At 62.6% G+C, this 50,612-nt stretch carries 37 protein-coding genes and 6 pseudogenes; 15 read left to right on the top strand and 28 right to left on the bottom strand.

The window, feature by feature from the left end; translation table 11 throughout:
- Positions 1-245: 245 nt before the first annotated feature.
- From GCT13_RS36080 to GCT13_RS48690, 3 genes are all read right to left on the bottom strand, one after another.
- Positions 246-431: a hypothetical protein gene (locus tag GCT13_RS36080; RefSeq protein WP_152766544.1), complete on the bottom strand. Its 186-nt coding sequence runs from the start codon at positions 429-431 to the stop codon at positions 246-248.
- Between the two features lie 17 nt (positions 432-448).
- Positions 449-628 carry a hypothetical protein gene (locus tag GCT13_RS36075; protein ID WP_152766542.1) on the bottom strand — a complete coding sequence of 60 codons (180 nt, stop codon included), beginning with the start codon at positions 626-628 and terminating at the stop codon, positions 449-451.
- An 88-nt stretch (positions 629-716) separates the two neighbouring features.
- The gene (locus GCT13_RS48690; protein WP_193727843.1) at positions 717-893 is read right to left on the bottom strand and encodes a hypothetical protein; all 177 of its coding nucleotides are present in this window, start codon (positions 891-893) and stop codon (positions 717-719) included.
- A 205-nt stretch (positions 894-1,098) separates the two neighbouring features.
- Here GCT13_RS48690 and GCT13_RS36070 point away from each other — a divergent pair.
- A pseudogene (locus GCT13_RS36070) lies at positions 1,099-1,371 on the top strand (transposase); the annotation flags it as partial.
- A gap of 268 nt (positions 1,372-1,639) precedes the next feature.
- Positions 1,640-2,098, top strand: a complete 459-nt coding sequence (locus GCT13_RS36065; protein WP_152766540.1) for a YaiI/YqxD family protein — start codon at positions 1,640-1,642, stop codon at positions 2,096-2,098.
- Between the two features lie 910 nt (positions 2,099-3,008).
- On the opposite strand, the gene GCT13_RS36055 is transcribed toward GCT13_RS36065, so the two are convergent.
- Both GCT13_RS36055 and GCT13_RS36050 read right to left on the bottom strand, forming a co-directional pair.
- The gene (locus GCT13_RS36055; protein WP_152766538.1) at positions 3,009-3,785 is read right to left on the bottom strand and encodes an alpha/beta hydrolase family protein; all 777 of its coding nucleotides are present in this window, start codon (positions 3,783-3,785) and stop codon (positions 3,009-3,011) included.
- Positions 3,782-4,930: a DUF3182 family protein gene (locus tag GCT13_RS36050; RefSeq protein ID WP_152766536.1), complete on the bottom strand. Its 1,149-nt coding sequence runs from the start codon at positions 4,928-4,930 to the stop codon at positions 3,782-3,784. The genes GCT13_RS36055 and GCT13_RS36050 overlap by 4 nt, the downstream gene beginning before the upstream one ends.
- Before the next feature lie 155 nt (positions 4,931-5,085).
- Here GCT13_RS36050 and GCT13_RS36045 point away from each other — a divergent pair, with 155 nt between their 5' ends.
- Positions 5,086-6,060, top strand: a complete 975-nt coding sequence (locus GCT13_RS36045) for an IS5 family transposase (protein WP_152766534.1) — start codon at positions 5,086-5,088, stop codon at positions 6,058-6,060.
- 71 nt (positions 6,061-6,131) lie between these two features.
- On the opposite strand, the gene GCT13_RS49840 is transcribed toward GCT13_RS36045, so the two are convergent.
- The 14 genes from GCT13_RS49840 to GCT13_RS49835 form a co-directional block, all read right to left on the bottom strand.
- Positions 6,132-6,389, bottom strand: a complete 258-nt coding sequence (locus GCT13_RS49840) for a COG4315 family predicted lipoprotein (protein ID WP_227747193.1) — start codon at positions 6,387-6,389, stop codon at positions 6,132-6,134.
- 200 nt (positions 6,390-6,589) lie between these two features.
- The gene (locus GCT13_RS36035; protein ID WP_152766532.1) at positions 6,590-7,636 is read right to left on the bottom strand and encodes a YncE family protein; all 1,047 of its coding nucleotides are present in this window, start codon (positions 7,634-7,636) and stop codon (positions 6,590-6,592) included.
- Positions 7,637-7,714: 78 nt separating this feature from the next.
- Positions 7,715-8,638 carry a DUF1259 domain-containing protein gene (locus GCT13_RS36030; RefSeq protein ID WP_152766530.1) on the bottom strand — a complete coding sequence of 308 codons (924 nt, stop codon included), beginning with the start codon at positions 8,636-8,638 and terminating at the stop codon, positions 7,715-7,717.
- A gap of 117 nt (positions 8,639-8,755) precedes the next feature.
- Complete coding sequence (locus GCT13_RS36025) at positions 8,756-10,012, bottom strand: MFS transporter (protein WP_407670912.1); 1,257 nt, start codon at positions 10,010-10,012, stop codon at positions 8,756-8,758.
- Positions 9,999-10,430 (bottom strand): chromate resistance protein ChrB domain-containing protein, encoded by a 432-nt coding sequence (locus GCT13_RS36020; RefSeq protein ID WP_152766527.1) that lies wholly within the window; start codon positions 10,428-10,430, stop codon positions 9,999-10,001. The genes GCT13_RS36025 and GCT13_RS36020 overlap by 14 nt, the downstream gene beginning before the upstream one ends.
- Positions 10,431-10,471: 41 nt before the next feature.
- Positions 10,472-10,792, bottom strand: coding sequence for a hypothetical protein (locus tag GCT13_RS36015; protein WP_152766525.1), 321 nt, complete (start codon positions 10,790-10,792; stop codon positions 10,472-10,474).
- 39 nt (positions 10,793-10,831) lie between these two features.
- On the bottom strand, positions 10,832-11,422 hold the full coding sequence (locus GCT13_RS36010) for a superoxide dismutase (RefSeq protein WP_152766523.1): 591 nt from the start codon (positions 11,420-11,422) through the stop codon (positions 10,832-10,834).
- Between the two features lie 44 nt (positions 11,423-11,466).
- On the bottom strand, positions 11,467-11,877 hold the full coding sequence (locus GCT13_RS36005; protein ID WP_227747192.1) for a hypothetical protein: 411 nt from the start codon (positions 11,875-11,877) through the stop codon (positions 11,467-11,469).
- Positions 11,878-12,049: 172 nt separating this feature from the next.
- Positions 12,050-13,234 carry a chromate transporter gene (locus GCT13_RS36000; protein WP_321574852.1) on the bottom strand — a complete coding sequence of 395 codons (1,185 nt, stop codon included), beginning with the start codon at positions 13,232-13,234 and terminating at the stop codon, positions 12,050-12,052.
- Entirely contained in the window at positions 13,231-14,211 is a 981-nt protein-coding gene (locus GCT13_RS35995) for a chromate resistance protein ChrB domain-containing protein (protein ID WP_152766519.1), read from the bottom strand. The genes GCT13_RS36000 and GCT13_RS35995 overlap by 4 nt, the downstream gene beginning before the upstream one ends.
- Positions 14,212-15,132: 921 nt before the next feature.
- Positions 15,133-16,911, bottom strand: a complete 1,779-nt coding sequence (locus tag GCT13_RS35990; protein WP_152766517.1) for an IlvD/Edd family dehydratase — start codon at positions 16,909-16,911, stop codon at positions 15,133-15,135.
- A gap of 39 nt (positions 16,912-16,950) precedes the next feature.
- A complete protein-coding gene (locus GCT13_RS35985; protein WP_152766515.1) occupies positions 16,951-17,847 on the bottom strand; it encodes an amidohydrolase family protein in 897 nt (298 codons plus the stop codon).
- Positions 17,848-17,871: 24 nt separating this feature from the next.
- A complete protein-coding gene (locus GCT13_RS35980; protein ID WP_152766513.1) occupies positions 17,872-18,861 on the bottom strand; it encodes an ABC transporter permease in 990 nt (329 codons plus the stop codon).
- Between the two features lie 18 nt (positions 18,862-18,879).
- Positions 18,880-19,560 (bottom strand): ATP-binding cassette domain-containing protein, encoded by a 681-nt coding sequence (locus tag GCT13_RS49835; RefSeq protein ID WP_321574851.1) that lies wholly within the window; start codon positions 19,558-19,560, stop codon positions 18,880-18,882.
- A gap of 22 nt (positions 19,561-19,582) precedes the next feature.
- On the opposite strand from GCT13_RS49835, the gene GCT13_RS49830 reads away from it, so the two are divergent.
- Positions 19,583-19,888, top strand: a complete 306-nt coding sequence (locus GCT13_RS49830; RefSeq protein WP_227747191.1) for a hypothetical protein — start codon at positions 19,583-19,585, stop codon at positions 19,886-19,888.
- Between the two features lie 33 nt (positions 19,889-19,921).
- On the opposite strand, the pseudogene GCT13_RS51400 reads toward GCT13_RS49830, so the two are convergent.
- The 3 genes and pseudogenes from GCT13_RS51400 to GCT13_RS35965 all read right to left on the bottom strand — a co-directional run.
- Positions 19,922-20,380, bottom strand: a pseudogene (locus GCT13_RS51400) (ATP-binding cassette domain-containing protein); the annotation flags it as partial.
- Positions 20,381-20,411: 31 nt separating this feature from the next.
- Positions 20,412-21,368 (bottom strand): sugar-binding protein, encoded by a 957-nt coding sequence (locus GCT13_RS35970; protein ID WP_152766511.1) that lies wholly within the window; start codon positions 21,366-21,368, stop codon positions 20,412-20,414.
- Between the two features lie 92 nt (positions 21,369-21,460).
- Positions 21,461-22,219 carry an SDR family NAD(P)-dependent oxidoreductase gene (locus GCT13_RS35965; RefSeq protein ID WP_321574849.1) on the bottom strand — a complete coding sequence of 253 codons (759 nt, stop codon included), beginning with the start codon at positions 22,217-22,219 and terminating at the stop codon, positions 21,461-21,463.
- 175 nt (positions 22,220-22,394) lie between these two features.
- On the opposite strand from GCT13_RS35965, the gene GCT13_RS35960 reads away from it, so the two are divergent.
- The 3 genes from GCT13_RS35960 to GCT13_RS35950 all read left to right on the top strand — a co-directional run bounded on the left by GCT13_RS35960 (position 22,395) and on the right by GCT13_RS35950 (position 25,090).
- Positions 22,395-23,102 carry a GntR family transcriptional regulator gene (locus GCT13_RS35960; protein ID WP_152766509.1) on the top strand — a complete coding sequence of 236 codons (708 nt, stop codon included), beginning with the start codon at positions 22,395-22,397 and terminating at the stop codon, positions 23,100-23,102.
- 506 nt (positions 23,103-23,608) lie between these two features.
- Positions 23,609-24,829 (top strand): RtcB family protein, encoded by a 1,221-nt coding sequence (locus GCT13_RS35955; RefSeq protein WP_152766507.1) that lies wholly within the window; start codon positions 23,609-23,611, stop codon positions 24,827-24,829.
- Between the two features lie 45 nt (positions 24,830-24,874).
- On the top strand, positions 24,875-25,090 hold the full coding sequence (locus GCT13_RS35950) for a CDGSH iron-sulfur domain-containing protein (protein ID WP_152766505.1): 216 nt from the start codon (positions 24,875-24,877) through the stop codon (positions 25,088-25,090).
- 256 nt (positions 25,091-25,346) lie between these two features.
- Here GCT13_RS35950 and GCT13_RS35945 read toward each other — a convergent pair whose 3' ends face one another.
- From GCT13_RS35945 to GCT13_RS35930, 4 genes and pseudogenes are all read right to left on the bottom strand, one after another.
- Entirely contained in the window at positions 25,347-26,999 is a 1,653-nt protein-coding gene (locus tag GCT13_RS35945) for an acyl-CoA synthetase (protein ID WP_152766503.1), read from the bottom strand.
- Between the two features lie 14 nt (positions 27,000-27,013).
- Positions 27,014-27,778 (bottom strand): nitroreductase, encoded by a 765-nt coding sequence (locus GCT13_RS35940; protein ID WP_152766548.1) that lies wholly within the window; start codon positions 27,776-27,778, stop codon positions 27,014-27,016.
- A gap of 81 nt (positions 27,779-27,859) precedes the next feature.
- Positions 27,860-28,658, bottom strand: a pseudogene (locus tag GCT13_RS35935) (MFS transporter).
- Between the two features lie 981 nt (positions 28,659-29,639).
- Positions 29,640-30,656, bottom strand: coding sequence for an AraC family transcriptional regulator (locus GCT13_RS35930; protein WP_152766501.1), 1,017 nt, complete (start codon positions 30,654-30,656; stop codon positions 29,640-29,642).
- 367 nt (positions 30,657-31,023) lie between these two features.
- Here GCT13_RS35930 and GCT13_RS35925 point away from each other — a divergent pair, with 367 nt between their 5' ends.
- The 3 genes and pseudogenes from GCT13_RS35925 to GCT13_RS35915 all read left to right on the top strand — a co-directional run.
- Positions 31,024-31,791, top strand: coding sequence for a 3-hydroxyacyl-CoA dehydrogenase (locus GCT13_RS35925; protein WP_321574848.1), 768 nt, complete (start codon positions 31,024-31,026; stop codon positions 31,789-31,791).
- A 153-nt stretch (positions 31,792-31,944) separates the two neighbouring features.
- The gene (locus GCT13_RS35920) at positions 31,945-33,153 is read left to right on the top strand and encodes an acetyl-CoA C-acyltransferase (protein ID WP_152766499.1); all 1,209 of its coding nucleotides are present in this window, start codon (positions 31,945-31,947) and stop codon (positions 33,151-33,153) included.
- 75 nt (positions 33,154-33,228) lie between these two features.
- Positions 33,229-33,520: pseudogene (locus GCT13_RS35915) on the top strand (FAD-binding protein); the annotation flags it as partial.
- Positions 33,521-34,168: 648 nt separating this feature from the next.
- On the opposite strand, the pseudogene GCT13_RS35900 reads toward GCT13_RS35915, so the two are convergent.
- Positions 34,169-34,393: pseudogene (locus GCT13_RS35900) on the bottom strand (integrase core domain-containing protein); the annotation flags it as partial.
- Between the two features lie 634 nt (positions 34,394-35,027).
- Here GCT13_RS35900 and GCT13_RS35895 point away from each other — a divergent pair.
- The 5 genes and pseudogenes from GCT13_RS35895 to GCT13_RS35875 form a co-directional block, all read left to right on the top strand.
- On the top strand, positions 35,028-37,229 hold the full coding sequence (locus GCT13_RS35895) for a type I secretion system permease/ATPase (protein ID WP_152766493.1): 2,202 nt from the start codon (positions 35,028-35,030) through the stop codon (positions 37,227-37,229).
- Entirely contained in the window at positions 37,213-38,634 is a 1,422-nt protein-coding gene (locus tag GCT13_RS35890; RefSeq protein WP_152766491.1) for an HlyD family type I secretion periplasmic adaptor subunit, read from the top strand. Before GCT13_RS35895 ends, GCT13_RS35890 begins: the two co-directional genes overlap by 17 nt.
- Positions 38,635-38,881: 247 nt before the next feature.
- Complete coding sequence (locus GCT13_RS35885) at positions 38,882-47,806, top strand: beta strand repeat-containing protein (RefSeq protein ID WP_152766489.1); 8,925 nt, start codon at positions 38,882-38,884, stop codon at positions 47,804-47,806.
- A gap of 271 nt (positions 47,807-48,077) precedes the next feature.
- Complete coding sequence (locus GCT13_RS35880) at positions 48,078-49,415, top strand: TolC family outer membrane protein (protein WP_152766487.1); 1,338 nt, start codon at positions 48,078-48,080, stop codon at positions 49,413-49,415.
- A 106-nt stretch (positions 49,416-49,521) separates the two neighbouring features.
- A pseudogene (locus GCT13_RS35875) lies at positions 49,522-50,010 on the top strand (LysR substrate-binding domain-containing protein); the annotation flags it as partial.
- A gap of 464 nt (positions 50,011-50,474) precedes the next feature.
- Here the strand turns inward: GCT13_RS35875 and GCT13_RS35870 are convergent.
- The coding region (locus GCT13_RS35870; protein ID WP_152766483.1) for a BON domain-containing protein at positions 50,475-50,612 on the bottom strand (138 nt) is incomplete at its 5' end.

The raw sequence follows: 50,612 nt of genomic DNA, 5'->3' as shown, positions 1-50,612 counted from the left end.
GGCCCATCGCGTCCGACGATTTGCTACAACTTTGGCGCGAGCGTAGGCGGGTCGCACGAACTCTGTCGCACCCGCCCTGGCACATGTGGCGCAGCTACGCCGAAACCCTCGATTTTCAATGTGCGCCGTCGCAATAATCGTGGCGCCCTACGCCACACACGTAGGGTGCCAGAGTAAGTGCGACTGGCGCCACAGTTGTGCGACCACGCGACAAAGTTAGTGCGACTGGCCTACAGCGCGGGTAGCTACCGTGTTACACAGTGGCAGTCGTCAACCGATTCGACGCCGCGTGGGTCATCACTGCGACGGAACCGGCCAATAGTTGCAGTTCTCGAGACCTTGGTTGCGAGATTCTTGCCTTTTTCGCGCAGATAGGTGCTGAGATATGCGCCTACACCCGCCGCAATGACCGTCATCAGAAAGGTCACCATCGCCGATCTCCTGTTGGCTACTCGCCTTCGGGGGCAAGGGCGAAATACCCGCCATGGTCGTCCAGGAAGATGATCTCCTGGGCGCTTTCAAGCAGGTCGAGTTCGGCATCAGTCACGTTGACCTCCCGCGGCCCGCCTAGCTCCACGAAAAGTTCGCCATTGTCCTGATAGAACTGCTGGACTAGCACTTTCGGCATGGTGGCTTCCCGGATGAATGGCGCGTTTTACGCGGGGCGTCGGCCTGTCTACGGTGCGGGGCGCGCCAGCGCCCCAAGTGTCGCCGGGTTACTCTTCCCCGGCGGCACGCGCGAAATAGCCGTCGAGGCTTCCCAGATACACGACCTCCGCTGCGCGCTCGAGCTGATCCCGCTCGTCGTCGGTCACATCGAGCTCGTTCGGCTCCCCCACTTTCTGGAATTTGTCATCGACCTTATGAAACTGCTGGACTAGCACTATTGGCATGATGATCTCCCCATGTGGACATCCTATTTTATCCACCAAGCGTCCTCAGATCGAGGCAACTCGCACGATGCTGTAGGCCGTCGCGGTCGTCACCAGTCGCACGCGCGTTCGCCGAAGGCGCGTGCCCCCGATGCATTCCACAATGTAGCAACCGAGGGGCGACGATGTCGTCGACTGAACACCCACAGGAAATGGCGACGTCGCGCGCACCCGACGGTGGGAGCACGAAGGCGTACTGGAGGCCATGCGGCGCCGCCTCGAACGGAAGCCTGATGCAATGACCATCCGTCGAAGTACTGTCGAGCATGTCTTCGGTACGCTCAAACACTGGATGGGACCCGCACACTTCCTGACCAGGACACTCCGGCGAGTGAGCACAGAGATGAGCCTTCAGGTACTGGCGTACAACTTCAAACGAGTCGTGAGCATACCTGGCGTTGCAAAAGCGACGCGAGCTATGAAGATGGCTGCAAGCTGAGGCCGGAAGGGCCTTGTCGCGCCCTGCGCCGTTCGATTGGTGCAAGCTCGATCCGTTGAGCTCGATCGACGTGACCGCCGATCTCGCGCTTAGTCGGGAAAATCTCGTTTCCACACGACCTCGGTCGGCTCCTGCCGAACGACTGCGGCTCAACAGCAGCGAGCCGCGGGCGCTGACGACCCGACAACCATGCGCAGGGCGAAGTTAGAGTTCTCCTCAAACGCATGCAAGCAGTAATATGATTGCTCCCTCTATCGGAAACACCTCGATGCAACTGCTGGTTGACGCAGACGCCTGCCCAGTTGTCGTCAAAGAGATATTGTTTCGGGCAGCGCGGCGTGTCGAAGTGTACGTCACGCTGGTCGCGAATCAGTATTTGCGAACGCCACCTTCCCGATTTATCAAGGCACTACAAGTGCCGGTGGGCTTTGATGCTGCCGATAACCGTATCGTTGACCCGGTCCGGGGCGGCGACCTTGTGATTACGGCGGACATACCTCTTGCCGCCGCTGCCCTCGACAAGGGCGCTCACGTGCTCGATCCGCGCGGAACCTGGTTTAGCCGTGAGAATATCCAGGAGCGTCTTACGATGCGCGAGGTAATGGATCAGTTGCGCAGCTCAGGCGTCGAGACGGGCGGCCCAACACCTTACGCCGCAAACGACAGCAAAGCGTTTGCGGGACAATTGGACCGCTTCCTCGCACGTCATCGTGCCACGCCACGTTGAGTCGCTTGACGAGCGTGAGCCGGAGCAAGAAATGCTGCGCCGGGTCTGTTAGCTATGCTGCGGCCGTTCGCTTGCGCGCCATCTACGGTCGCTGGCGGCTTCCTAACAAAGCCGTTCAAACGTTCAAACGTCGCTTCCGCCTTGGCAACCCGGACATTCGAGCGCTAGTCGTGGTCGCCGCGTTGCGGGCGTCTCACGAAAGCGCCTCGTCTTGGGTAAGTACTATTCATCGACTTGCGTCTCCACCAATGTCCCGATCAGGCGCAGAAGTTCGGTATGCTCCGGCCCTTTGCCACCCTTTGCCATCTCGAACAAGGAAGTCACCAATTGAGATGTCGGATGGCCGGCCACCTGACGAGAGGTTGGGCTCATGTCGGACGAAAACCCGACCGGAGTCGTATTCGCGGACGAGCGACCAACAGTCTCCGTTCGCGCTCCTGTAAAGCACTCGCGCCCTTCGAGTCATGATCCTCTCCTATTCGCGGCTAAGCATATACAACAGCTGGGTGGACGTCGATGACAGGGTGGCAACGTGGTCTCAAGGCTTGCCTTCCGAACTCCACATTGATTGCAACGCAAACAACTGCGCCACACACGGTCATCCGACAGTCAAGGCGTGGCTGGCCGCCTCGCGGACACATGGATTTCCTGCAGCCGGACCCTAGATGGCGCACACCATGCACAATCCACGGCTCGCAGTTCGCGATGCCCGTCAGGCGCCCGGATCGCTGTGCAGTCTATCGTTCGTTTCCACCGCAGATGTACCTGACGCAGGTCGCGCATCGCTTCTGGCAGACGTGGAACGTATTAAATCTATGGTCCCTCCCACTATCAACCGCCGGCCAGCCTTGAAAAGTTCTACGTCTGAACTGGCGTTCGAACCTCCGCTCTCCCGGGCGCTCGAGGGCTTCTACGTCCTTGTCTGATCCGGCGCGGCTCCCCGGACCCCTGCGCGCCGGCCCGCGACCATCTCCACCAGCCAGTTCACGACAAGCGCGGTATACGCTCGCTGGCTGGGATCGTCTGATAGCCCGTGATCGGCGCCTTCGATGATCCGGTACGTGAGCGAATGCGCCTGCAAAAAGGCCTGCAGATAGCTGGCGATCACGGTGTGCGGCACGATCTCGTCATGCTCCGATTCGACCAGCAGCACATCGCCGCCAAAACGGGCTGCCGCGCGCAGCGCGCGATTGTCCGACGATGGCACGATGCGTTTGCGATATGTGACGAGATCATGTTCGACGTGCAGGGCGCGCTTCGGCATGTTCCATCCTTCGTCGAGGTAGAGCGCCGGTACGCGCAGACCCAGCCAGCGCACGGGGCGCAGTTCCGTCAGGATCGCAGCGAGATAGCCGCCATAGCTGCTGCCGATCACGGCAACCGCATCGCGGTCGATCAACGGATGTTCAACGAGCACATCGTAGGCGGCAAGCAGGTCCTGCAGATTGGTTTCCCGCGTGACGTTTTGCTGTTCGTCCAGCGTGCGCCCGTGTCCCGTCAGATCGAAGGTCAGGCAGACGCAGCCGAATGCCGCCGTCTGCCGGGCGCGCTCGAGATACTGCCCCTGATTGCCGCCCCAGCCGTGCACGAACAGAACACCCGGCACCGTTGTCTTCGGTGCGAGCAGGGTCCCGTCGAGGTAGCCGTTCTCGACCTTGATCTGCACTCCATAACGCTCAGCTGTCATATGCCGCTGCTCCGTTGCAAGGTATGGCGATCCACCGTGTAGTACTTCGTGATGGCGCCCGCCTGCGCATCGACGCCCCGATAGATGACGCAGGCACCGTCGGGCACCTGCACGTCATCTCCGTAAAGCTCACGTGTCGAGGCGCGCACGGCATATACCTGAGGGTCCGCCCTGAACATGCGTAACGCGCCAAGCTCGGCGCCCGTTGCGCCGCCGACCCGCCACGACTGCTCGAGCACGCCGCAATGGCGCACGCCCTGCGCATCGATGCCCCAGGCGACGTCATAGTTGCGTCTCGATGCGAAAAAGCCGGCGTAGTCGTTTTGCACGGCGGCATCGAATGCACGCGCCTTGGTGATCGCCTCACGGATATCGCTCGTGACGTCGAGCTGCGCAAGCATATCGAAGCCACCATGCACGACAACCAGGTCCGTGCCGCCATATACGTGATGGCCATGATTGTTGACGGTCAGATGCTGCACACCATAGTAACTCGCTACCAGATCGTCGAGCGTCACCTGGCCGACGCTCAGGGTTTCAATGCTGTCCAGATGCCGTTCCACGACGATGCCTTCCGCTGCCAGCGCGTCGTCGCCGAGCGCGTCGAGTTCCGCTTCCAGTTCATCCATATCGGCGACCAGTGCCTGTCCCGCTCCGCCGATCCCATAAGGGCGCTTGATCCGCACACGGCCCTGCGTCCAGAGCCTGTGCGCCGCGTTGCAGGCATCTTCGCGCGAAAACGCGGAATAGCCCGGCAACACCAGCGAAGCGGTGTGCTCGCCGAAGACGCGCGACCAGCCAGGCGCCGAAGCCCGCGCGTCGTCGGGCAGCGCGTGTGCGATCACCTTCGTCGCGACGAACGGAAACGGCACGACGCCGCCGAACAGATCGCGCACGGATCGTACCCCGAGCTTGCGCGCTTGCGTCAGCGTCAGCGTGTCGTCGGGGACAAGGTAGCGATGCGCGGGATATGCATCGCTCTCATTGAACTCGCCCGCAAGCGTCGTGCCCTTAAGTTCGGCGATCTGCCTCGCGAGCGCCCGGAGCGTATCGACCTCGTGGCCGGTCTGATGAGTCTTGCGTTGCCCACGATAGACGAGGACAACGGGCAGCGCTGGCTTCGCCGGCGATAAACGCACCTTCATGTTGTCCTCCCCGCGCCGTGGCGTAATAGTCTCATCCAGGGCGTTATCGCACCGGCACGCTGTGCCAGACTTCGTTAAGGCTACGCTGATTAAGTCCACCATTCGCGTGCTTCAAGCGTTATAGAGCGCACGTGCAACGGGAAAAGCAAGAAACGATGAAGCAGCAAACGCTCGCGATGGCAGCAGATCAGGGTGCGGGATTTGAGACGCGACGCAAACGTACGCGGCGCGACGAGTTTCTCGACACGATGAACGCGATTGTGCCGTGGGTCGAATTGTGCGCGGTGGTCGAGCCGTGTTATCCGAAACGCGGCAATGGGCGTCCGCCGATTGGCCTGGAGCGCATGTTGCGGATTCATTTCATCCAGCACTGGTTCAACCTTGCGGACTTTGCCTGCGAAGAAGCGTTGTATGACAGTACGAGCCTGCGTCGCTTTGTGGGCATTGATCTGGGTTGCGAAGCCGTGCCCGACGCGACGACCCTGCTCAAATTCCGACGCCTGCTCGAGGAGAACAAACTGGGCGAAAAGCTGTTCGCGGAAGTTGGCCGGGTACTGCAGGCCAGCGGGATGAAGCTCAACAGCGGCACCATCGTGGACGCAACGTTGATCTCGGCGCCAAGCTCGACGAAGAATGAGCAGAAGGCTCGGGACCCTGAAATGCACCAGACACGTAAGGGCAAACAGTGGCATTTCGGCATGAAGTTGCACGTCGGAGTTGATAGTCAGAGCGGCCTGGTCCACAGTGCGGTGGTTACGGCGGCGAACGTGCACGACAAGCATCCGCTGCCGCAGTTGCTGCATGGTCAGGAGCAACGCGTCTATGGCGATAGCGCCTATGCCAGCCAGAAGGCATTGATTCACAGCAAGGCGCCCAGGGCACGAGATTTCACCAACCAGCGAACCCGCCGTGCGGGCCACGTCGATGAGGTGGCGCGTGGCAAAAATCGCAACAAGTCGAAGATCCGGGCTCGGGTCGAGCACATGTTTGCCGTCGTGAAGCGGTTGTGGGGCTATACAAAGGTGCGCTATCGCGGACTCGCGAAGAACGCCAACCGGGCTTTCGTAGCGCTGGCGCTGGCCAACGTTTACCTGGCGCGCAGGCGCTTGATGGCACAGTTGCGCCTGTAATGGGCGAAACGCGGGTAAATAGCCCGCATGTAGAGCCTGCAAGGGCTCAAAGTACAGAACGAAATTCGCTTTCACGGCGAAATAACCATTGAAGTACTGGTCAAACTGGAATTGAGTGACTTGATCAGCGTAGCCTTAAGACCATCGCCCCTACGATCACCGGGCTTTTTGTCCATCAGGCCACGATATAACCGCTTGCCCTGGAAGGCCCACTGCGATCCACCATTGGCCGCCGGCACCAAGGTCAGGGTACCAGAGTGGCCTGTCGCCAGGGCCCGCCAGCGCAGGTGGAAAGTTTCTCTCGCAGTCGCCTTCACACGATTTCGCATCGGGCATTCCCTTTCCGTCGAATACGTACAAGGTCATACCATGTTCGTCGAAATGCCGTCATTTGCGTGGGGGGCAGCGGCCAGGGCTGGGGTGGCCGCGAGGAGTTCCGCGAGCATCAAGAGGAGTGTGAGCGCTTTCATATCCAACCTCATGAACTGACACAGAGTCAGACTGTATTTCGCAGCTATGAAAAAAGACATCAGCCGGGCGCCATGACGCGCAGCACCGGACGTCCGTCAACGTTCTTCAGCGGGAAATAGGAGCGGTGTGTCGCGGGGTCGACAGCGACCACATGCGCGTTTGGCCCGAGCCGGCCCTCGCCGATTTTGTTTACGTTCGAGCCTTTGACACTGAAGACCGAAACAACGCCCGCTTCCCCGGCCACATAGAGCCTGCCCGGTGCCGGATCAAACGCGAGCACGTCCGGGTCCTTGCCGATGTCGAACGACCGGACGACGCGCCGTGCTGCCATATCGAACACGAGCAGCTTGTCGTTGCCCTGACAGGCGACAAACGCAAGCCTGTCCGGCGAATCAATCAACAGTCCATGGTTGTGATCGCCCCCTGGGAGGGCAAAGCGGGCAACGATCCTGTCGACCGTCGGGTCGATTTCAACGAGTTCGTTGCGCGTCTGGACATTGACGAAAATGTGATGCGATTGCGGATCGTATTGCGTGTTGCCAACCTCGCCACCAAGCGGAATGGTCGCGACGCGCTGGTTGGTCCGGACGTCAATGACCGTCTCGGTGCTACCGGTCTCGTCTGATGCATAGAGCTTGTGCACCTCGGGCGCGTAAGCCATGCCGTCCGGGTAGTGTCCGCCAGGCATGCGGGCGACGATCCTGAGTGTTGCTTCATCGATGGCCACGATCTCGTCCGTTCCCGTCGCCGACGCATAGACGCGTGACATCCCGGGAATGGCGAGCACGCCATGCACCGATGAGACATCAGGAATGCGTGCGACTACGCGCGAAGCATCCACATCAACGACAATCACCTCCCCGTCGCCGAGGTGGGCGATAAAAAGCAGACGGCGATCGGGATCGTAGCTTTCGTAGTCAAGCCGGGTGGCGCGACCCGGCAGCGGAATATCAGCGACGTGCGTCAGTGGGAGATTGTTGACCCGCTCCTGCCCGGCAGCGGGTGGAACCATATGCACCAGAACGCCTACGGCTGTACACAGACCGAGGAGGACGAGGTACAGCAGGACCGCCCGGCGCAAACGCCAGTGTTGCAAGGTTTTCATGAAACCTCCTGCGGCACGACTGCCACCGCTACACACATGGCGGCTGCGGCGGCGTCGCGCATAAAAAGCCGCGCAGCATTACCGCGTGATCGCGGCCTGCGCGTTCAGGGCCGCCTTGACACCCCTGGCCAGGTCAACAGCCTTACCCTTGCCCCAGTAGTGCAGGAACAGGATGCGGGGCGACTCACCCGTCATATGTTGATGGATGGCCACGATATTGATCCCCGATGCGCGCATGCTTTTGAGTACTGCCTGTAGCTCGCCTTCACGCATCGCGAAATCGCCATCGACGACCGCTTCATCGTCAGTGCCGGCGAATGCGGCCCACGTGTTCACGCCCATCTCGTTGCCGACGGTGACGCCGTGCATGCTGGCGGTCCTCCCGACGACCACCTTGAACATGCCGTTGTTCGTCTGACCCTTCGAGCCGAACACCGCTTCCAGTGGCGCGGGGCTGATGTTGCTCGAATCCCCAATGTGGCCGGGGAAGGCATTTTCAGGATCGGCGTGGGCCGCCCGGACTTCAGCGATCCTGTCGTAAACCTTCTTGACGCCCTCCGCGAGCGTTGCGGCATCGCCGGTCCCGCCGATATGCATGAAATACACCTTGGGCTGATCGAAGAAGAAATGGTTGTGGAGCGCGGTCACTTCCAGTCCGGCGTCAAGCGCTGCACTCATGGCCGGATTGACCTCATCTTCAAACACCACGGTGTCGCCCATCATCATGACCTGCGATCCGTGGGCAGGCTGGAATGCTGCATAGGACGTGAGACCCATGAACGGTGGCATGGTCGAGCCGTCTACCTGCACCTTCACGTCGTTGCGCGGTTTCGAGACCTTGAACACGCCCTCCTGTTTGGAAAAAGTGCCTTTCAGGCCGGTGATCTGTTCAATGCGAGCCGTATCCATTGACGCAGGCTGCTGCGCATTGGCTGGGCTGGCGAACGCACAAACACTGGCGGCAATGATCAATGCGTGCGAGAGGCGACTTAACGATGACATCACAAATTCCTCCTTGGACAGGGTGCATGAAGTACGCAGCAATTTTTGTGATCTTCGAAAAACTGCGCTCTGGCTGGTCTCCTCACGCCTGCGTGGGTTTGATTCCGGTAATCGCGCTCAGCGATCCGGCTTGACGTGACGGAAGAGGAAAAGCAGCGACAGGTCATAGGCGATCTTGAGGGCGCCGCAGGCGACAAGCGGTGCGCCGAGCCACCCGATGCCGATCAGGCCGCCTGCCAGAGATGGTGCGAGTGAGGCAGCGAGGCTTCGCGGCACCGAAGTGAAGCTCGCAGCGGCGGGCCGCTCAGCCGGCGTGACGACGGCCATCACGTAGGCGGTGCGCGTAGGAACGTCCATCTGGGACAATGCGCTGCGCGCGAGCAGCAGCGCCAGCGTCACCGGCAACGAAGCGGCAAAGGCAGCGGCGATCAGGCACAGGCTTGCGGGGATATGCGTGAACACCATTGTGTTCAGCAACCCGATCTTGCCGGCCAGGGGCGGTGCCGCGAGTTGGGAGAGTGCGGTAAGCAGCCCCGCCCAGAAAAAGAACTGGCCCGTCGCACCGACTGACAGGCCGAAGCGTTGCATGAGCCAGAGCGACATCAAGGCATTGAGGACCAGGCCGCCGGCAAACGCATCGATGCTGAACAGCAACGCGAGACGCGTCACGATGCGTCGTGACTCACCGAGCGGTGCGCTCGGGCCGGAAGTCTGTGCGCCAGAAGGCGGCAGGCGACGATAGAGCAACCAGATCGCACCGCCCGTCGCCGCATACGCGATGAACATCGCGCGCATGGCCGTAAGTTCCGCCATGTGTGCATGTGCCACCAGCCATGCGGGCACGCCCGCTGCGAGCGAACCGAGCGCTGCCGAAACGGCACCGATCAGGCTGTAGCGGGCAAATAGCGCCGTCCGTGCGTCGCCCGTCGCCATTCCGGCAAGCCGCGATTGTTCGAGGGGAAGAAAAAGACTGACGTCGCCTGAACTCGGGTTGAGCGTGCCGACAAAGGCGACAATGAGCAGGGGCAGTAGGGACGATAGGCCCGCAAAGCCCAGGCCCGTCGCGGCCATCAATACAGCGGCAAACATAAACATCCGGCGTGCCGCAAAGCGATTGGCAAGCACACCGACCGCGATCGTGGACACGGCGGAGCCGGCCAGTGTCGCGGTGCTGATCAGGCCGACGTCGACCTTGGCGAACCCGAGCGCAAGCAGATAGGCGGGTAACAGTACCGCGATGAACCCGTCACAGAAGCCTCGCAGTCCACGGCTTGCGAGCAGCAGCCGCGCTGCACGGTCGGCTCCCGCTGGCAACACCAGCCTTGACATTCGGGCTGCCAGCGAAACGGTGCGACCTTCCTCACGTGTGTTCATTGCTGCTCTTGCACCAGGCATACAGCGCGTCGTAGACGATCATGCCCTGTCGCAACTGCTCATGGTCGTCGGTGAAGTTGCGTGACAGGCCAACCGAAACTGCATAGAGCCCGGCCGCCTCAGGGACCAGATCGAGCCGGCTGGTGTCGGCACCTCGCACGATGCGGGCAAGCCTGACCAGCGCGGGCTCGTCCAGTTGATATTTCTGCAGGAAGGCATCGAAGCTGCAGCGTTCGCCGTGGTGACCGAGTTCAACGTCCGGCACATCGAAGGGAATGGCTCCTGTTTCCTTCGCGACACGCATGACCTCGTCGCGAGGCACGTACAGGAACTCGGGCGCCTTGTCGATGAAACGGGCAATCAGCCACGGGCAGGCGATACGGTCGACCTTGGGACGTTCGCGCGTAATCCATTTCATGACGCTGCTCCTTCTTGAATACAGCTTTACAAAACGCCTGATCAGTCGTCGTCTTCCTCGTCGCCACCCGTCCCGACGACCTTCCCGGTTTCGTCGAGAATCAGTTCCTGCTTCTGGTCGCCGGAGCCCAGGGTGACGTTATATTGGGTCGTGCCCCGGGCCGTGTGCTTTTCGATTTCACTTACCGGGCGACCCTGTGCCTGCTGTTCAATGGTGGCTTTGACAGGGGCCGGCACCTGTGAGAGCTCAATGGTCTGGCCGCCCGCTTTTTCGGTAGGCCGCTGCTTGCAGCCGGTTGTCGCAAGCACGCACGTGAGAATCAGACTGGCGATCGCATATCGCCCGTTGGGAATCAACATCATGTCCTCCCTCTTCGTGTCGGGAAATCGCCATCCGGACGCTCAGATGATCAGCGACTCGAATCGCGTCTTGACCTTCTGCCAGTTCACGTTCTGCATGAACGCGTCAACATAGGCGCCAGCCTTTGCGCCGAAGTCGATGTGATACGAATGCTCGTACATGTCGAGCGTCAGAATGGGCAGGCCGTCGGCGAGCGTATGCGCGTGATCAGACGCCCACTGGTTGAGCAGCTTGCCGAGTCGGGGCGACCAGCTCAGCAGCACCCATCCCGAGCCGCCACCAAGCGCCTTGCCCATGGCGGAGAATTCAGCATGCCAGCGCTCAACGCTGCCAAAATCCCGCACGAGCGCCGTTTCAAGCGCTCCGCTCACAGCTTCGCTCGCGCCCAGTGACTCGAAGTAGATCTCATGCAGGATCATCGAATTGGCCGCGACCAGTTCCTCGCGCTTGAGTCCGTTGAGCACGAAAACGGGTGCGGTGCTCACGTCGATTTCCGCAAGCTGCACGGTAATGGCGTTCAGGCGCTTGACGGCGCCCGCGTAGTTGTTCTCGTAGTGACTGGTGATCAGTTTTTCCGACAGACCGGCAAGCCGCGAAGGGTCACAGGCAAGGGGTTTGATCTCGAAGTTCATGGATGACTCCTGTTGCTGCGGACAACGAACGATGTATCGTTGCCTCAACGTCCGGGAACCCGATCCGTCACCGGCCTGAGCTTTTCGCAGAGCCAGTAATCGATCGACCATCTGCCACTACCCGTCATCAGGAGATCACCGAGTAGCAGCGCGGCGCCAAGATACAGGGCGCCGTACCCCCAATCACCGTGGGGGACGATCACTGCGTGGACTGTGTCTCCCAACCAGGCGAAGGAACCTGCGAGATTGGCGAGCGTCCGCACAACGAAGATTGCCGCTGCCGGGCAGATCGTGAGCCGGATGCCTGCGCCCGCGACGAAGCTCACCCCTGCCAGAACCTCTACCGCACGAAGGGCGAGTCCAGCGGTAACCGGACTGTCCGGCACTACGGGTGACCCGGGATGCGAGAACCACAACAGATCCGGAAACGCGCCATCGACCGGGGCGAGCAGCATGGCGCCGATCGCCAGACGAGTCGGTACAATCCATTGAGGCCCGCCTGTCCTGACCGTGGCAAGCACGCTCGATCTGCTCAGTAGCCGCATGGTTGCGTACCTCCTTGACGTGGTCAGTGTCCCGGCACCCCGGCGGCGACTGGTGACCGACCGGATTCTTCCGCACTGCCTTTCATCCACCATGTGCGTGGATGAGCGGATAAACAGCGAGCCCGATAAGCGCCGCGGCGACCACAATGACGGGCTCCTGGAGCTTCCTGAAGCGCCACAGCAGCAAGATCGTCGCAAGCGCCAGGAGAACGGTGGGCCAGTCAACAATCGAACGGCGCGCGATCACGATCACGGAGCCCGTGATAGCACCGACGGCGGCCGCGGTGATCCCGTCGACAAAGGCCTTGACGGCGGGCAGCTTGCCGTACTTCCTGAAGTACGGCGCCGGCAGCACCGTGAACAGATAGCAGGGCAGGAAGGTGCCGAGTGCGGCCACACACGCGCCGGCGAACCCCGCAACCAGGTATCCGATGAAACCAACGGTGATCACGACCGGCCCCGGCGTAATCATCGCGACGGCCACAGCATCGACGAACTGTTTGTCATTGAGCCAGTGTTGCTCGGTGACCACCCCACCGTAAAGGAATGGCACGATTGCGAGTCCCGAGCCGAATACGAAAGCGCCGGCCTTCGTAAAGAACAAGCCGATCTGGCCGAGCAGCGGCCAGTCAAGGCCACTGAGCACGCCGCTCGCGGCCGGCAGCTGCGCGGCTGCTGCCGCATTCAGTCCGCCCTTGCTCAACCATTTCGGCGGCGCCACAACGAACCAGTTGATGAGGCCGCCCGCGATGAACAGCCACGCGATCTCCGACTCGGTGATGACCGTCACCGCCGCGAGTGTCAGGTAAATCGCCCACAGGAGCCTGTTCTTGCCGATCGTCTTCGTCGTGAGCTTGTACGCGCTCATCGCGATGATCCCGACGACTGCGGCACCCACCCCATAGAAGGCTGCCTGCATCCACGACAGGCCGCCAAAATGCGCGTACGCCCAGCCCAGGCCTACCACCATCAGGAATGACGGCAGCACGAAGGCAATACCGGCGAGCGTTGCGCCGACGATGTGGTAGTGCACGTGACCCAGATAGATGCCAAGCTGTGCGGCCAGCGGCCCCGGCATCATCTGCGCGAGCGCGAGGCCTTCGCGGTAGTCCGACTCGCTGATCCATTTGCGCTGCTCGACGAGATCGCGATGCATGTAGCCCACAAGCGCCACAGGCCCGCCAAATCCGAACGTGCCGAGCCGAAGCATGTAAAGGATCATCTGGCCAAGCGTGTAGCCCGGCGCCGTTGCTGTCGTCGTATTCACGAACGCTTCCTCTCGTCCTTGCTTTTTGTCGTAGAAACGAAATGCGTGTAGAGGGAATCGAGCACCCCGCTCATTTCGTCGAGCAACTGGTCGTCGTCTGCCGCGCGCTCCCTTGCCCCGGCCATCACGGCTTCGAAGCCGATGGCCTCGGGAACGGGTGCGCCGCCAACGTCGAGCGCATGGACCATCTCGCCGAGCCGAAGCAGCGCGGGGTCTTTCTCGAGACCGAAGCTGACGACCAGTACCTCGAACGTCACGCGTTCGCCGACATGGGTGAACGCCGCGCCGTCGAAGTCGAAGCCGAGCGCGTTGGCCGGGCAGGCGCCGGGCGATGTGAGCCAGATGAACTGCGCATCGCGATCGATGAAGCGCCGGATCAGCCAGGCGCTCGCAACGCGGTCGACCCACATGTGTTGCCGCGTGGCCCAGGTGCGCCCCTGATAGTCGCTGACCGACAGGCGCCGGATCGGTCGCTCGGCGGAATGGGGTTCACCCGGCGACAGCACGGTGTCAACCAGACCGATGAAGTCCTGCCATGCAGCTTCGGCGCGTGTCGCGGCGTCACCCGGAAAATAATCAATCGCGACGATGGCTTCGTAGTCCTTGCGCAGACGCCGGAGCAGCTTGGTCAGCTCCGTCGCCGACTGGCCCGACACCGTCTTGCGTGCGTCCTTCAGCGCGCGCATGAACTCCGCATGGTAGTCACTGCGGTCGAACAGCGCCCGGAATTCCGCTTCCTGCGCGGCGTCAAGGCTCGGCGCACGCAGCAGATGCGCCGTGCCGCCACTTTCGGCGATCGCGCCCGCCAGTTCGCGCAGCATCTGCTCGCGCTCTTCTGTGTGGGGCAGCAGATAGATACCGTCGCGCAGCACCGCGCACCCCTTCGCTTTCAGCGCGCGCCAGAAACGCATGCGGGCGGTGGCGTTTTCCGTCGGCAGCGTAAGGACAAGCAATGACCAGGTTGTGAGCGATTCCATGTAGATAAAGATACACAACAGTAACAATATCTACAAGCATGCTTTCCTGGCTGCTTCCGGCTATGCCGGTCGAGCGCATGTGGACCCGACGATCGGACACGCAGCGGCGCGATCAACCGGACGCTGCGAGCCGTCCATGTGGATTGGGGGCGATGTCTGCGGGAAAGCGAGTTTGAGATGTCGAGTTGCCGGGTGTCGGCCGCCGGCCGCGACAGAAGATGGGCTCGCAAACCGGCGAGCCCTATGGGATGGTGGTCCCGGTGACACGCCGCACGACGCGCAAATCGGCGCGCAGCGTCAGTCAGCGTTGATCCAGGCGACGTAGTGCAGCGCCAGAAGACATCCGACGGCCATAATCGTGATCGCAACAAGCGCCCCCGTCACGCCTCTTCGGTATCGCATATCGTGGCACTCCCGCGTGAACAGCTATGGCAGACCGGTCAGCATTGCAGGGAAACGGAACTCGTGAGACTGGAGCCGAGTTCGTGAGACTGGAAAGACCGAATTGATGAGACTGCCGGGATTGCCGTCCCGGCAAATCCGCAGCAGGCCGCTAGTGCGCGGTGAGGTGTTCGCCGACCGTCTCAGATGCCGGACCGACTCAAACCGTTGCCGTCATTCGGAACGACGCGCCGGCAACGACCGTTCCCTGGAGTAAACCGGCCATTGGGATGACGGCTTCCTGTGTTGCGCGAACGGCAACAAATGGCCGAACGAGGCTCAGCAGGCAGTCGAACAACAGAGACGGATTTACACCGAACTGGCCGCAGTCAGTTCGTGCACGCGTCATTTCCTGGCGTCCAATCAGAGCGAAGCGGGCGACAATGCGCCGAGGGTGGCCGACCTCGGTAAACCTGGCCACCTGAACTCGTCAAGGCCGGGGTTATCGACGATCCGAGATCTGCCCACGGGCGACCGCTATCAGGACGATCGCGGCACTTTCGCCGTCACCTCTTCTGCACGAAGGAAATCGAAGTCCACGCCCTGATCCGCCTGCGTGACCGTTTCGAGGAACAGCTTGCGATAACCGCGTCCGGCGGTGGGTGCCGTGACCGGCTGCGCGCGGGCGCGTTCGGCGAGCTCCGCCTCGGACACCAGCCATTCGAGCTTGCGTTCCGCGACGCTCAGCCGGATGCGATCACCTGTTTTCACATACGCCAGCGGTCCGCCCACCGCCGCTTCAGGCGTCACGTGCAGAACGATGGTGCCGAACGCCGTGCCACTCATGCGGCCATCCGAAATGCGCACGATGTCTTTCGCACCCGCTCGCGCCAGCTTGCGCGGAATCGGAATGTAGCCGGCCTCAGGCATACCCGGTGCGCCTTTCGGCCCGATATTTTTCAGCACGAGGATGTCGTCGGCGGTGACATCGAGATCGTCACGGTCGATGCGATTGGCCATGTCCTCTGCATTTTCGAAGACGACAGCGCGTCCGGTGTGCTCCATCAACGTCGGATCGGCCGCAGATTGCTTGATGATCGCCCCACCGGGCGCCAGATTGCCTTCGAGTACGGCAATGCCGCCCTGCGGAAAAATCGGTTGATCGAACGGCTTGACGACGTCCTGCGCAAAGCCCCCGCCCGCGCGCTCGATTTCTTCCCCGAGCGTGCGCCCTGTCGCGGTGAGTGCATCGAGATTGAGCAACGGTTTCAGTTCGCGAAGCAAGGTCGCCATACCGCCTGCGTGATGGAAATCTTCCATATAGTGCTGGCCAGAAGGTTTCAGATCGACGAGCACAGGCGTTTCGCGGCCCATTCTGTCGAGGGCCTTCATGTCGATCTCGAGTCCGCAGCGTCCCGCGATGGCTGCGAGATGGATGATCCCGTTGGTCGAGCCGCCGATCGCGAGCAGCACGCGCATCGCGTTCTCGAACGCCTCGGGCGTCAGGATTTTGTCGATGGTCAGACGCGCGCGCGCGATATGCACCGCCTGTTCGCCTGTGCGCTCCGCAATCCGCATGCGGTCCGCGGTCACGGCGGGCGGCGATGCTCCACCCGGCACCGTCATGCCGAGTGCTTCGGCAATGCATGCCATCGTACTTGCGGTACCCATCACCGAGCACGTGCCCACGCTCGCCACGAGCTGATTGTTCACGTCATCGATTTCGGTGGCATCGATCTCCTCGGCACGAAAGCGTCCCCAATAGCGCCGGCAATCGGTGCAAGCGCCCACCCGTTCACTCCGATGCGAGCCCGTCAGCATCGAACCCGTGATCAGCTGGATCGCCGGCAGCCCAGCCGATGCGGCACCCATCAACTGCGCGGGGACCGTCTTGTCGCAGCCACCGATCAGCACGACCGCGTCCATCGGTTGCGCGCGGAGCATCTCCTCGGTGTCCATCGACATGAGGTTGCGCAGGTACATGCTCGTCGGCGCAGAGAAACTCTCGTGGATCGAGATGGTAGGAAAGTCCATCGGCAGGCCGCCCGCCAGCATCACGCCGCGCTTGACGGCCTCGATCAGTTGCGGCGCGTTGCCGTGGCATGGATTGAAGGCACTGCCCGTATTGACGATACCGACGACCGGACGATCCAGCGCGCGGTCGGTAAAGCCCGCGCCCTTGATGAAGGCCTTGCGCAGGAAAAGGGAAAAACCGTTATCGCCGTAGTTCGTCAGTCCCCGGCGCAAGCCAGTCTTGTCATTCGACGTCGCATTGGCGGCAGCGTCGGCTTGGCGATCCTGCTTCTTGGTGTCAGCCATGAGTATGAGGGTTCAGTGAAGTTCAAATGATTGGGCCGCTCAGTCGTGCGGCGTAAAGCGATAGAGCGTGTGCGCGTTGGTCGTGAGAATTGCGTCGCGGGTCGGGGCGTCGGGCACCCAGAGCGCGAGCGTATCGAGCAACTGCGCGACCGTCGGCATCGTTCGCCAATGCGCGACGTGTGGCCAGTCCGAGCCCCACACGCAGCGCTCGCGCGCGGCGTCGACGAGCCGTTGAGCGAAGGCAGTCGTATCGCGATATGGCGGTTCCGCTTCGCTCATGCGATAGGCGCCCGAGAGCTTGACCCACGCACCATCGCGCACCATGTCGACGAGCGTGGTGAAGCCCGGTGTCTCCACGCCACTCGCCGCGGGGACATGTCCCATATGATCGATCACGAGCGTCGAGCGAAGTCTCGACAGCCGTGGCGCGAGTTCGACCAACTGACGCGCGTCGACCAGCATTTGCAGATGCCAGCCCCAGTCGCACGCTAGCGCGTCGTATTCGTCGAGCTGATCGAACGAAATGCCGCCGCCTGCATGCATCGCATTGATGCGCATGCCGACCGCGCCCGCGTCGTTCATGGCCTGATAGTCGGCATCGGCAAGTGACAGCGACGGCACGACGACACCGCGAAGCCGGTCGCCGTGCGCGCGCATCGTGTCGAGCATCAGCGTGTTGTCCTGGCCGTGTACGCTGACCTGAACCAGCACGCCAAACGCGCAGCCGACCTCGTCGAGCATGCGAAGGTACGCTTGCGCGGTCGCTTCGTACGGCGTGTAAGCGCGGTCTGGCATCCAGGGATGGCGCGGCGGCACGCCAATCAGATGGGCGTGCGCATCGACCGCATGTGCGGGCATTGCAAATGTGCCGGGGCGCGTTTGCGTCGACGGAGGCCGTGCGCAGAAGGGCGCGTCGTGGCTGACCTGGTTTGGCATGAATGCTTTCTCGACGATGAGCCGCTATTCCGTTGCGACCACGCGCCGTGCGTGAGCGACACTCGCGGCGCGACGTTTGCGCAGCGCCTGCAACTGTCCGTCGAATAGCACGCCGATGACGATCACAGTGCCCATCACCGCGAAATTGAGCGACGACGGAATTCCGAGCAGATTGACGAGGTTTTGCAGCACTTGCAGCAGCACGGCGCCCAACGCAATGCCGAGCACCGATCCTTCGCCGCCGCGCAGCGAGCACCCGCCGAGCACTGCGGCCGCGATGCCGTACAACTCATAAAACGTACCGTGCGAAGCGGGCGCGACCGAGCGCGTGTACATCGCGAAGTACACCGACGAGATTGCCGCGAGCACCGAGCAGATCACGTAAGCAGACATGATCACGAAACGTGTATTGATGCCGGAATAGCGCGCCGCTTCCTCATTCTTGCCGACCGCGAAAAGGTGCCGTCCGAACACCGACTTGTGCAGCACGACCCCCATGACGATCGCGACGCTCACGAACGCGATGAAGCTGTTCGGCACGCCCGCGACGTGGCCGGTGGTCAGCCATTCGAGCGTCGGGAAAGTCTGCCCGAAATCGAATCCCGCATTGCCATCGTCGGTGTAGTACCGTGCGACGCCGCGATAGATCAGCAGCCCGCACAAGGTGACGACGAACGGCTGCATTCTGAGGCGTGTCACGAGCAAGCCATGCACCAGTCCCATCACGACGCCCGCCGCCACCATGAGTCCGGTCGCGGCGAGCCAGTTCATGCCGTCCGATGAAAGCAGCATGATGTAGATCACCCCGAGTAACGCGAAAACCGCGCCGATCGACAGGTCGATGCCGCCGGTGATGATGACAAAACCCTCGCCGATCGAGAACAGACCGAAAAGCCCGATCAGATTCGCAGTGTTCGACAGGTTCGCGGGTGAAATGAAACGCGGGTTGATCGCGGCGACCACCGCACCCACTATCAGAATCACCACGAGCAGGCCCAGATCTTTTTTCAGCATAACGGTGCGCCTTTCGCTTCAATGTAGAACCTTGCTAATCGCGAGATGCATGATGTTCGCCTCGCTCAAGCGGTCGCGATCAAGAATGCCCCTGATCGCGCCTTCGTGCATCACCGCGACCCGGTCGCTGACGCCGATGACTTCTTCCATGTCGCTCGAAATCATCAGGATCGCCACGCCGCGGTCGGCGAGTTCGCGCATCAGCGCGTAGATCTCGCTCTTTGCGCCCGCGTCGACGCCGCGCGTCGGTTCGTCGAAGATCACGACACGCGGGCTCATGCACAGCCACTTCCCGAGCACCACTTTCTGCTGATTGCCGCCCGACAGCGATGCGGCCGGCGTGTCGACATCGGGCGTCTTGATGCGCAGTGCGCGGCGTTGCTCCTCGGCGATGCGACGCTCGGCCTGCACGTCGATCAATCCGCCTCGCGAAAGCGCCTTGAGGCTCGCCAGCGACACGTTCTGCGTGATCGAATCGTCGAGCACCAGGCCCGATCGCTTGCGGTCTTCCGGTATCAGAAAAATGCCGCGCGCGATGGCGTCGCGCGGAGCACCGATGGCGAGTGGCTCGCCGTCCAGTCGCATCGTTCCGCGCTCCGGCATGTCGATTCCGAAGATTGCGCGCGCGAGCTCCGTGCGTCCTGCGCCAATCAGGCCGGCCATGCCGAGAATCTCGCCACCGCGCAGTCCGAGCGTCACCTCGCTCGCTCGCCACGTGCGCGTGACAAACGAGTTCCAGCACGGCTGCACCCGGATCCGCGGCCGGCGGCTGATAGAGCGTCTTCAGGCTGCGACCGATCATCAGCCTGATCATCGCGTCACGGCCGATTTCCTCGCGCGCGAGCGTGCCGACCATCGAGCCGTCGCGCAAACCGATTACGCGGTCCGCGCACCGCTCGATCTCGCTCAGCCGATGTGTGATGAAAATAATCGCCACGCCACTCTTCTTCAGCCCGTCGACGACGCTCAGCAGACGGTTCGTCTCGGCGGTCGTCAGGCTCGACGTGGGCTCGTCCATGATGATTAGCTTCGCGTCGAGCGACAGTGCCTTCACGATTTCGAGCATCTGGCATTGTGCAATCGACAGTTCCGCAACTGGCGTGTCCGCGTGAAAATCGCAGCCGAGACGCTGCAGCAGCGGCTTCACGCGTGCGTGCAACGCCCGGTTGTCGACCAGCTTCAACAGCCCGCCTCGACGCGGCTCGCGGCCGATGAATACGTTCGCGGCGACATCGAGGTTCTCGAACAGGTTCAGTTCCTGATGCACAAATGCAATGCCGGCGCCGAGCGACTGCTGAACGGTGAGTGCATCGTGCTCGCGTCCCTCGATCATGATCGAACCCGAGGTCGGCTCGATCACGCCGCCAAGCACTTTCATGAGCGTCGATTTGCCCGCACCGTTCTCGCCGATCAGCCCGACCACCTCGCCTGCGTCGATGGAAAACGACACGTTTTTCAACGCGCGCACCGCGCCATAGTCCTTTGTGATGCTCGACAGCGAAAGCAGGGGGGCATTCATAGGCGGCTCCGGGAATCAGCGGCGCACCGTGTCACTTCTTGCCGAGCCAGGTCTTCACCTGCGCCATGAATCCATCGACGTTCGACTTGTCGATGATCTGCGTCGGTACGATGATCTCGTGATTCGCGGGGATGAAAGACTTGTCGCCCTGCAGGTACCGGGCCATGTACTTCATGCCGAGATAGCCCCACTGGAACGGCTGCTGCACCACGGTGCCCGCGACTGCGCCCGCCTTGATCCCGACGAGCGTGCCCTGATCGTTGTCGAAGCCGACCACGGTCACCTTGCCGACCTTGCCGGCTTGCTGGAGCGCGAGATAGATCTGCGGCGTGTTGTACGCGAACACGCCGATCATGCAATTCACGTCGCTGCGCGCCGCGAGAATGTCGGCGACGTTGCGTTGCGCGCGCGCCTGGTCCATCTCGTCCGAGCGAATGCTATCGATCTTGATGTTCGTGCCTTGCAGGCCTTCGCGCATGCCCTTGAGACGTTGCACTGCGTTGTCCGATCCGGGCGTTGCGGCAAACGCGACGCAGACGCCGCCGTTGGGCATCGCCTTCTTCAGAATGTCGGCGGCCTGATGGCCCGCCTGCAGGTTGCTCGAACCGAGGTAAAACGCGCGCTTGCTGTCGGGTGCGTCGCTGTCGGTGGTGACGAGCAGGCTTTGGCCCGCGACCTTGTCCAGTTCGGTCGTCTGGGTCTTCTGGTCGACTGCGCTCAGGATGATGCCCGATGCACCGTTCGCAACCAGATCGTCGAGCAGCCGGCTCTGCACTGCTGCCGACGCCTGTTCGGGATACTTCATTTCCATCGTATAGCCGGGCAGTTCGGCTTGCGCCTTCTTCATGCCGGCCTCGGCAAGCTTCCAGAAATCGACTGCGCCGTTCGCGACAAAGTAGAGCTGCTTTTTTTCGGCGGCCGATACATGCGTGACCGACGCCGCACACAGCACTGCTGACAGCGCGACGAGCGACAGATTGCGAACCATGAATGTCTCCTGATTCCTCTTGAGAGGATGTGGTTGAGGTGCTTGTTGGAGTGAGCGCGGCGGCAGCCGCTTTCGTGGGCGAGCAAGCCGGTTCAGGCGTTGAAGGTGCCGCCGTCGACAAGCAGCGCCTGAGCGTTGACGTACGACGACTCATCCGACGCGAGAAACACGAAAAGCGGTGCGACCTCCGACGACATTCCCTGACGGCCAAGCGGAACCGCGGCGGCGACCTTTTCGTCCTGCACGCCGCGGCCGCCCATGTAGCCGACAATCGGATCGTTGAACGTCGTATCGATCCAGCCCGGGCAGATCGTATTCACGCGGATGCGGTCTTTCGCGAGTTCGAGCGCGAGCGTCGTGCCGAACGCAATGACTGCGCCCTTCGATGCCGAATAGACCGTCAGCCCCGGCTGGCCGCGCTTGCCGGCGAGCGAAGCGGTGTTGATGATCGAGCCGCCGCCCGCGCGCCGCAGATGCGGCACGGCGTACTTGGCGCCCAGGAAAAGGCCGCGCACGTTGACGGCGAAGAGTTTGTCGAAGGTTGACGGATCGAGTTCGGTGATGGCGCCTGAGGTCATCGCGCCGGCGTTCTGCGCGAGCACGTCCAGCCCGCCAAGCCAATCTGCCCCGTCATCGATCAGTCGTCTGACGCTCGCGTCGTCGGTGACATCGACCCGGATGAATCTGACGTTCGGGCCGAATTCCGCTGCGACCTTTTCACCGCGCGCGCCGTCAATATCGCCGATCACGACTTTCGCGCCTTCCTCGACGAACGCAGCAACCGCCGCCTTGCCGATATTGTCGACCGCGCCGGTGATGACGATCCGCTTGCCTTGAAGCCTCTTCTTCACGCTGTCCTCCTCCAGATCCGCTGCTCGTAATTTTCTTGATATGTCTGATGGGTACGCACTGTGACTATCATCAAAACAATTGTCAATGATTTTTTTGACGATATGATTGGGGGGGTGGCAGTGCAACAGAGGGCCGACTAAAATCGGCGCATTTCATCCCTTTCACAAGGCATTCATGACGGACACAGGCACGCGCAAACACTCGACACATCAGGTTCGGCAGATCGTCGAGGCACTCGAGGAGCAGATCGTCCTCGGGTGGTTATTGCCGCGCGAACGGATCGTCGAGGACAAGCTGGCGGCGGAATTCGACTGCAAGAAGCACGTCGTGCGCGAGGCGATTTTCGAACTCGAGCGAATGGGATTGGTCGAGCACGTGCCGAACAAGGGCGCGTCGGTACGCATGCTGAGTCCGACCGAGGTGCAGCAGATTTACTCGGTTCGCGAGGTGCTCGAGGTACTGGCAGCCGAGCAGATTCCGCTGCCAGGCGCGACAGTGTTCGTCGAGGAACTGGAGAAGATCCAGCAGGCGCACGCTCGCGCCGTCGACGCGAAAGACTATCGTGGCGCGTTCCACACAAACATGGAGTTCCACAACCATCTGTTTTCGGCCTGCGGGAATCCTTATCTCGCTGAGATGATCCGCAATTCGGCGCAGAAGGTGCACGGCGCGCGTTTTTATACTTCAGCTAGCGATACGCACCTGTCGCTCGCGCGTGACGAACACGCGGCGATGGTCGTCGCCATCAGAAACGGCAAGCGCGACGATCTCGTCGAGCTATGTCGGAAGCATCTGGGGCCTTCGCTCGACACCTATCTTGCTGCGGTGCGCGGTTTTTTCCGCACGGAACACGGAGCCGAATCAAAGCGAACGCCGCGCTAGTGCGAGGACGCCGCGATCACCACACGTCAGTTTTCCGCGACCGACATATACCTTCATCGCTGACAGCCGCGATATTGAAGCCGTCAGGCACGATACATCTCTTAATAGCCGATGACTGCTCTACGCCTTAGTACGGCCTCCATTAACTGGCTGACGAGTGTCTCTTGATGGCCGTCCCCTGTCCGTGGACGAGCTAGCGCGGCCATCTTCGCTCGCACGATCGGCATCGGGCAGCGGTCGACCCACTGCCGTCGTTCGAAGCTTCGTCGCCGCAACGGCAGCTTACTCGGGAACAGCGGTCGTCCGACATCCCGCGCTGAGCGACATGAACTGGCCTTTTCGGCGGGCCAATTATTCATCTCCAGCGACCTGTGCCATCGGATCCGAACTGATAAAGACGATCGTGATGGGCCGGTTGTCGAAACGGAAAAACCGGCTCACGCTAAGGTCATACGCCGCGCACTGACACCCGTGCCGATGAGCGAAGCTGACGAAGGGACAGAGACATGAGCCTGGTCGATTATCAACTGATGGAAGTGGCAAGCGGCAAGGCCGTGAAGATGTGGACGCAGGGCGTCGCGATTGAGGAGGCGGCTCGCCAGCAACTGAGAAACACGGCCCGCATGCCGTTCGTGTTCAGGCACCTTGCCGTAATGCCGGACGTGCACGTAGGCAAGGGGTCGACGATCGGCAGCGTGATTCCTACACAAGGCGCGATCATCCCGTCGGCGGTGGGTGTGGATATCGGCTGCGGAATGATGGCGGTTCGCACGACGCTGACGGCCGCCGACCTGCCCGATTCGCTTTCCGGCGTGCGGGGCGCGATCGAGCGTGCCGTGCCGCACGGCGGTGCGCCGGGGCGACGCGACCCAGGCGCATGGTCGCGTCCGCCGCCCGCCGTCGACGAGGCCTGGAAACTGCTGGCGCCCGGTTTTCAGCGCATCGTCGACAAGTACCCTTCCCTCGCGCGCACCAACAACCATGTGCACGTGGGCACGCTCGGCACCGGCAATCACTTCATCGAGGTATGCCTCGACGAAGATGACGGCGTCTGGTTCATGCTGCACAGCGGATCGCGCGGCGTGGGCAACGCGATCGGGAGCCTCTTCATCGAGCTGGCTCAGGCCGACATGCGTCAACACCTTGCGAATCTTCCGGACAAAGACCTCGCGTACTTCAAGGAAGGCAGCCGGCACTTCGACGACTATGTGGAGGCGCTCGGCTGGGCGCAGGAGTACGCGCTCCGCAACCGTGAGGTCATGATGAATGCCGTGATCGGCGCGGTGCGCACGGCTATCGGCAAACCCTTCACCATCGACGGGCACGCGGTGAACTGCCACCACAATTACGTGCAGAAGGAGCGGCACTTCGGTGCCGACGTGTTCGTGACGCGTAAAGGGGCGGTGTCGGCGCGAGCGGGTGAGCTCGGCATCATTCCGGGTTCGATGGGCGCGAAGAGCTTCATCGTGCGCGGTCTCGGCAACGAAGAGAGCTTCTGCTCATGCAGTCACGGCGCCGGGCGCGCGATGAGCCGGAAGGAGGCCAAACGGCGTTTCACGGTCCACGATCAGATCAGGGCGACGGCGCACGTCGAATGCCGAAAGGATGCGGGGGTCGTCGATGAAATTCCGATGGCCTATAAGGACATCGACGCCGTGATGGCCGCGCAGCGGAGCCTGGTCGAGGTGGTTCATACGCTGCGGCAGGTGGTTTGCGTGAAGGGTTAGGCTCTGATTGGCTTGCGACGGTCAGTCAATTCGTAGGAGGTGGATATGGCAACGGCAATCATCACCCCGAGGAATAACGGTCCGTATCATATCAAAGGTGAATTCACGATCACGACGCAAGGGGGCAGGCAGATTCAAGTCGAGAAAGATGAGATCTGGCTCTGCCGTTGCGGGCACTCGAATAACAAGCCGTTTTGCGACGGGTCGCATCGGAAGATAGAGTTTAAGAGTGATCTGGATGAGGGGGCAGGTAAGCAATAGATTTGCGCCGTCGCGGGACGAGCGTGAATGACTCTTTTCAGGGCCACCGAAAGACTCTTCCCGACCCATAGGCGACTCTCGCGCTTTCATCGTCTCAATGTCAGGTATCGGACGGCGAGCGGCCCGTCACACCGCGTGTGGGCGGCGGGGGCATCTCGGTTTTTTCGGCACATAGGGCGCGGGTACGCACGACTACAGCCGCACTTGACCGTAGTCGCACTTTACAGCGCATGCCACGCTCAGCCGACCAACAGCTTCAACCCGCCAACCTCGTGATCGCTACCTGGCTGCCCGCTTGCTCCCTCAGACGAAACTTCTGGATTTTGCCTGTAGCGGTCTTGGGCAATTCCCCGAAAATCACGCGACGAGGGCATTTGAAATGCGCTAGCCGCTCCCGGCAGAACAAGATGACATCCTGCTCAGTGATGTTGGAGGCGTCCGGCCTCAGTTCGACAAACGCACAGGGAGTCTCGCCCCATTTGTCATCCGGCTGAGCGACGACGGCCACGTTGAGCACGCCGGACATGCGATAGATGACCTCCTCCACTTCTACAGACGAGATATTTTCTCCCCCCGAGATGATGACGTCCTTGGAGCGGTCTGTGATCTGGATATAGCCGTCTGGGTGAACGACCGCAAGATCTCCGGTATGAAACCAACCCCCGGCGAAAGCTTTTGCCGTTGCGTCGGCATTCTTGAAGTATCCCATCATTACCGTATTCCCCCGGACCATAACCTCGCCGCAAGATTTGCTATCGGCTGGCACCGGCTCAAGCGTCGCAGGATCGGCGACGGACATGTTCTCGAACGCAGCCGCACGTACACCTTGCCGCGCTTTCAATTTCCCTTGCTGCTCCGGCGGCAACGTATCCCACTCGTCGTGCCATGCACAGCTGATTGGCGTACCGGCAATCTCGGTGATTCCAAAGACGTGGTCGACGTCGAAACCCATTTCGCCAACGGCCTCGAGAACAGCCGCGGGCGCCGGCGAGCCTGCGGTAAGGACCCGCACACGACGCGGCGGCGGCTGCCGTTCCGATTTGGGCATGCTCGCGATGCCTGCGAGGACAATCGGTGCCGCACAAAAATGATCGACACCGTGTTCGGCGATGGCCGAAAGAATATTCGCGGCATTCACCTTGCGCAAACAGACGTGCGTTCCCGCTGCGGCCGTAATCGCCCATGTGAAGCACCAGCCGTTCGCGTGGAACATGGGAAGCGTCCACAGGTAAATCGGGGCACGGGGGAGCGGCCAGTTCGTCATCTGCAACAGGCTCATCAGATACGTGCCCCGGTGGCTCGGAACGACGCCTTTCGGGTCGCCAGTGGTGCCCGAGGTGTAGTTTAAGGCGATCGGAGTCCACTCATCGGCCGGGCGGCGGCCCGCAAATGCCGGATCACCGCTCGCCAGCAGCGACTCATAGTCAGTTTCCCCGATGGTGGGACCGTCAGGTGCTTCGTGATCGTTGATGTCTATCAAGCGCGGCGGATTGGGAACTGACTGCAATGCTTTCTCAACGAGCGGTGCAAATTCCCGGTCCACGAGCAGGAGTTTGCATTCTCCGTGGCGCAGAATGAATGCAATGCCCTCAGCATCAAGGCGGCAATTAATGGCATTGAGAACGGCCCCCGAGAGAGGGACGCCGAAGTGTGCCTCAAGCATGGCCGGGGTGTTCGGCGCAATGATCGACACCGTGTCGCCTGTTTCAATCCCCAACTGAACGAGCGCCGACGCGAAGCGATAGCAACGCTCGCGCGTTTTCGCCCACGTCTGCCGGAAGTCGCCATGAATGATCGCTGTTCGATTCGGATAGACGTCGGCGGTTCGATCGAGAAAGGTCAAGGGCGTCAATGGAACGTGGTTTGCCGCGTTCTTCTCAAGTCCTCGCGAATAGGCCGTTGCACTCATGACTTTGTCTCCATTCATTCATTATAAAAAGTAGTGAAGTCGCGTACCGGACTGCGCTCCGTTACCAGAGTGTTCTCGATGCAGCTGTGATCCGCATAACCCAGACTCATTCCGCAGACCAACATCTGGCTGTCGGGAATGGACAGTTCGTGGGCGATGACACGGTGGAACTTGTTGAAAGCCGCCTGCGGGCAGGTGTCGAGGCCCCGCGCCCGGGCGGCGATCATGACGCTTTGCAGGAACATCCCCGTGTCGAGCAGACTTCCTTCACGCATGACCCGGTCAACCGTAAAGAAGAGGCCCACGGGTGCATCAAAGAAGCTGTAGTTGCGACCGTGCTGGACGTGCATCCGCTCCTTGTCACCCTTCTCGATGCCTAGCAGGCCATACAGGTTCCAACCAACAGCACGCCGGCGATCCACATATGGTGCGATCCATTCGCGCGGGTAGTAATCGTAGGGCTCGTCCAGGCCGGAGCTGCGGCCGGGATCGTCATTGATTTCGTTGATGGCGGCAGACAGGCGGGACTTCATTGCGCCTGTCACGACATGCACATGCCAGGGCTGGATGTTGACGCCAGTTGCGCTGAAGCGAGCCACGTCGAGGATGGTCTCGATTTGCTCGCGAGGAACCGGCGTGGGCAGGAAAGCACGGACGCTGCGCCGCGTGACGAGCGCCCAATCGACGGCTCGGGCCACGTCGGCAAACGAGTTCAAGGGAGGAGGAGATAGACGGTCCATTTCGATGCCGGCATTGAAAGGTTCTTTGCACTGAGCCATGTGGCGTTTGTTGAGGGTAGAGCCCATACGAGCCGTGTTGTTCGCAAGAATCTCGGCGATTAAGCTGCTATGGCAGGAGCGTTAGCGGCCCGCGCTACCCTGAACCGCGACAACAGGCGCACTGTTTGAGCGATACGAGTCGGCACGTGTCTGGTTGATCAGCGTCACCGCCGCCGCGCCGATGAGGCCAGCCAGGCCGATTGCCATGAAATTCTGTTCCAGCGGCAGCTTCAGGGACACGAGCCAACCAATGAGCATCGGAGCCACAATCGCACCGATCCGGCCCACGCCAGAAGCAAAGCCAACACCGGTAGATCGGATCGCATGAGGATAGAAGTCTCCCGCATAAGCGTAGGCAAGCAATTGCGTACCCAGCGTCGATGCGCCGACAACGAATACAACGAATCCCGCCAATGGAATATCCTGCGAATACCAGTGTCACCAATCGTGTACGCAGAGCGTTGGGCGAAAACTCCGCCATCTGCGCGGTGACAATCGGCAAGACTCCGCCAATGCCCAGGCCAGCGATGAAGCGCGTTGCGCTGAAACTGATGGGATCGCTCGTGAACCCGGCGCCCGCCGTGAATAGACTGAACAAGGCCACGCAAACGCACATCATCATTGGGCGGCCGAAACGGTCAGCCAGCGTGCCAAGGAAAACGGCCCCGACCATGACGCCAAGAAGCGTTGAGCCGGCCATGATGCGGGCGCTGGTCGCGTCGATGCGCATGTCCTTCATGATCGATGGCAGCGCTGCACCCACGACCGCGAGATCGTAGCCGTCGAGTATCAGCATTAAGACACACCAGAACAGGACAAGGGTGTGAAAGCAATTGAATCTGGCCTGACCGGCTAGTGAGTGCACGTCGATCTGATTCATGTCATCTCCTTGGGTTTAATGTCGTGCATGAAATCCGCGCGAGCTAACGGCGCCCTCGACACGGCCGCCTTGTGGCGCCGGGATCGACCGTCGCCGTCGCGCTGTAACCAGTGTCAGGCGGACGCAGCCGACAATCCATGTCCATCAACTTCAACCTGAATGAGGTCACCGAACACCCGCTTTCCGGCGTCGCGCCACTGGGGGCAGCCCGCGGATTTGTCAGGCGACGACACCGATTTCCAGTTGGAGAAATCGGTTCTCGGGGCGTCAGGAGAACGACCATATCGGGCCAACCTGCATCGGTTTGCCGTTGCGAGCCGAGAAGCTGCTACAACCGGGGATGATCCGCATCGATCAGCTCCGCGCGATGGTGGAGCCGCGTGCCGTATAACGGGGGTATCTGGAATGCGATGACCCCGGTCAGTGTGGCGGCGAGCTGGGTGCCGTAGTGCTTCGTTGATGACGTGATGCTTTGCATCGGGCCGGAACATATGCGCCCAGTCGCGTCAGCGCTCGCAATTCCGGGCGTGCGGTAACCGCCCGGCACAGCGATTACTTATCTTGCGATGGTTATCAAGTGCGGGGCTCCCGTGGAGCAACTCCGGTTACTCTGCGCAACCGGGCGTGAGGCTTGTTCTTATTTGCCGAACGCGATTGCAGTGTCAGCCTGGCTGGGACACCAATCCATGCCCGCCGGCCTCAGTTTGCATGAGGTGCGTGGACACGCTGGGCTTTCGTTGTGCTTCGTGTGTTGGCTGCCCATCACCCCGAGAATTCAAGTGAGGATGAGTGGAATGCCGCTTCGGCGCTGCCCGCCTATATGCGATTCATCGGTTGCACGGCTTTGCTTTACCTAGCCTCGGCAGCCATGCTTTCGCGCAACGCTCGTTTGGAAACGAGGATCGAGCCTTTCGACCGCTCAGACGTACAAGCAAGTCGGAGCGCTCCAATTCCGCTATGACAACAGTACGAGTTCTAATGTTAAGAGTCCGGCCTACCGTGGCGGTACATTCCCGGGCTGGCCCCCGTCCACTTCCTGAAGGCCCTGTGAAAAGCACTGGTTTCCTGAAATCCAGTCCGTGCAGCGACTTCGGCGACCGTGAGAGAACTGCTGGAAAACAAGTCGATTGCGATGTCACGGCGCAATTCGTCTTTCAGTTGCCGGTAGTTCGTGCCTTCGGCCAGCAGGCGGCGTTGCAGCGTGGCCGCGGATAGATTCAGTAACCGCGATAGCGCGTCGAGGTCCGGCCAGTCGTCGGGGGCCTGGTTTCTTAGTCGGCGCCTGACCAGGGCCGTAGTGCTCGATTCATTGCGATACTTGACCAGGATATTGGCTGGTGCATTCTCCAGGAATACACGCAGGCTCGCTTCCGTCCCGGACAGTTTGAGGCCGAGGAAACTGCGATCGAACCGGATCAGGGTCTCCTCTGCGGAGAACGTGACATCCTCGCAGAAGCGCATGCGGTAGTCGCTGTCATCGATTGGTGCGGACGCGCGAAACCTCATCTCGATCAGTGGAATCCGTCTGCGTGCGAGCCAGCATGCAAGACCGTGCACGAGGATGAACCACGTCCCGTAGGCAAAGAGCCGGCGTGTCCGCCCATCGTCATGCAAGATGATCACTGCATGCTCGCCTTCGCAGCGCAACTCCCCGTGAATGTCGTCGAGAACGGCACGCAGGAACTTCAGCATGCGACGCAGCGCGTGTTCCAGATTGTCCGCATGCAGCACCGCGTGACACATCAGAGCGTAACTACCCCGGCGCAGTGCGTGGCTGTCGAGACCAAAGAACTCATCGTCCATCAAGTCGGCCAGAGCCGCCCACAGGCGCGAAAAGGCCAACGCCGGCACACGCGCTCTCGGCGCATTCAACAATTCTGCCGCGATTCCAGCGTGCTGGAGGACGGCCGAAACATCAAGATTCCGTTGTGTTGCCACGAGAATTGCCTCACGTACCAGGCTGATAGATGTTGTGCCCTTGTCTTGAGCGTCATTCATGGTCAGGCTCACCCACGGAAAGTGTACGGATGTTAATCGCTGCCGGGCGCAAGTGAAACCGGCTACCCGACTCAGCGCGGGCAGTCGTCGGCTAAAGAGCGCTGGCAGGCGACCCACGCCCCACCCAATATGTCCGAAGGGCGCACGCATGAAGAGGTCTATGGGCATGTGCGCACGCCCGTCTGCCGCTTACCATGGCCACTCGGTTCGTCGTCGCGAGTGTGGCATTGTTGGCCGAGGTCATACAGCATGGCGGTCATATCACATGACCCATGCAAGGGGCATCCATGGCTCTGGAATCCAGAGCTTCCGGCGAGCCGCAGGCCGGGCCGTTGTGCGTCCGGGTGGTTACTTTTGGGAGACAGCAGTGCAGATTCAACATAAAGGATTCGTCATCACGGGTGGCGGCTCAGGGCTGGGCGCCGCCACGGCGCGCCGTCTGGTGGCGGCCGACGCCTCGGTGCTGCTTGTAGATCTGGACCAGGACGCCGGTACTGCGCTGGCGGCGGAACTCGGCGGCAATGCCCACTTCGCCAAGGCTGACATATCCGACGCAACGAGCGCCGAGCGTGCGTTGAACGCGTTTTGCGACACCTTCGGCGCGTTGCATGGGCTGATCAATTGCGCAGGCGTTGCCCCCGCCGAGAAAGTGCTCGGCCGCGAAGGTCCGCACCGGCTGGAGAGTTTCGCGCGCACCGTTCAGGTCAACCTGATCGGCGCTTTCAACATGGTACGGCTGGCCGCAGCCTGCATGGCCAGAAACACGCCCGAGACTGATGGCGAGCGAGGGGTGGTCATCAATACTGCTTCAGTCGCCGCCTTCGATGGCCAGATTGGGCAAGCGGGCTATGCTGCGTCCAAAGGGGGTGTCGTCGCGATGACGCTACCTATCGCGCGCGAATTGGCCCGCGATGGCATCCGCGTGCTTGCGGTCGCGCCAGGAATCATGGAGACGCCGATGCTCAAAGGCATGCCCACCGAGGTGCAAGATGCCCTTGGCAAGATGGTCCCCTTTCCCGCACGCCTTGGTAGGCCAGAAGAATTCGCGGGCCTTGTACTGCACATTCTCGAAAACACCTACCTCAACGGCGAGGTGATCCGCCTTGATGGTGCCATCCGTATGGCGGCAAGGTGAACTCGGCGCCTGAAGTGCACGTCATTGTTCCGGCTCACTCCCTCGCTTGAGTTCGTCGAGTCGTCGAACCCGGAAGGGCTCAGATGACCCGTGGACTATAGAACTTTCCGCACCCCTTGCAACGCCGCCGCGGAGCGGCGGATGGAGACTCGTATGCTTACCTCATCGACCTCAGATGATCCCGTCGTTATCGTCGGTGCCGCACGCACGGCACTGGGCGGCTTCCAGGGCGACTTCGCGTCGCTGACCGCGCCGCAACTCGGCGCCAGCGCCATCCGTGCCGCATTCGATCGCGCAGGGCTGCAGCCAGAGGGAGTGGACGAGATACTCATGGGCTGCGTGCTGCCGGCCGGTCTGGGGCAGGCGCCCGCACGTCAGGCGGCGCTGAGCGCCGGTTTGCCACTCTCGGCGGGGTGCACCACGATCAATAAGGTCTGCGGCTCGGGTATGAAGGCAACGATGCTCGCGCACGACCTGCTGCTGACCGGAAGTCAAAAGGTGATCGTGGCCGGAGGCATGGAATCCATGAGCAACGCGCCCTACCTGTTGCCCAAGGCCCGCTCGGGCCAGCGCCTTGGACACGGCCAGGTACTGGACCACATGTTCTTAGACGGCCTGGAGGATCACTACGGCCTCGCCTCCCGTGGCCGCCTTATGGGCACCTTCGCCGAGGACTGCGCGCGCCACTTCGGTTTCACGCGCGATGCACAGGACGCCTTTGCTTCCACCTCCACGCTGCGCGCGCAACAGGCGCAGCGTGACGGCTTGTTGCGGTGGGAGATCACGCCGGTGGCGGTGCCGGGCCGCAGCGGCGAGAAACTCGTCGACGAGGACGAGGCGCCAGCGAAGGCAGAACTGGCCAAGATCCCCAGCCTCAAACCCGCCTTTGGAAAGGACGGCACAGTCACGGCGGCGAGTTCGGCCTCGATCGCCGATGGTGCAGCGGCCGTGGTGCTGATGCGCCAGTCCACCGCGCACGAGCGTGGTTTAGCACCGCTGGCCGTTATCCGCGGGCACGCTACACAGTCTCAGGAGCCGGCCTGGTTTACCACTGCGCCCGTGGGTGCGATCCAGAAGCTGCTAGCCAAGGTGGGCTGGCAGGCGGCCGATGTAGACCTGTGGGAAATTAACGAGGCATTTGCCGTGGTCGTCATGGCTGCCATGCGCGAACTATCGATTCCGCACGAGCGCGTGAACGTGCATGGAGGTGCTTGCGCGCTGGGTCACCCGATCGGCGCGACGGGCGCGCGCCTGGTCGTGACGCTCCTGAGCGCACTCCGCCAGCGCGGTGAGACGCGAGGCGTCGCGAGTCTGTGCATCGGTGGCGGTGAGGCCACGGCGCTTGCAATTGAGATCGTCTAAGCAACATGATCGGGGCTTCGGGAACACCGTGGAGCTACCGCTCGCGCAGCATATCGGGTTTGAATTCGCTCTCAAGAGTTGCTTGAGCCGCTCGCCGACAAGCTCAGCGCGGCACTTGGCGCGTCGCGCGCAGCGGTCCATGCGGGCTATTTGCCGAAGAGGTTGGCCAGACGCGCAAGATCGTTGCGCCGCAACCGTACATCGCTGTGGGCGTCTCGGGCGCGATCCAGCACCTTGCGGGCATGATGGACTCGAAGGTGATCGTGGCGGTCACGAGGACGAAGAAGCGCCGATCTTTGGCGGGGCCGACTATGTGCTCGTCGGCGATCCGTTCGCGCTCGTACCGGGCTTCGTGGATGCAGTTTGATTGCGCTCGAGTTGCAACTACTAGATTTTGAATTCGCTGGAGTATGCCGATGGTTGCACGGGAAAGATCGCTCCGTGACGTCGTTAATATTTGGCTCGGTTCAGATGTGGCAGGCCGGTCTCGGGTGACTCGCATTACACGCTCACGCCGCGAGGTGTGGCGTTGCGTTTGCGTTGAGTCCGAGGGTGATCAACGCTCCTTGAAGATCATGTTCTTCCGCCACGACGACGGTTGTTGGTTCGTCTTCCCACCTGCACCCCGGCGCCCTGCAATGGGGGTTGCGGTGCACGCCGAATATCAGGGAGCGACCGGCCAACGATGAACACACGGCGTCCGGGGCGATTGGACCGGCGGGCCTGTCCGCGGCGATTCGTCTGAAGCAACTGGCGCAGGAAAAGGGCGTCGCCATCGGCGTATGCGTGCTGGACAGAGCTCGGAGATCGGGGACAATGTGTTCGTGGGACGCATCCGAGCGTTGCTGACGGCATAGCGGTCCGTGACCTTCAGGGCGAAAGGCACGTACTGCCCGATCAGCGGATGTGCGAAATACAAACGCGAATACTCCTCATCACGCAGGAAATTCTCTCGCCGCATCTGGGTACGGCTCGAGTGAACCCCCCGGCTTTCCCGGAGACTGTTTTGCTTGAGTCATGCCACGTTGGCAGACCCAGCGAGATTTGCGTAATAAGCGGCTTCTGCCTCGGCAGGTGGAATGTTGCCGATGGGGCCGAAGAGCGGACGATTGTTGAACCAGTCCACCCATTCGAGGGTCGCCATTTCAACGGCCTGCAGATTGCGCCACGGTCTGAGGCGATGGATGACCTCTGCCTTGTACAAGCCGTTGATCGTTTCAGCCAGTGCGTTATCGTAAGTCGGCGGCCGCAGGGAGCGCTGCTGGCCGAAATACGTTGCACTCGCAATCTCAGCGGCGAAATCGTTCACACGACCTTTCAACGCGGCGGCCAGTTCGGCAAGATCTGCAGTCTTCACGCCATTCGCTCCGAGCGTCGTGATCGACTCGCAGCGCAACCGTTTGCGGTAGCGCGCGTCGCACGCGCATCCGCGCGCCAGCTCGACCACATTGAAGCAAAATCGCGCGAGGAACGAGACAGACGTTTCAGAACCGCAACATTTTCGGCGCGGGACTTCATGCCGCGCGGCATCGCGCGCTGAACCTGCAGGGCGCGACGGCACGGGGACTCACGACGTGCGGCTTCGGACATTCGACGGAAAAGCATGCTTCAGTTGTGAAACAGAATCGTCAGCTTTTTCCCCGGCGCGCAATCCGCGATGCGCACGCTGTACGCCACGCCTGCCCCCGGCTCGCATGGCCCGTTACTTGCCTCAGCGCTTCACAAGAAACAGTAGCTGAAGACGCAGCTACAAAAACGACCATAAACGAACATAAACGGGGTTCACCATGTACAGGGACTTCCCGACGGGGATTCCAGCATCGTCGAGATGGCTGGAACGAGCAGACCATTGCGTGCGTGACGGCGTGCTGTAGATGCATTCCGCCACGACAGGAGCCACGGCCGGGTCAGCGGGACAACGCGCTGCCCGAGGGTGGGACGTTCGGCCGACGTCCGGTGTCGAAGACGATCCTTTGCTGGGTTGTCTTCTCGTCCTCGCTGGACTCTTCGACCGGCCAACGGCAGCCGACACGCTCATCGCCGGCCTGCCGCTGAACGGCCAGCATCTGACGCCCGAACTCTTTGTTCGAGCCGCAGCTCGCCGGGGAATTTCCGCGAGACTTGCGAGGCGCTCTCTCGAAAGCATCTCCGATCTCGTTCTCCCCGCCGTCCTGCTGCTCAACGACAGGCAGGCATGCGTGCTGGTGCGCAGGAACACGGACGGCAGCCTGCGCATCATTCTCCCTGAGACAGGCACCGGCGAACAGGAGATCAGCGCAGAGGATCTGCAGCAACGCTATGCGGGCCATGTGCTTTTTGCACGGCCCGCTCACCGGTTCGACGAGCGCAGCGAAGAGAGCGCCGTGCCCCGCGTTCGCCACTGGTTCTGGAGCGTGGTCGCAACGGCCTGGCCGATCTACGGCGAAGTGATGCTCGCCTCGCTGCTCGTCAACCTGTTCGCGCTGGCGATGCCGCTCTTCACGATGAACGTCTATGACCGGGTCGTGCCCAACCACACGCTCGAAACGTTGTGGGCACTGGCGGCGGGCATCATGCTAGTGATCGCGTTCGACCTGCTGATGCGAACGTTGCGCGGTTACTTCATCGACATCGCCGGCAAGAAGATCGATGTGATCCTCTCCGCGAACATGTTCGAGAAGGTGCTGGGCATTCAGATGGCCGCGCGCCCGCCTTCGGTCGGCGGGTTTGCCTCGGGCATCCAGGAATTCGAGGCGGTGAGGGAGTTTCTTACCTCCGCCACCGCAACAGCCGTGATCGATCTTCCGTTTTCGGTCGTATTCGTGCTGGCGATGTTCTGGGTTGGCGGCGCACTCGGATGGCTACCGCTCGTGGCGCTGCCGCTCGTGGTTGGCGTCGGTATCATCGTGCAGGGCCCGCTTGCGAGAGCCGTCGAGTCGACCCAGCGGCACGCAGCGCAGCGCCAGGCGCTCCTCATTGAAACGCTGGTGGGCCTCGAGGCGGTCAAGATCACGGGCGCCGAAGGTTCGATGCAAGCGAGGTGGGAGCAGTCGATCGGCCAACTCGCGAGGCTGGGCCTGCGCTCGCGCTTCCTTTCTGGATGCGCCGTCAACTTCGCGAGCTTCGCGCAGCAGATCGCCTATCTCGCCGTCGTACTGTGCGGCGTCTACATGATCGCCGACGGCAAGCTCACGACGGGCGGCCTGATCGCCTGCACGATCTTCACGGGCCGCGCACTGTCTCCGATGGGTCAGGTCGCGACGCTCCTCACGCGCTACCATCAGTCGCGCAGCGCGCTCGCATCGATCGGCCAGTTGATGAACCTGCCCGGCGAGCGTCCGGCCGACACGAGCTACGTGCATCGTCCAACGCTGCGCGGGGACATCGAATTCAGGAACGTCAGCTTCGCCTACCCTCGCCAGAGCGGCGCGGCGCTCGAGGCTGTTTCGTTCCGCATCTCCGCCGGGGAACGCGTGGCCATCATCGGACGCGTCGGTTCCGGCAAGACGACTATCGAAAAGCTCATCCTCGGCCTCTATCCGCCGACTTCGGGCAACGTGCTGATCGACGGCGTCGAACAGCGTCAATGGGACCCTGCCGCCCTTCGGCGCGGGATCGGACACGTGCCGCAGGACGTGATGCTCTTCAGCGGCAGCGTCAAGGACAACATCGTGCTCGGCGCGCCCGGCGCGGACGATGCTGCCGTGCTGCGCGCCGCGCAGATCGCCGGTGTGACGGATTTCGTCAACCGCTTGCCGAACGGCTTTGATCTGCCTGTGGGCGAACGCGGCGAAGCGTTGTCGGGAGGCCAGCGGCAAGCCATCGCCATTGCGCGCGCGGAACTGCTGGCGCCATCCGTGCTGGTACTCGATGAACCAAGCAGCGCGATGGACAACCGCTCCGAAGAGTTGCTCAAGGTGAGACTGGCAGCCGAACTGGAAGGTCGCACGCTGATCGTCATCACGCATCGCGCCTCGCTGCTCTCGCTGGTCAATCGTGTGATCGTGATGGATCAGGGCCGGGTGGTCGCCGACGGTCCCAAGGACCAGGTCCTCGCGGCCCTTGCAGGGAGGAAACTTCATGTCGCAGCTGGCTGAGCCCGAAATCGCGGAATCGTCACGGGCGGGCCGGACCGGGCTCGCGAGGCAGGTCCGTCGGATCGGCGCGGCGCTCCGACCGCGTGCGGACGACACCGCGTTCATGCGGGAGACCTGCGCAGCCGTAATGGAAGGGCCGCGATACTTCACTCACTGGATTCTCTGGTCGACGCTGGCGTTCTTCATTACCGCGCTGACGTGGGCGGCTTTCGCCCAGATCGACGAAGTCACCGTCGGAGAGGGAAAGGTCATTCCGTCCAGCCGCGTGCAGGTGGTGCAGAACCTCGAAGGCGGCATCGTATCGGAGATCATGGTGCGCGTCGGACAGGCGGTGCAGAAAGATCAGCCGCTGATGCGTATCGACGACACACGTTTCACCTCCTCGTACAAGGAGGGGCAGGCCAAGGACGCCGCACTGATCGCGAGGATCGCGCGCCTCACCGCCGAGGCAAACGACACGCCGTTTGTCGCGCCCACCGGGTTGGAAGCGACCAACCCGGCGCTGCTGAATCAAGAACGATCGCTGTTCGAGTCGCGGCAGCGCGAGTTGCACACGAACCTCGCGGTGCTCAGGCAGCAGGCCGAGCAGCACCGGCAGGAGCTGTCCGAGAAACGCGCGCGGGAAGCACAACTGCAGCACAGCTACAGTCTTGTCGCGAAGGAACTCGAGTTGACGAGCCCGCTCGTGCAGAAGGGCGCGGTATCCGACGTCGAAGTGCTCCGGCTCGAGCGCGAAGCCAACGACATGAAAGGCGATCTCAATGCAACGCGGCTCGCGATGCCGCGCCTCGAAGCCGCCTATAGCGAGGCTCGTCAGAAAATGGATGAGCTGACCGCACACTTTCGCGCCGACGCGATGAAGGAGTTGAACGAGGCGCGCGCCGAACAGGCGGCCTTGAGCGCAGCCAATGTCGCGCTGGAAGACCGCGTCACGCGCACGCTGGTGCGGGCTCCCGTGAAGGGCATGGTGAAGCAGATCAAGATCAATACCGTCGGCGGCGTGATCCAGCCGGGCATGGATCTGCTGGAGATCGTACCCCTCGACGAGACGCTTCTGATCGAGGCGCGCGTGCGCCCTTCGGACATTGCGTTTCTGCATCCGGGGCAGGACGCCACGGTCAAGCTCTCCGCGTATGACTACTCCATCTACGGCGGCTTTCCCGCGACTGTCGAAGACATCAGCGCCGACACGCTGGTGCCCGAACATCCTGCCGAGAAACCTGACAGCTACTACCGGGTTCTGGTACGCACGAAGACGAACAAGCCGGACGGCCAGAGCCAGCCGGTGAGGATCGTGCCAGGCATGATCGCCACCGTCGACATCAAGACGGGTCGCAGATCCGTGCTGCATTACCTGCTGAAGCCCGTGATCAAGACGAAGGAAGCGGCGTTGCGCGAGCGTTGAGGCGCGCGGGATGAAATTGACAACAGATGGCCGATAGCGGACGTACGGCCTGCTCTGCAACCGGGGAGAAGAAATGTCGGCAAACGCAAGTACTACGCCTACGTGACCGCCAGCTTGCGTCGAACGTCGGCTTCGTCATCGCCCGAACGTACGGCCATCCAGTTTGCAAAATCAGCAGCGTCCGCGCCGCAGCCGGCACGGCGGGCTGCCTTTCAGTTAACACACATCGACAATAACGGGGAACAACATGGCGACGACCACGACCGGGATCACGGTTTCCATCAGCAACACGCCGCAGGCCAACAATGATCTTTTCACATCGGCGCAGACGGGACTGACCGACAGTTCGCTCGGCGTTGTCTTTCTGAACGTGTTGGCCAACGATCAGGGCGGTGCGGCAAAGACGCTGTACTCGCTCGACTGCGGAACGGAAGGCACTGTATCGCTCGAGCAGGAAGCCCTGCTGACTCAGGATACCGCGCGCGCTGAAGCCGTGAGCGCGGACTACAGCGCGCACGGTGCGCACATCTGGATCACCGCGGACGGAAAGGTCGGATACGACGCGAGCCATCTGGACGCGTCCTGGCTCTCGCAGAGTTTCAGTACGGTCGGCTGCGCTCAGGACAGCTTCACATATGCAATCCGGCTCGGCAACGGGACGCTGAGCTGGGCGACCGCGTATATCGACATCGCACCGCCGCCGCCCGCCGTCACACTCGCTCACGACACGGGGATTTCGAGCACGGACAACATCTCGTGCGACGGCACGCTGGCTGTCGGCGGAATTGCGCATGGCGCGACCGTCGAGTACAGCGTCGATAATGGCGCGCACTGGAGCAGCAGCTTCAGCGCGGTCGAGGGGCTGAATACCGTGCAAGTCCGGCAAACGGACGTTGCGGGTAATACTTCGGCTGCATGCTCGTACAGTTTTACCCTCGATACGTCGGCTGCTGCCGCGCCGGGCGTTGCGCTCACGACCGATTCGGGCAGCAGTGCCACCGACCACATCACCAATACCGGCACCCTGAATGTCACCGGGGTCGAGAGCGGTGCCACCGTCCAGTATTCGACCGACGGCGGGCAGACCTGGAACTCCACCTTCAGCGCCACCGAGGGCGTCAACAATGTCCAGGTGCGCCAGACCGATGTCGCCGGCAATGTCTCCAGTGCGACCAGCTTCAGCTTCACACTCGATACGTCGGCCGCCGCGCCTGGCGTTGCACTCACGACCGACTCGGGCAGCAGTGCCACCGACCACATCACCAATACCGGCACGCTCAGCATCACCGGGCTCGAGAGCGGTGCCACGGTCCAGTATTCGGTTGATGGTGGCCACACGTGGAGCGGCAGCTTCAGCGCCACCGAGGGCGTCAACAATGTCCAGGTGCGCCAGACCGATGTCGCCGGCAATGTCTCCAGTGCGACCAGCTTCAGCTTCACGCTCGATACGTCGGCCGCCGCGCCTGGCGTTGCACTCACGACCGACTCGGGCAGCAGTGCCACCGACCACATCACCAATACCGGCACACTCAGCGTCACCGGGGTCGAGAACGGTGCCACCGTCCAGTATTCGACCGACGGCGGGCAGACCTGGAACTCCACCTTCAGCGCCACCGAAGGCGTCAACGACGTCCAGGTCCGGCAGACCGACGTCGCGGGCAATGTCTCCGGCGCGACCAGCTTCAGCTTCACGCTCGACACGTCGGCCGCCGCGCCAGGCGTCGCGCTCACGACCGACTCGGGCAGCAGCGCCACCGACCACATCACCAATACCGGCACCCTCAGCGTCACCGGGGTCGAGAGCGGTGCCACGGTCGAATATTCCACCGATGGCGGCCACACGTGGAGCGGGAGTTTCAGCGCGAGCGAAGGCGTCAACGAGGTCCAGGTCCGGCAGACCGACGTCGCGGGCAATGTCTCCGGCGCGACCAGCTTCAGCTTCACGCTCGACACGTCGGCCGCGGCGCCGGGCGTCGCGCTCACGACCGACTCGGGCAGCAGTGCCACCGACCACATCACCAATACCGGCACCCTGAATGTCACCGGGGTCGAGAGCGGTGCCACGGTCCAGTATTCGGTTGATGGTGGCCACACGTGGAGCGGCAGCTTCAGCGCCACCGAGGGCGTCAACAATGTCCAGGTGCGCCAGACCGATGTCGCCGGCAATGTCTCCAGTGCGACCAGCTTCAGCTTCACGCTCGATACGTCGGCCGTCGCGCCTGGCGTTGCACTCACGACCGACTCGGGCAGCAGTGCCACCGACCACATCACCAATACCGGCACGCTCAGCGTCACCGGGGTCGAGAATGGCGCCACCGTCCAGTATTCGACCGACGGCGGGCAGACCTGGAACTCCACCTTCAGCGCCACCGAAGGCGTCAACGACGTCCAGGTCCGGCAGACCGACGTCGCCGGCAATGTCTCGAGCGCGACCAGCTTCAGCTTCACGCTCGACACGTCGGCCGCCGCGCCGGGCGTCGCGCTCACGACCGACTCGGGCAGCAGTGCCACCGACCACATCACCAATACCGGCACCCTGAATGTCACCGGGGTCGAGAGCGGTGCCACGGTCGAATATTCCACCGATGGCGGCCACACGTGGAGCGGGAGTTTCAGCGCGAGCGAAGGCGTCAACGACGTCCAGGTCCGGCAGACCGACGTCGCCGGCAATGTCTCGAGCGCGACCAGCTTCAGCTTCACGCTCGACACGTCGGCCGCCGCGCCAGGCGTCGCGCTCACGACCGACTCGGGCAGCAGCGCCACCGACCACATCACCAATACCGGGACCCTCAGCGTCACCGGGGTCGAGAGCAGTGCCACGGTCGAATATTCCACCGATGGCGGCCACACGTGGAGCGGCAGCTTCAGCGCGAGCGAAGGCGTCAACGAGGTCCAGGTGCGCCAGACCGATGTCGCCGGCAATGTCTCCAGTGCGACCAGCTTCAGCTTCACGCTCGATACGTCGGCCGCGGCGCCAGGCGTTGCGCTCACGACCGACTCGGGCAGCAGTGCGACCGACCACATCACCAATACCGGGGCGCTGAACGTCACCGGGGTCGAGAGCGGCGCGACGGTTGAATATTCCACCGATGGCGGCCAGACCTGGAGCGGCAGTTTCAGCGCCACCGAAGGCGTCAACGACGTCCAGGTCCGGCAGACCGATGTCGCCGGCAATGTCTCCGGCGCGACCGGCTTCAGCTTCACGCTCGACACGTCGGCCGCGGCGCCAGGCGTTGCGCTCACGACCGACTCGGGCAGCAGCGCCACCGACCACATCACCAATACCGGGACCCTCAGCGTCACCGGGGTCGAGAACGGTGCCACCGTCCAGTATTCGACCGACGGCGGGCAGACCTGGAACTCCACCTTCAGCGCCGCCGAAGGTGTCAACGATGTCCAGGTCCGGCAGACCGACGTCGCCGGCAATGTCTCCGGCGCGACCAGCTTCAGCTTCACGCTCGACACGTCGGCCGCGGCGCCAGGCGTTGCGCTCACGACCGACTCGGGCAGCAGCGCCACCGACCACATCACCAATACCGGCACCCTCAGCGTCACCGGGGTCGAGAGCGGCGCGACGGTTGAATATTCCACCGATGGCGGGCAGACCTGGAGCCGCAGTTTCAGCGCCACCGAAGGCATCAACGACGTGCAGGTCCGGCAGACCGATGTCGCCGGCAATGTCTCCGGCGCGACCAGCTTCAGCTTCACGCTCGACACGTCGGCCGCGGCGCCGGGCGTTGCGCTCACGACCGATTCGGGCAGCAGTGCCACCGACCACATCACCAATACCGGCACCCTGAATGTCACCGGGGTCGAGAGCGGTGCCACGGTCCAGTATTCGGTTGATGGTGGCCACACGTGGAGCGGCAGCTTCAGCGCCACCGAGGGCGTCAACAATGTCCAGGTGCGCCAGACCGATGTCGCCGGCAACACCTCCGGCGCGACCAGCTTCAGCTTCACACTCGATACGTCGGCCGCCGCGCCTGGCGTTGCACTCACGACCGACTCGGGCAGCAGTGCCACCGACCACATCACCAATACCGGCACACTCAGCGTCACCGGGGTCGAGAACGGTGCCACCGTCCAGTATTCGACCGACGGCGGGCAGACCTGGAACTCCACCTTCAGCGCCACCGAAGGCGTCAACGACGTCCAGGTCCGGCAGACCGACGTCGCCGGCAATGTCTCGAGCGCGACCAGCTTCAGCTTCACGCTCGACACGTCGGCCGCGGCGCCAGGCGTCGCGCTCACGACCGACTCGGGCAGCAGTGCGACCGACCACATCACCAATACCGGCACCCTGAATGTCACCGGGGTCGAGAGCGGTGCCACGGTCCAGTATTCGGTTGATGGTGGCCACACGTGGAGCGGCAGCTTCAGCGCCACCGAGGGCGTCAACAATGTCCAGGTGCGCCAGACCGATGTCGCCGGCAATGTCTCCAGTGCGACCAGCTTCAGCTTCACGCTCGACACGTCGGCCGCGGCGCCAGGCGTTGCGCTCACGACCGACTCGGGCAGCAGCGCCACCGACCACATCACCAATACCGGCACCCTCAGCGTCACCGGGGTCGAGAGCGGTGCCACGGTCGAATATTCCACCGATGGCGGCCACACGTGGAGCGGGAGTTTCAGCGCGAGCGAAGGCGTCAACGAGGTCCAGGTCCGGCAGACCGACGTCGCCGGCAATGTCTCCGGCGCGACCGGCTTCAGCTTCACGCTCGACACGTCGGCCGCGGCGCCAGGCGTTGCGCTCACGACCGACTCGGGCAGCAGCGCCACCGACCACATCACCAATACCGGCACCCTCAGCGTCACCGGGGTCGAGAACGGCGCCACCGTCCAGTATTCGACCGACGGCGGGCAGACCTGGAACTCCACCTTCAGCGCCACCGAAGGCGTCAACGACGTCCAGGTCCGGCAGACCGACGTCGCCGGCAATGTCTCGAGCGCGACCAGCTTCAGCTTCACGCTCGACACGTCGGCCGCGGCGCCAGGCGTCGCGCTCACGACCGACTCGGGCAGCAGCGCCACCGACCACATCACCAATACCGGGACCCTCAGCGTCACCGGGGTCGAGAACGGTGCCACCGTCCAGTATTCGACCGACGGCGGGCAGACCTGGAACTCCACCTTCAGCGCCGCCGAAGGTGTCAACGATGTCCAGGTCCGGCAGACCGACGTCGCGGGCAATGTCTCCGGCGCGACCAGCTTCAGCTTCACGCTCGACACGTCGGCCGCCGCGCCGGGCGTTGCGCTCACGACCGATTCGGGCAGCAGTGCCACCGACCACATCACCAATACCGGCACCCTGAATGTCACCGGGGTCGAGAGCGGTGCCACGGTCCAGTATTCGGTTGATGGTGGCCACACGTGGAGCGGCAGCTTCAGCGCCACCGAGGGCGTCAACAATGTCCAGGTGCGCCAGACCGATGTCCCCGGCAATGTCTCCAGTGCGACCAGCTTCAGCTTCACACTCGATACGTCGGCCGCCGCGCCTGGCGTTGCACTCACGACCGACTCGGGCAGCAGTGCCACCGACCACATCACCAATACCGGCACACTCAGCATCACCGGGCTCGAGAGCGGCGCCACGGTCCAGTATTCGGTTGATGGTGGCCACACGTGGAGCGGCAGCTTCAGCGCCACCGAAGGCCTGAATACCGTGCAGGTCCGGCAGACCGACGTCGCCGGCAATGTCTCCGGCGCGACCAGCTTCAGCTTCACGCTCGACACGTCGGCCGCCGCGCCAGGCGTTGCACTCACGACCGACTCGGGCAGCAGTGCCACCGACCACATCACCAATACCGGCACGCTCAGCGTCACCGGGGTCGAGAACGGTGCCACGGTCGAATATTCCACCGATGGCGGCCACACGTGGAGCGGGAGTTTCAGCGCGAGCGAAGGCGTCAACGAGGTCCAGGTCCGGCAGACCGACGTCGCCGGCAATGTCTCGAGCGCGACCAGCTTCAGCTTCACGCTCGACACGTCGGCCGCCGCGCCGGGCGTTGCGCTCACAACCGACTCGGGCAGCGGCGCCACCGATCACATCACCAATACCGGCACGCTCAGCATCACCGGGCTCGAGAGCGGCGCCACGGTCCAGTATTCGGTTGATGGCGGCCACACGTGGAGCGGCAGCTTCAGCGCCACCGAGGGCGTCAACAATGTCCAGGTGCGCCAGACCGATGTCGCCGGCAATGTCTCCGGCGCGACCGGCTTCAGCTTCACGCTCGACACGTCGGCCGCCGCGCCTGGCGTTGCACTCACGACCGACTCGGGCAGCAGTGCGACCGACCACATCACCAATACCGGCACGCTCAGCGTCACCGGGGTCGAGAACGGCGCCACCGTCCAGTATTCGGTTGATGGCGGCCAGACCTGGAGCGGCAGTTTCAGCGCCACCGAAGGCGTCAACAATGTCCAGGTGCGCCAGACCGATGTCGCCGGCAATGTCTCCGGCGCGACCAGCTTCAGCTTCACGCTCGACACGTCGGCCGCCGCGCCGGGCGTTGCGCTCACGACCGACTCGGGCAGCAGTGCCACCGACCACATCACCAATACCGGCACGCTCAGCGTCACCGGGGTCGAGAACGGCGCCACCGTCCAGTATTCGGTTGATGGCGGCCACACGTGGAGCGGCAGCTTCAGCGCCACCGAAGGCCTGAATACCGTGCAGGTCCGGCAGACCGATGTCGCCGGCAATGTCTCCGGCGCGACCGGCTTCAGCTTCACGCTCGACACGTCGGCCGCCGCACCGGGTGTTGCACTCGCGACCGACTCGGGCAGCAGTGCGACCGACCACATCACCAATACCGGCACGCTCAGCGTCACCGGGGTCGAGAACGGCGCCACCGTCCAGTATTCGGTTGATGGCGGCCACACGTGGAGCGGCAGCTTCAGCGCCACCGAAGGCCTGAATGCCGTGCAGGTCCGGCAGACCGATGTCGCCGGCAATGTCTCCGGCGCGACCAGCTTCAGCTTCACGCTCGACACGTCGGCCGCCGCGCCAGGCGTCGCGCTCACGACCGACTCGGGCAGCAGTGCCACCGACCACATCACCAATACCGGGACGCTGAACATCACCGGGGTCGAGAGCGGTGCCACCGTCCAGTATTCGGTTGATGGCGGCCACACGTGGAGCGGCAGCTTCAGCGCCACCGAAGGCCTGAATGCCGTGCAGGTGCGCCAGACCGATGTCGCGGGCAATGTCTCGAGCGCGACCAGCTTCAGCTTCACGCTCGACACGTCGGCCGCGGCGCCGGGCGTTGCGCTCACGACCGATTCGGGCAGCAGTGCGACCGACCACATCACCAATACCGGGACGCTCAGTGTCACCGGGGTCGAGAACGGCGCCACGGTCCAGTATTCGGTTGATGGCGGCCACACGTGGGGTTCCACCTTCAGCGCCACCGAAGGCGTCAACAACCTCCAGGTGCGCCAGACCGATGTCGCTGGCAATGTCTCCAGCGCCACCAGCTTCAGCTTCACGCTCGACACGACGCCGCCGTCGGTCCTGTCGTGGCAGTACAAGGGAAACACGCTGACCGCCAGCACCGACGCGTCCAACGTCTGGAAAGTCGGGGTTCACGACAACACGACGTCGACCGACTACAGCACAACGCAACAATCCGCCGGAACATGGACCGTCTCGCAGCAAGGGCTCAAAACCGACTCGCTGACCGTCACCGAGTGGGACCTCGCGGGCAACACGCGATCCGACGCGCACGCCGCCCCCGCTGGTGCGGCCGGATCCGAGATCAATCTCGCACTGGTGGACCCGTCCAGCCACGCGGCCGATCTCACGGTGACCATTGCCGGTGTCCCGTCCGGCTGGCAGCTGAATGCCGGAACCGACCTCGGCAATGGCTCGTGGGCCGTCCCGGCAAACGATCTGAGCGCGCTCACTGTCACGCCACCGGCGTCGTTCACAGGCGCTACCGTTCTCACGGTCACCGAGAACTGGACCAACGCCGACGGCAGCCACGCGACGCTCACCGTCGCCGATAACGTCGAAGCGTATGCCGCCAATGCGCCGATCTTCGCCTGGTCCGGTGACGATCACCTGACGGGTTCAGCCAGCAGTGATCTGTTCGTCTTCGCGCAGCCAATCGGCAACGATACGGTGCATGACATGAACGTCGCGGCCGACAAGATCGATCTCGTCGGCTTCACGGGCATCACGGGCTTCACCGATCTGCAAGGCCACATGACTGACGATGCCCACGGCAACGCACTGATCACACTCGGCGCGAACGAGACCATCACCGTGGTCGGCGTCCACTCCACCGACCTCACGGCGGGCAACTTCGTATTCGATCAGACGCCTGTCATGTCAAATGCGGGTGTCATGACACTGAACGATGGCGCGATGCTTCCGCTGGGTGGCACGATCGACAACACGGGGACGATCGCGCTGGCTTCGACGGGCCACGAGACGGACCTCGAAGTCCTCGTCAGAAATGCAACGCTGGAAGGCGGCGGAAACGTGACGCTCTCCGACGATAGCCATAACGTGATCTTCGGCGGCACTGCGGATGCGACGCTCATCAACGTCGACAATACGATCTCCGGCGCGGGCCAGATCGGTGCGGGCCAACTCAGCCTCGTCAATGGCGGCACGATCGTCGCGAACGGCACCCATTCGCTGCTGATCGATACGGGAAGCAACGCCGTCGTCAACACAGGCACGCTCGAAGCAACAGGCGCAGGAGGCCTCGAAATCAACGGCGCCGTAGCCAACTCGGGCAACCTGTGGGCCAACGGCGGCAATCTGATGGTTCATGGTGACGTCACGGGTAGCGGAAGCGCGATGATCAGCGGCGCAGCGACGCTCGAGTTCGGTGCGGCATCGGCAGCCAACACGACCTTCGCCGATGGTGCGGCAGGCACGCTCAAGCTCGACCAGGCCGCCAGCTTTACCGGCACGGTGTCGGGATTCGCAGCTGGTGACACCCTCGATCTGGCAGACGTGCTGAACAGCGACCACACGACGCTCAGCTTCGCGGCCAATGCCACGGGAACGGGCGGCACGCTGACCGTCAGCGATGGCGCGCATACGGCGAACATCTCGATGCAAGGCAACCTGTCTGGCGACGGATTCCATCTGGCGCATGACCAGGGCAGCGGGACGATCGTCACTTACGTCGCGCCTCCGCATATCCAGGAGTATTGAACGCAGCACACCGCAAGCGAGCCCTTTCGCCGGCCCATTAGCCGGCTCGGGCATCGCTTGCGGGTGCCTCTATTTTTGACGTCTTGCTCTCGAGATCTGAAGAAGTCGACGTTCCGTATCGGACATCCCGTCATCGGAATTTTCGCTTCTTGAAGCCGCAACGTGTGTCCAGTAACATGAGTCGCCATGCGATTTCGGGCGTCGGGGAAATGTGGGTTCGTGCTTGTACACCCCGGAATGCAAGCCGCCCATGCGTTACAGGAAACGCGCCATGAACAACAACAAGCTCTTGCCTGCCCTGCTCGTGCTGGTGTCAGGGTTCGCGCTCTCGCCTTCGCATGCAGGTGCGCAAACCCTTCAGGAAGCAGTCGAGCAAGCTGTCATGACCAACCCCGAGGTGCTTGCCACAACGCATAACCGGGAAGCGGCAGATCAAGGTCTGAAAGGTGCGCAGGCCGGATACTGGCCGCGCCTCGACCTCGACGCCGCCATTGGACGCGAACGGCGGGACGACGCGGAGACCCGTCTGCTCGGCGTGAGTCAAACAACGTTCACACATCGCACGACCAGCGTGACGCTGTCGCAAATGCTGTTCGACGGTTTCGGCGTCAAGAGCGAGGTCGCGCGTCAGAAAGCCCGCATCGATTCTTCGGCCAATGCTGTGGCCACCACTTCGGAAGACGTGGCGCTGCGCGTCGTGGGCGCGTATCTCGAAGTCTTGCGCCGCCAGGAAACGACGGCCGCCGCCGAGCACAATATCGAAGCGCATCGCCGCATCTATGAGCAGATCAGGCTGCGCAGCGAGCGTGGCGTAGGACGCCGCGCCGATCTTTATCAGGCTGAGACCCGTCTGGCACTCGCCAGCGACAATTTGCGCTCCGAGCAGAGCAGCCTGAAAGATGCCGAGATCGCTTATGCCCGCCTGGTCGGCAGGCCGCCCGAGGCACTCGTCAAGCCAGTCGCACCGGAGAGAGACATTCCGCCAAGCGCGCAACTGGCCGTCGACGCGGCACTGGCCTATCACCCGGCGCTCGCGGGTGCCGAGGCGGACGTCGAGCAGGCGCGCGCCCAATACGATGTCGCAAAGTCCGCACTATGGCCGCGCCTCGATCTCGAACTCAGCACGTTGAACGATCGCGAGGGCATTCTTGGCCCGACCAACGACCGACGCGTCATGCTGCGGCTTCGCTATAACATCTTTCAGGGCGGCGCCGACAAGGCTCGAATCGGCGAGACGCATGCCCAGGTCCGCGAAGCCGAGGAGACACGCAACCGCACGCGCCGCCAGATCGAGGAAAGTGAGTCGCTCGCATTCAACGCTTACCTCACGGCACGCGACCGGGTTGTCGTGCTCAAGCAATACGTCGATTCCAGCGCGGCGACCCGCGAGGCGTATTCGTTGCAGTTCGGCATCGGACAACGCTCGCTGCTGGATCTGCTCAACGCGGAGAACGAGTACTATAACGCGCGCATCGACTATATCGGAGGTCAGTATGCGCAGGCGGCGAGCGCATACCGGGTGTTCGCAGGCATGGGGCAACTGCTCGACGCGCTGCATGTTGCAATGCCAGCTGAGGCTGTCGCGATCCACAGCGCGCGAGTGCCGTAACCATCGCGTTGCCCGGCGAAGTGTCCACGCGATCGCAGGCGAGCCGCTTTCTGCCTTCGCTTTGCCAGATGACACACAACAGGCACAAACGCGAGTGCCTTGCTTCTTCCGGGCGCCGCGCGCGACCTGCACGCTCGATGCGTCCAACAACCATGAAGCCGCGCAGACGTGGCACGCGCTGCACGAGTGGCCTGCCACGCAGCGGACCTATCAGAAGGAAGCCGAGCGGCTACGTCTGGTAGACGATCCCATCCTCGGTCGTGAGCGACGACAGCGCCGCCACGCTCAACCATGGCCCAGAGGATACGCGGCCGAGGTCGGCATCACGCTGAGGCAGACCTACGATGCTGAGACCTTGTCTGGGGGCATGTCACTGGTGGCATCGACCGGTGGCTTCACCCTGCTGCCGCAGTACGTACTTAACGCGCTGATCCCGACCGTCGTCGCCCGCCCGTTGTCCGGTACCGCACCGACGATCGACCTGATGATGGGCTACGCGAAGACGAACCCCTCGCCGCTGCTCCAGCGCTTCGTGGCACGCGCCGACGAACTGATCGACGGCTCGGTGCCGGGCACAGACACACCGTCGCGCTGACGTGGCGGAACCACGGCCAATGTTCTCGTACGCACACCGTTTCATTGGAATTGGAAGGCTTCCCCGCGCGCCTCTCCGGACCGTTTCTCGGCAACGCTCCCAGCGCGCTAAGCGCCGTCGCGCGTTCGGTCGAGTTGCTACCTTCGAAGAGAGAGGGTTGTGAGGGAAACGGATTTAGCTGCATCAACGCACGCCCGTAACCGACCCGGAGCCGCCGTCCCAAACAGGAACAGAATTACGACTGCTCCCGGAGTACAACGGACATTCCCTTCATCGTCCACACTGGTCTAACGCATGCCGCAAAGAGCCGCAAACCGAGCGGGTTGAAACATGCCGGTCTTTGCGGAACATGGCGGGCGCAGTCCGTCGGGAGCGGCCCGCCGGTTTGAATGTCGCCGTCACTATCCCCGACGTCGTTCTCCGCGTGCGAATCGACCTGCGCGCAGCTTGCGACGGCGTGCGGACTACAGCGTTGGAATCACGCTCGGGAACTCCAGGTGGCTCTCCACGCGCTTGACGCCGGGCACGGCCTCGGCCGCAATGCGGATCGCGCGCTTTTCCTCCTCGGACTCAATCACGCCCCATAGATGCGCGACGCCGTC

The sequence above is a fragment of the Paraburkholderia franconis genome (genome assembly GCF_009362735.1).
Classification (GTDB): domain Bacteria; phylum Pseudomonadota; class Gammaproteobacteria; order Burkholderiales; family Burkholderiaceae; genus Paraburkholderia; species Paraburkholderia franconis.
This window is presented reverse-complemented; position numbering and strand designations above follow the sequence as displayed.

Coding starts and splice junctions, on each gene's coding strand:
- GCT13_RS35985 (WP_152766515.1), bottom strand. CDS start 17,847: ATGCCAAACCAGGTCAGCCACGACGCGCCCTTCTGCGCACGGCCTCCG.
- GCT13_RS35980 (WP_152766513.1), bottom strand. CDS start 18,861: ATGCTGAAAAAAGATCTGGGCCTGCTCGTGGTGATTCTGATAGTGGGT.
- GCT13_RS36010 (WP_152766523.1), bottom strand. CDS start 11,422: ATGAACTTCGAGATCAAACCCCTTGCCTGTGACCCTTCGCGGCTTGCC.
- GCT13_RS35920 (WP_152766499.1), top strand. CDS start 31,945: ATGCTTACCTCATCGACCTCAGATGATCCCGTCGTTATCGTCGGTGCC.
- GCT13_RS36065 (WP_152766540.1), top strand. CDS start 1,640: ATGCAACTGCTGGTTGACGCAGACGCCTGCCCAGTTGTCGTCAAAGAG.
- GCT13_RS35990 (WP_152766517.1), bottom strand. CDS start 16,911: ATGGCTGACACCAAGAAGCAGGATCGCCAAGCCGACGCTGCCGCCAAT.
- GCT13_RS36080 (WP_152766544.1), bottom strand. CDS start 431: ATGGTGACCTTTCTGATGACGGTCATTGCGGCGGGTGTAGGCGCATAT.
- GCT13_RS36045 (WP_152766534.1), top strand. CDS start 5,086: ATGAAGCAGCAAACGCTCGCGATGGCAGCAGATCAGGGTGCGGGATTT.
- GCT13_RS36035 (WP_152766532.1), bottom strand. CDS start 7,636: ATGAAAACCTTGCAACACTGGCGTTTGCGCCGGGCGGTCCTGCTGTAC.
- GCT13_RS36030 (WP_152766530.1), bottom strand. CDS start 8,638: ATGTCATCGTTAAGTCGCCTCTCGCACGCATTGATCATTGCCGCCAGT.
- GCT13_RS36075 (WP_152766542.1), bottom strand. CDS start 628: ATGCCGAAAGTGCTAGTCCAGCAGTTCTATCAGGACAATGGCGAACTT.
- GCT13_RS36050 (WP_152766536.1), bottom strand. CDS start 4,930: ATGAAGGTGCGTTTATCGCCGGCGAAGCCAGCGCTGCCCGTTGTCCTC.
- GCT13_RS35890 (WP_152766491.1), top strand. CDS start 37,213: ATGTCGCAGCTGGCTGAGCCCGAAATCGCGGAATCGTCACGGGCGGGC.
- GCT13_RS35950 (WP_152766505.1), top strand. CDS start 24,875: ATGGCAACGGCAATCATCACCCCGAGGAATAACGGTCCGTATCATATC.
- GCT13_RS36005 (WP_227747192.1), bottom strand. CDS start 11,877: ATGCTGCTCGCCCCGGTCGATGGCGCGTTTCCGGATCTGTTGTGGTTC.
- GCT13_RS35970 (WP_152766511.1), bottom strand. CDS start 21,368: ATGGTTCGCAATCTGTCGCTCGTCGCGCTGTCAGCAGTGCTGTGTGCG.
- GCT13_RS48690 (WP_193727843.1), bottom strand. CDS start 893: ATGCCAATAGTGCTAGTCCAGCAGTTTCATAAGGTCGATGACAAATTC.
- GCT13_RS35880 (WP_152766487.1), top strand. CDS start 48,078: ATGAACAACAACAAGCTCTTGCCTGCCCTGCTCGTGCTGGTGTCAGGG.
- GCT13_RS35955 (WP_152766507.1), top strand. CDS start 23,609: ATGAGCCTGGTCGATTATCAACTGATGGAAGTGGCAAGCGGCAAGGCC.
- GCT13_RS35960 (WP_152766509.1), top strand. CDS start 22,395: ATGACGGACACAGGCACGCGCAAACACTCGACACATCAGGTTCGGCAG.
- GCT13_RS36020 (WP_152766527.1), bottom strand. CDS start 10,430: ATGAAATGGATTACGCGCGAACGTCCCAAGGTCGACCGTATCGCCTGC.
- GCT13_RS35885 (WP_152766489.1), top strand. CDS start 38,882: ATGGCGACGACCACGACCGGGATCACGGTTTCCATCAGCAACACGCCG.
- GCT13_RS49840 (WP_227747193.1), bottom strand. CDS start 6,389: ATGCGAAATCGTGTGAAGGCGACTGCGAGAGAAACTTTCCACCTGCGC.
- GCT13_RS35945 (WP_152766503.1), bottom strand. CDS start 26,999: ATGAGTGCAACGGCCTATTCGCGAGGACTTGAGAAGAACGCGGCAAAC.
- GCT13_RS36015 (WP_152766525.1), bottom strand. CDS start 10,792: ATGATGTTGATTCCCAACGGGCGATATGCGATCGCCAGTCTGATTCTC.
- GCT13_RS35940 (WP_152766548.1), bottom strand. CDS start 27,778: ATGGCTCAGTGCAAAGAACCTTTCAATGCCGGCATCGAAATGGACCGT.
- GCT13_RS35895 (WP_152766493.1), top strand. CDS start 35,028: ATGCATTCCGCCACGACAGGAGCCACGGCCGGGTCAGCGGGACAACGC.
- GCT13_RS36055 (WP_152766538.1), bottom strand. CDS start 3,785: ATGACAGCTGAGCGTTATGGAGTGCAGATCAAGGTCGAGAACGGCTAC.
- GCT13_RS35930 (WP_152766501.1), bottom strand. CDS start 30,656: ATGAATGACGCTCAAGACAAGGGCACAACATCTATCAGCCTGGTACGT.
- GCT13_RS36025 (WP_407670912.1), bottom strand. CDS start 10,012: ATGAACACACGTGAGGAAGGTCGCACCGTTTCGCTGGCAGCCCGAATG.
- GCT13_RS35995 (WP_152766519.1), bottom strand. CDS start 14,211: ATGGAATCGCTCACAACCTGGTCATTGCTTGTCCTTACGCTGCCGACG.